General features: G+C 62.0%; 38 protein-coding genes and 1 tRNA gene. 16 read left to right on the forward strand and 23 right to left on the reverse strand.

The window, feature by feature from the left end; translation table 11 throughout:
• Positions 1–143: 143 nt before the first annotated feature.
• The gene (gene mutM, locus G7A66_RS08550; RefSeq protein ID WP_174295274.1) at positions 144–956 is read right to left on the reverse strand and encodes a bifunctional DNA-formamidopyrimidine glycosylase/DNA-(apurinic or apyrimidinic site) lyase; all 813 of its coding nucleotides are present in this window, start codon (positions 954–956) and stop codon (positions 144–146) included.
• A 73-nt stretch (positions 957–1,029) separates the two neighbouring features.
• Between mutM and G7A66_RS08555 the strand changes: the two genes are divergently transcribed.
• Together G7A66_RS08555 and ubiB are read left to right on the forward strand one after the other, a co-directional pair.
• Complete coding sequence (locus G7A66_RS08555; protein WP_174295309.1) at positions 1,030–1,785, forward strand: class I SAM-dependent methyltransferase; 756 nt, start codon at positions 1,030–1,032, stop codon at positions 1,783–1,785.
• A gap of 5 nt (positions 1,786–1,790) precedes the next feature.
• A complete protein-coding gene (gene ubiB / locus G7A66_RS08560; protein ID WP_174295275.1) occupies positions 1,791–3,356 on the forward strand; it encodes a 2-polyprenylphenol 6-hydroxylase in 1,566 nt (521 codons plus the stop codon).
• Here ubiB and G7A66_RS08565 read toward each other — a convergent pair.
• Positions 3,353–3,811 carry a DUF4345 family protein gene (locus G7A66_RS08565; RefSeq protein WP_232366755.1) on the reverse strand — a complete coding sequence of 153 codons (459 nt, stop codon included), beginning with the start codon at positions 3,809–3,811 and terminating at the stop codon, positions 3,353–3,355. The genes ubiB and G7A66_RS08565 overlap by 4 nt on opposite strands.
• A 206-nt stretch (positions 3,812–4,017) precedes the next feature.
• Here G7A66_RS08565 and G7A66_RS08570 point away from each other — a divergent pair, with 206 nt between their 5' ends.
• Entirely contained in the window at positions 4,018–5,769 is a 1,752-nt protein-coding gene (locus G7A66_RS08570) for a bifunctional phosphopantothenoylcysteine decarboxylase/phosphopantothenate synthase (protein ID WP_174295312.1), read from the forward strand.
• Entirely contained in the window at positions 5,750–6,238 is a 489-nt protein-coding gene (dut, locus tag G7A66_RS08575; RefSeq protein ID WP_232366756.1) for a dUTP diphosphatase, read from the forward strand. The genes G7A66_RS08570 and dut overlap by 20 nt, the downstream gene beginning before the upstream one ends.
• 66 nt (positions 6,239–6,304) lie before the next feature.
• Here dut and G7A66_RS08580 read toward each other — a convergent pair whose 3' ends face one another.
• The 4 genes from G7A66_RS08580 to secB form a co-directional block, all read right to left on the reverse strand.
• Positions 6,305–7,006: a DUF4136 domain-containing protein gene (locus G7A66_RS08580; protein ID WP_232366757.1), complete on the reverse strand. Its 702-nt coding sequence runs from the start codon at positions 7,004–7,006 to the stop codon at positions 6,305–6,307.
• Between the two features lie 170 nt (positions 7,007–7,176).
• Complete coding sequence (trpS, locus tag G7A66_RS08585) at positions 7,177–8,199, reverse strand: tryptophan--tRNA ligase (RefSeq protein WP_174295276.1); 1,023 nt, start codon at positions 8,197–8,199, stop codon at positions 7,177–7,179.
• Positions 8,200–8,236: 37 nt separating this feature from the next.
• Positions 8,237–9,835, reverse strand: a complete 1,599-nt coding sequence (gene murJ, locus G7A66_RS08590) for a murein biosynthesis integral membrane protein MurJ (RefSeq protein WP_174295277.1) — start codon at positions 9,833–9,835, stop codon at positions 8,237–8,239.
• Positions 9,836–9,883: 48 nt separating this feature from the next.
• The gene (gene secB, locus G7A66_RS08595; protein ID WP_174295278.1) at positions 9,884–10,399 is read right to left on the reverse strand and encodes a protein-export chaperone SecB; all 516 of its coding nucleotides are present in this window, start codon (positions 10,397–10,399) and stop codon (positions 9,884–9,886) included.
• A 302-nt stretch (positions 10,400–10,701) separates the two neighbouring features.
• Here secB and G7A66_RS08600 point away from each other — a divergent pair, with 302 nt between their 5' ends.
• Genes G7A66_RS08600 through G7A66_RS08610 form a run of 3 tightly spaced genes read left to right on the forward strand, consistent with a single transcriptional unit; the run spans position 10,702 to position 13,200 of the window.
• The gene (locus G7A66_RS08600; protein WP_174295279.1) at positions 10,702–11,367 is read left to right on the forward strand and encodes a Tim44/TimA family putative adaptor protein; all 666 of its coding nucleotides are present in this window, start codon (positions 10,702–10,704) and stop codon (positions 11,365–11,367) included.
• Positions 11,368–11,383: 16 nt separating this feature from the next.
• Positions 11,384–12,601 carry a murein transglycosylase A gene (gene mltA, locus G7A66_RS08605; protein ID WP_232366758.1) on the forward strand — a complete coding sequence of 406 codons (1,218 nt, stop codon included), beginning with the start codon at positions 11,384–11,386 and terminating at the stop codon, positions 12,599–12,601.
• The gene (locus G7A66_RS08610) at positions 12,598–13,200 is read left to right on the forward strand and encodes a Smr/MutS family protein (RefSeq protein WP_174295280.1); all 603 of its coding nucleotides are present in this window, start codon (positions 12,598–12,600) and stop codon (positions 13,198–13,200) included. The genes mltA and G7A66_RS08610 overlap by 4 nt, the downstream gene beginning before the upstream one ends.
• Positions 13,201–13,230: 30 nt before the next feature.
• Here the strand turns inward: G7A66_RS08610 and ahpF are convergent, their stop codons facing one another.
• The 4 genes from ahpF to aroC form a co-directional block, all read right to left on the reverse strand.
• On the reverse strand, positions 13,231–14,820 hold the full coding sequence (gene ahpF, locus G7A66_RS08615) for an alkyl hydroperoxide reductase subunit F (protein ID WP_174295281.1): 1,590 nt from the start codon (positions 14,818–14,820) through the stop codon (positions 13,231–13,233).
• Between the two features lie 144 nt (positions 14,821–14,964).
• Positions 14,965–15,546, reverse strand: coding sequence for an alkyl hydroperoxide reductase subunit C (ahpC, locus tag G7A66_RS08620; protein ID WP_408609252.1), 582 nt, complete (start codon positions 15,544–15,546; stop codon positions 14,965–14,967).
• Positions 15,547–15,799: 253 nt separating this feature from the next.
• Positions 15,800–18,004 carry a catalase/peroxidase HPI gene (katG, locus tag G7A66_RS08625; RefSeq protein WP_174295283.1) on the reverse strand — a complete coding sequence of 735 codons (2,205 nt, stop codon included), beginning with the start codon at positions 18,002–18,004 and terminating at the stop codon, positions 15,800–15,802.
• Positions 18,005–18,190: 186 nt separating this feature from the next.
• The gene (gene aroC, locus G7A66_RS08630; RefSeq protein WP_174295284.1) at positions 18,191–19,264 is read right to left on the reverse strand and encodes a chorismate synthase; all 1,074 of its coding nucleotides are present in this window, start codon (positions 19,262–19,264) and stop codon (positions 18,191–18,193) included.
• Positions 19,265–19,367: 103 nt separating this feature from the next.
• Here aroC and ruvA point away from each other — a divergent pair, with 103 nt between their 5' ends.
• Together ruvA and ruvB are read left to right on the forward strand one after the other, a co-directional pair.
• Positions 19,368–19,967 (forward strand): Holliday junction branch migration protein RuvA, encoded by a 600-nt coding sequence (gene ruvA, locus G7A66_RS08635; protein WP_174295285.1) that lies wholly within the window; start codon positions 19,368–19,370, stop codon positions 19,965–19,967.
• A 7-nt stretch (positions 19,968–19,974) separates the two neighbouring features.
• Positions 19,975–21,015: a Holliday junction branch migration DNA helicase RuvB gene (gene ruvB / locus G7A66_RS08640; protein WP_174295286.1), complete on the forward strand. Its 1,041-nt coding sequence runs from the start codon at positions 19,975–19,977 to the stop codon at positions 21,013–21,015.
• A 585-nt stretch (positions 21,016–21,600) separates the two neighbouring features.
• Here ruvB and G7A66_RS08645 read toward each other — a convergent pair.
• Positions 21,601–22,392 (reverse strand): hypothetical protein, encoded by a 792-nt coding sequence (locus G7A66_RS08645; RefSeq protein ID WP_174295287.1) that lies wholly within the window; start codon positions 22,390–22,392, stop codon positions 21,601–21,603.
• A 137-nt stretch (positions 22,393–22,529) separates the two neighbouring features.
• Positions 22,530–25,205: an aconitate hydratase AcnA gene (gene acnA, locus G7A66_RS08650; protein ID WP_174295288.1), complete on the reverse strand. Its 2,676-nt coding sequence runs from the start codon at positions 25,203–25,205 to the stop codon at positions 22,530–22,532.
• Positions 25,206–25,821: 616 nt separating this feature from the next.
• On the opposite strand from acnA, the gene G7A66_RS08655 reads away from it, so the two are divergent.
• A complete protein-coding gene (locus G7A66_RS08655) occupies positions 25,822–27,246 on the forward strand; it encodes a L,D-transpeptidase family protein (protein ID WP_232366759.1) in 1,425 nt (474 codons plus the stop codon).
• Positions 27,247–27,324: 78 nt separating this feature from the next.
• Here G7A66_RS08655 and G7A66_RS08660 read toward each other — a convergent pair whose 3' ends face one another.
• The 6 genes from G7A66_RS08660 to G7A66_RS08685 all read right to left on the reverse strand — a co-directional run bounded on the left by G7A66_RS08660 (position 27,325) and on the right by G7A66_RS08685 (position 33,227).
• Positions 27,325–27,948: a murein L,D-transpeptidase catalytic domain-containing protein gene (locus tag G7A66_RS08660; RefSeq protein ID WP_174295289.1), complete on the reverse strand. Its 624-nt coding sequence runs from the start codon at positions 27,946–27,948 to the stop codon at positions 27,325–27,327.
• A 63-nt stretch (positions 27,949–28,011) separates the two neighbouring features.
• Positions 28,012–28,950, reverse strand: a complete 939-nt coding sequence (locus tag G7A66_RS08665; protein WP_232366760.1) for a histone deacetylase family protein — start codon at positions 28,948–28,950, stop codon at positions 28,012–28,014.
• Positions 28,951–29,022: 72 nt separating this feature from the next.
• Positions 29,023–30,156 carry a flavodoxin-dependent (E)-4-hydroxy-3-methylbut-2-enyl-diphosphate synthase gene (gene ispG, locus G7A66_RS08670; RefSeq protein ID WP_174295291.1) on the reverse strand — a complete coding sequence of 378 codons (1,134 nt, stop codon included), beginning with the start codon at positions 30,154–30,156 and terminating at the stop codon, positions 29,023–29,025.
• Positions 30,157–30,320: 164 nt separating this feature from the next.
• Entirely contained in the window at positions 30,321–30,833 is a 513-nt protein-coding gene (locus G7A66_RS08675) for a GNAT family N-acetyltransferase (RefSeq protein ID WP_174295292.1), read from the reverse strand.
• Positions 30,834–30,891: 58 nt separating this feature from the next.
• Positions 30,892–32,190 (reverse strand): mechanosensitive ion channel, encoded by a 1,299-nt coding sequence (locus tag G7A66_RS08680; RefSeq protein ID WP_232366761.1) that lies wholly within the window; start codon positions 32,188–32,190, stop codon positions 30,892–30,894.
• Between the two features lie 122 nt (positions 32,191–32,312).
• Positions 32,313–33,227 (reverse strand): prephenate dehydratase, encoded by a 915-nt coding sequence (locus tag G7A66_RS08685; RefSeq protein WP_174295294.1) that lies wholly within the window; start codon positions 33,225–33,227, stop codon positions 32,313–32,315.
• Positions 33,228–33,415: 188 nt separating this feature from the next.
• On the opposite strand from G7A66_RS08685, the gene G7A66_RS08690 reads away from it, so the two are divergent.
• Entirely contained in the window at positions 33,416–34,114 is a 699-nt protein-coding gene (locus G7A66_RS08690) for a c-type cytochrome (RefSeq protein ID WP_174295295.1), read from the forward strand.
• Between the two features lie 104 nt (positions 34,115–34,218).
• Here the strand turns inward: G7A66_RS08690 and G7A66_RS08695 are convergent, their stop codons facing one another.
• The gene (locus tag G7A66_RS08695; protein WP_174295296.1) at positions 34,219–34,884 is read right to left on the reverse strand and encodes an RlmE family RNA methyltransferase; all 666 of its coding nucleotides are present in this window, start codon (positions 34,882–34,884) and stop codon (positions 34,219–34,221) included.
• The gene (locus tag G7A66_RS08700) at positions 34,881–36,197 is read right to left on the reverse strand and encodes a Ppx/GppA phosphatase family protein (protein ID WP_174295297.1); all 1,317 of its coding nucleotides are present in this window, start codon (positions 36,195–36,197) and stop codon (positions 34,881–34,883) included. Before G7A66_RS08700 ends, G7A66_RS08695 begins: the two co-directional genes overlap by 4 nt.
• A gap of 188 nt (positions 36,198–36,385) precedes the next feature.
• On the opposite strand from G7A66_RS08700, the gene G7A66_RS08705 reads away from it, so the two are divergent.
• Positions 36,386–36,459 (forward strand) — tRNA-Gln (locus G7A66_RS08705).
• Between the two features lie 663 nt (positions 36,460–37,122).
• Here the strand turns inward: G7A66_RS08705 and G7A66_RS08710 are convergent.
• Positions 37,123–37,707, reverse strand: coding sequence for a recombinase family protein (locus tag G7A66_RS08710; protein WP_174295298.1), 585 nt, complete (start codon positions 37,705–37,707; stop codon positions 37,123–37,125).
• Here G7A66_RS08710 and G7A66_RS08715 point away from each other — a divergent pair.
• A protein-coding gene (locus G7A66_RS08715; RefSeq protein ID WP_174295299.1) for an IS3 family transposase occupies positions 37,701–38,872 on the forward strand; the annotation gives its coding sequence in 2 pieces (ribosomal slippage) (positions 37,701–37,965 and positions 37,965–38,872; 1,173 coding nt in all). The two genes, G7A66_RS08710 and G7A66_RS08715, sit on opposite strands and share 7 nt — an antisense overlap.
• 3 nt (positions 38,873–38,875) lie before the next feature.
• Here G7A66_RS08715 and G7A66_RS14410 read toward each other — a convergent pair.
• Complete coding sequence (locus G7A66_RS14410; RefSeq protein WP_206675136.1) at positions 38,876–39,235, reverse strand: type I restriction-modification enzyme R subunit C-terminal domain-containing protein; 360 nt, start codon at positions 39,233–39,235, stop codon at positions 38,876–38,878.
• On the opposite strand from G7A66_RS14410, the gene G7A66_RS08725 reads away from it, so the two are divergent.
• The 3 genes from G7A66_RS08725 (at position 39,224) to G7A66_RS08735 (ending at position 42,927) form a co-directional block, all read left to right on the forward strand.
• A complete protein-coding gene (locus G7A66_RS08725) occupies positions 39,224–39,493 on the forward strand; it encodes a hypothetical protein (RefSeq protein WP_174295300.1) in 270 nt (89 codons plus the stop codon). The two genes, G7A66_RS14410 and G7A66_RS08725, sit on opposite strands and share 12 nt — an antisense overlap.
• A gap of 445 nt (positions 39,494–39,938) precedes the next feature.
• Positions 39,939–42,065, forward strand: coding sequence for a TonB-dependent receptor (locus tag G7A66_RS08730; RefSeq protein WP_232366762.1), 2,127 nt, complete (start codon positions 39,939–39,941; stop codon positions 42,063–42,065).
• Positions 42,066–42,342: 277 nt separating this feature from the next.
• On the forward strand, positions 42,343–42,927 hold the full coding sequence (locus tag G7A66_RS08735) for a protein-methionine-sulfoxide reductase heme-binding subunit MsrQ (RefSeq protein WP_174295301.1): 585 nt from the start codon (positions 42,343–42,345) through the stop codon (positions 42,925–42,927).
• On the opposite strand, the gene G7A66_RS08740 is transcribed toward G7A66_RS08735, so the two are convergent.
• Positions 42,912–43,421: a hypothetical protein gene (locus G7A66_RS08740; protein ID WP_174295302.1), complete on the reverse strand. Its 510-nt coding sequence runs from the start codon at positions 43,419–43,421 to the stop codon at positions 42,912–42,914. The genes G7A66_RS08735 and G7A66_RS08740 overlap by 16 nt on opposite strands.
• Positions 43,422–43,856 lie beyond the last annotated feature (435 nt).

Here is a 43,856-nt window from a genome sequence, read left to right on the forward strand (position 1 = left end):
CCGTGAGTGTCAGAAATTCGGCGATTATCCGCCGGAAAGCGCGGCCCTTAACGCCAGCATCGCGAATCGTCAACACAAGATGGGGGCAGAGCGCCCGCTTTCAAGGCGCGCTATGGCTTGCGTGCCGCCGTGATCGGACACAGCTACTTCTGACATTGAGGGCAGAACCAACTGCTACGGCCGCCCTGAACGATTCGTCTGATAGTGCCCTCGCAACGGTGGCAGGGTTCGCCCTCGCGGCCGTAAACGTCGAAGCGGGTAGCGAAATAGCCGAGCTGTCCATCGGGACGGGCATAGTCGCGCAAAGTTGAACCGCCGTCCGCTATCGACTGATGCAGCACGTCCCGGATGGCCGGCACCAGCCTTGCGAAGGCCGCGCGGCTGACTTTCCCCGCCTGCCTGCGCGGACTGATGCCGCTGCGAAACAACGCCTCGCACACATAGATATTGCCGAGCCCCGCCACGATCCGCTGATCCAGGAGCACGCCCTTGATCGCCGTCTTGCGCCCTCGCGTTGCTGCGTGCAGGTGGCCGGGCGTAAGCAACTCGCCCAGCGGTTCGGGACCCATCGCAGCGAACGGTGGCCAGGCATCCAGAATCGCGCGGTCCACCAGATCGACCGAACCGAATCGCCGCGCATCGTTGAGCGCGAAAATGTGGTCATCTGTATGCAGCACCAGATGATCGTGCCTATCGGGACGTTCGGGGTCGATCCGCCAGCGCCCGCTCATGCCCAGATGGAAGATCAGCGTGCGACCGCGATCGGTATGCAGCAGCCCGTATTTCGCGCGCCGATCGAGGCCGGTGACCACCGCGCCGGTCATCGCCTGCATCAGGTCGGCGGGAAAGGGCCGGCGCAGATCTGGCCGATTGACGACGACGCGGGTGAGGCGTTCGCCTTCCAGATAGCGGGCGAGCCCGCGCACGGTGGTTTCGACTTCGGGAAGTTCGGGCATGGTGGCCTTTGCGGGTTTCGGCCACGCCTTTAACACCCTTTGCGCCTCGCACAATTGTCCCTATGGCACGGCCATGAACGGTGAAGAGAACAGCCGCGTTTCCTTCGGATACGAAGATGTCGATCCGGCGGAGAAGACGCGGCGCGTCGGTGCGGTATTTTCCGGAGTGGCGGCAAAATACGACATCATGAACGATGCCATGTCGGGCGGCATGCACCGGCTGTGGAAGGACCGCTTCGTGCGCCGGGTGAAACCGCAGCCGGGCGAGGCGATTCTCGACATGGCGGGCGGCACGGGCGACATCGCCTTCCGCATGGCGGCGCGCGGCGCCGATGTGACCGTATCCGACATCAACCAGGAAATGCTGGATGTCGGCATGGAGCGAGCGGCGCGGAAGGCATCTGGCGGAGGCATGGATTCGCTGGTGTGGTCGCGTCAGAATGCCGAGGAACTGTCCTTCGCGTCGCGCAGCTTCGATGCGTATACTATCGCCTTCGGCATCAGGAACGTGACGCGGATCGATAGCGCCCTTGCCGAAGCGCATCGGGTGCTGAAGTTCGGCGGGCGGTTCTTCTGCCTCGAGTTCTCGACCACCGAATGGCCGGGCTTCAAGGAAGCCTACGATCTCTATTCGCACCAGCTTGTGCCGCGCATCGGCAAGGTCATAGCGGGCGATGCCGAAAGCTATCGTTATCTCGTCGAGTCGATCCGCCGCTTTCCGACCATGCCGCAGTTCGAGCAGATGATCCGGGATGCAGGGTTCGTGCGGACACGGGTCGAACCGATCATGGGCGGGTTGGTCGCCATTCATTCCGGCTGGAAGACCTGAATTAGGTGGCAAGAACCGCAACACATATCTGGCGCCTGCTGAGTTGGGGCCGCACCCTGGCACGCCACGGCGCCCTGCGCGGTATCGAGGCCGACCCGAACACGCCACCGCAGGTCCGCCGGCTGACCCGCATCGCCCGCTTCGGCACGCGCCAGCCGCGGCGGCCGGACTATGCCGGGGCTTTCCGCGCCATCGGTCCCGCCGCGATCAAACTGGGCCAGACGCTGGCGACGAGGCCCGATATCGTCGGCGAGGAAGCGGCGCATAATCTGCTCAGCCTGCAGGACAGCTTGCCGCCGGTCGCCTTCGAACAGATCCGCATGGCGATCGAGGCGAGCTTCGACGCGCCGCTGGAGGCTCTTTTCAGTTCCATCGATCCCGTGCCGGTGGGTGCGGCCAGCATCGCTCAGGTGCATCGCGCGGTGACGACAGACGGGCGCGATGTTGCGGTCAAGGTGCTGAGGCCCGGCATACGCGAACAATTCGCCCGCGACATCGTGACCTATGAATGGGCGGCGGCGCATCTGGAAGGATTGGGCGGGGAAGCCGCGCGGCTGCGTCCGGCGCTCACCATCGCCAATTTCAAGCGCTGGACCCATCGCGAACTCGACCTGCGGCGCGAGGCTGCATCGGCCAGCGAATTGGCGGAATCGATGCATGCGGTGGCCGGATACAAGGTGCCGCAGATCGATTGGGACCGTACCAACGGCAGGGTCCTGACCCTGGAATGGGTGGATGGCATCAAGATCGCCAATCGCGATGCGCTGATTGCAGCCGGACACGATCTGCCCGACCTTGCCCGGCGGCTGGTGCTGGCCTTTCTGGCCCAGGCCATCAGCGCCGGTTACTTTCACGCCGACATGCACCAGGGCAATCTGTTCGTGCGCGGCGACGGTACGATCGTCGCCATCGATTTCGGCATCATGGGCCGGATCGACCGGCGCGCGCGGCAGTGGCTGGCGGAGATCCTCTATGGCCTGACCACAGGCGATTATCGCCGGGTAGCGGAAATCCATTTCGAGGCGCAGTATGTGCCGAGCTACCACTCGGTCGATGAATTCGCGACGGCATTGCGCGCCGTGGGCGAGCCCATGCGCGGCAAGCCGGTCAGCGAACTCAGCGTCGGGCAGATGCTGGACGGATTGTTCGCCATCACCCGCGATTTCGACATGCAGACCCAGCCGCATTTGCTGCTGCTGCAGAAGACGATGGTGATGGTCGAAGGCATCGCAACCCAGCTCGATCCCGAGATCAACATGTGGGACGTATCCGCGCCCTTCGTTCGCGAATGGATCCGCGACGAACTGGGGCCGGAAGCCGCACTGGCTCAGCGCATCCGCGCCGATGTCACCACCCTGCTCGGCCTTCCGGATCTCGTGCGGCGGGTGGAGGAACGCTTCCCACCACGCGGCGGCGCGCCCGAACAGCCGCCATTGCCCGACGTCGAACTGGTTTGGGAGCGGCGGCGTAGAGACGCAGGTTCCGGTAGCAATTGGTTCGGTTATGCCGTCGCCGCAGCAATCGGCGGCGGGGCTGTAGCCCTGGCCGCCGTGCTGGGCATCACATTTTAGCGGCCAAGCTGGCGGTTCAACCCGCCGGCGAAAGCCTGATGCGGCAGCATGCGATAGGCTGCAAGACACAGCGCCACGGCCAGTGCTTCAACTAGCATCGGTGCCCAGAAGCCATCATAGGGCTCGACCGCAATGGCATTGATCGCCCGGCCGACGAAGGCGATGGCGAACAAAGCCGCCGATATCAGCAGGGGATCGCCCTTGCGCCGCCATGCGCCCCAGATCATGCACGCGCCCGCAACGATGAAGAAGGCCGTCATGTCGGCGCGGATCGTAGCCAGCCCTTCGACACCTGAGGTCGCAAGCCCGAAATCCTCCGCCGAACTGGCGGGCGTGAGCAGGAAACCGATGCCGAGGAACACGAAGAACAGGCCGGCGACGAACAGCAGGGCAGTGAGTATAAGGCGCATCGAAGTCTCCAGAAGCAGAAGCGCCTTCATGCCCGATGCGCGCATGGGAAGCAAAAATTAACCAGCGCTTGGCAAGGGGTAGGGGGAAACGCTAGGTATTCTGGCATCGAGATTGGGTAATGAGCAGGGCGCGCCGTGCGGGGGCGCGAATTCTGCGGTTCGGGAAGGGGGGACATGAGGTTGATCGTATCTTGCCTGACGAACCGGCCTGCCTGCCAGATTTCCGCCCTTTGCTCCAAAGGATCGCAATGATGGACGAGCTGCGTATCCTGCTGGTCGTAGGTGGAGGCATCGCCGCCTATAAGTCCTGCGAATTGGTGCGCCTGATCCGCAAGGGTGCGGAAAGCGCCGGCGGCACGGTGCGCGGCAACGTGACCTGCGTGCTGACCGAGGGCGGCAGCCAGTTCGTCACGCCGATGGCGCTGGCCGCGCTCAGCGAAAATCCGGTTCATACCACCTTGTGGGATCTGAAGGACGAGGTCGAGATGGGCCACATCCAGCTCAGCCGCCAGGCCGATCTCGTCGTCGTATGCCCTGCCACGGCCAATATGCTGGCCAAGATGACGGCAGGCATTGCCGACGATCTCGCGACTACCCTGATCCTCGCCACCGACAAGCCGGTCATGGCCGTGCCCGCGATGAATGTGCGGATGTGGAACCACGAGGCAACGCAGCGCAATGTCGCGTGGCTGCGGCAGGCGGGCGTGCACGTCGTGGAGCCGGACATCGGCGCCATGGCCTGCGGCGAGTTCGGCCCCGGACGCCTGCCGGAACCGGCGGCGGTGTGGGCAGAGATCGCTGCCATGTTCGGGCTGGAAACGGAAGAACAGGCACCTGCTGTCGCCGAAGTGCCGGTTCCCGCCGACAGGAAGGCTTTCTTGACGACGGACGACCTCGCGAGCGAGGCGCTGGAGCCGGAAGCCGAGACAGAAACCCGCAGCGGGGGGCTCGGCGGATTGCTGTCATCGCTGATCGCCCGCAAGACACCGCGCCGCCTCGCCGAGCGCGAAGATGACGATTATCCCGACGATCATGAACAGGCGGACGAGGACCATTGGCCCGGGCCTGAGGAGCATGATCAAGTCGAACTTCCGGAACCGGACCTTACCGGGCCTCTGCTGGCGGGGAAGGGCGCGGCACGATCGGCACCGCCGACCGACCCCGATGCGATCAATCACAGCGTGTCGACAGGAGCGGGGCAGGCGCGGCCGCAGCCCCTGAACATGTCCATGGATGCGGCGGTCACGGCTGCTCTGTCGCCCGCGACGCAAGCTGATCCGCTGGACGGCCAACCGGCGTTCGAAACCGATCCCGAGCACCGCCCGCTTTATGGCCGGCATGTACTGGTCACCGCCGGGCCGACCTGGGAGGCTATCGATCCGGTACGCTATATCGCCAATCGGTCTAGCGGTCGGCAGGGTTTCGCGATCGCCGCCGCGGCTGCCGATGCGGGCGCACGGGTAACGCTTGTCGCAGGCCCGGTGGCCTTGCCCACGCCGCACGGAGTGGACAGGATCGACGTGGAGTCGGCTCGCGACATGGCCGATGCGGTGAAGGCGTCGCTTCCCGCCGAAATCGCCGTGATGGTGGCAGCGGTGGCCGATTGGCGCAGCCGCGATGTGGCCGAGCAGAAGATGAAGAAGCGCGGTTCTGCGCCTCCGGCGATCATGCTGACGGAAAATCCCGACATTCTTTCCAGCGTAGCTGGCAGTGCGAACAAGCCGCCGCTGCTGGTCGGCTTTGCCGCCGAAACGCAGGACGTGCTCGAAAACGCCGTCGCCAAGCGCAAGCGCAAGGGCGCGGACTGGATCATTGCCAATGACGTGTCCGGTGCGGTGGGCGAGAGCGTGATGGGCGGGGCGATGAACGCAGTGCATATCGTGACCGAACACGGGGTGGAAAGCCTTGACGAAATGCCAAAGGAAGACGTCGCTTTCGAACTGGTCGAGCGGATGGCCGACTGGCTCAAGAACCGCGAATCGCATGGCGATTACGATGCCTGACCCGGTTTCCATCAAGCTCGTGCGTCTGCCTCATGCCGGGGGATTGCCGCTGCCCGCCTATGCCACGGCGGGTGCTGCCGGCATGGACGTCGTGTCGGCCGAAGATATCGTGCTGGGCGTCAGGCAGCGCCATGCGGTGGCAACCGGGTTGCGCTTGGCGATCCCGCATGGCTACGAGATACAGGTGCGGCCAAGGTCAGGCCTGGCGTTGAAGCACGGCATTACGGTGCCGAACAGTCCGGGAACTATCGATTCCGACTACCGGGGCGAGTTGAAGATCATTCTGATCAATCACGGTGACGAGGACTTCAAAATCATGCGCGGTGATCGTATCGCGCAGCTGGTCGTAGCCCCGGTAACGCAGGGCGCGTGGCATGAGGTCGACGCACTGGATGAAACCGACCGGGGTGAGCGGGGCTTCGGCTCGACCGGCGGCAGCGATGCGTTGCGCGATCAGGCCAGCTCCTAACGCTTAGCAAAAAGGCGGACCCGTTGCCGGGCCCGCCTTCCTTGGTGATCCTGTTGCGATCCGCTGTCAGTCGATGCGGCGAACCTTCTTTTCTTCAGGCGCGATGGAGATGCGCACCGTCTCGCCCGACTGCCCCGGAAAGTCGGTGAACATCGCGTCCACCAGGTTCGGCACCAGATATTGCAGCCGGTTCGATGTCGACACGGCCTCGGCCTCGCCTTCGAACAGGCGTTGGCCATCGACACGTCGGTCAATCTTCAAATCGATGCCGCTGGTGTAGACGGTGTAGCTGCGAATATCCGGCTGGCTGAAGAACGGATCGTAAAAGCCGTAGCCCCAACTGCGGCCGTAATAGCCAAGGCGCGACCTGTAGAAGGGCGACACCCGGCCGTAGCGGTACCAGGGCGAATAGAACGGATCGGCGAAACCGGTCGACCGGATGCGTTCACGCCCGTTGCTGACACCGTAATCGAAACGGACCAGCAGATCAGCATTTGCGGGATCGGCTTCCGTATAGCCAAGCCGCTGCATTTCAGCCTCGACATAATCGGCATAGAGCGCAAATTCGAGCCCGCCCTGCATCTCGGCATCGTCGGGAACAACGGCAAAGGTCGTGCCGGTGGGTGCCGGAAGCTGCGTGCGGAAACGCGAGACATCGGCGTTGAACGGAGTGGCGCAAGCAGCAAGCCCGGCCAGCATCAACGGTGCTGCTGCCAGTTTCAGGCGGCGACCCCATCGGAGCGCATTGTTGTTGGATGTGGTCGTCATGGAATATCCCCTATGAACAGGAGCCATCCCTGTTTCGGGTCAGGACAGCGCCGTAGCGGTTCTTCTATGAGACGAACCGTGAACCCAATTTGAATATAGAGCTTGCGCTTTGTTAAGAGCAAGTACCATGCCAGAAACGCTGCGACACCTTATGGGTTCCCCTGGCGAGGTCAGCCGCGCACGAGCCCGAGTGCTGAATAGGTCGCGGCCAGCGTAGGCTGCGCCAGCTCACGTGCACGCGCAGCACCGCGCGCCAGAATGGCATCGAGCGCCTCGCCATCGCCGATCAATTCGCGGAAACGGGCGTTGATCGGGACAAGGTGCTCCACCATGACTTCCGCAAGCGCGGGCTTGAAGGTGCCAAAGCCCTGTCCGCCGAACTGACGCAGCACCTCTGATGGCTCGCACCCGGCAAGGGCGGCGTAGATCGTCACAAGGTTGCGGGCCTCGGCGCGGTCCTCCAGCCCGGCCATTTCGGAGGGCAGGGGTTCGGCGTCTGTGCGGGCCTTCTTGATCTTGCGGGTGATGGTGTCGCCGTCATCGGTCAGATCGATCCGTGCCATTTCGGAAGGGTCGGACTTGCTCATCTTGGCGTTACCGTCACGCAGGCTCATGATGCGGGCGGCTTCGGGCGGGACGATCGGTTCGGGCAGAGTAAAGACGGCACTTCCATCCCCCTCGGGCGCGAAATCATTGTTGAACTTCTGCGCTATGTCGCGCGCCAATTCCAGATGCTGTTTCTGGTCGTCGCCCACCGGAACATGCGTTGCCTGGTACAGCAGCACGTCGGCCGCCTGCAGGACAGGATAGGTGAACAGCGCGACGCTGGCGCCTTCGCGGTTCTTGCCCGACTTGTCCTTGAACTGCGTCATGCGGTTCAGCCAGCCCATACGGGCCGTGCCGGTCAGCAGCCATTGCAGTTCCGCATGCTGCGGCACCTGTGCCTGGTTGAACAGGATGGAACGCACCGGATCGATCCCGCAAGCGACGAGGGCGGCCGCCATCTCCCGCGTACCGATCCGCAAGGTGGCGGGGTCGTGCGGCATCGAAATCGCGTGCAGATCGGCCAGGAAGAACAAGCACTGCCCATCATCCGCAATTTCGTCCTGCATTCGGACCCAGTTGCGGATTGCACCCAGATAATTGCCGAGATGCAGATTGCCCGTGGGCTGGATGCCGGAAACGACGCGCATTGGATTCCTCAGTCTGATATGTGAGAGCGTAGCCCGATCACTCGCTGATCGGGGTGTCGCCTGCCTTCTTCTTGTGGCGACGTAGCTGGGCAAGAAGGTCCTTGTCGATAGCGCCAATAGCGAAAGCCGTTCCGAAAAAGACAATCAGGCCTGACAGGATCAGCGCCGACAAGGACAGGACGCGTTCGAGCACGCTGCCACCGAAATAGGGGGCGAGCACGCCCATCATCAGCCACAGGACAGCCCCCATCGCGGCGGTGGCGACCAGCTGGCGCAGGATGCGGCTGCTCAGCTTCCAGCTCCAGTGGAACCAGCCGCGCATCTGCAGGATGAGATAGAGCGTCGCTACGTTCAGCGTGGCGGTGAATGCAGTCGCTCCGGCAAGGCCGACGATGCCGTAGCGCGGAACGACATAGAAATTGATCGCGATGTTCACGGCGAGGGCCGCGGCCGCGATCCACACCGGGGTCTTCGTATCCTCACGGCTGAAGAAGGCCGGCTGGAACACCTTGACCAGAACGTAGCTCGGCAAACCGATGACGAGCGCGACGGTGATGTTCGCCATGATGGCGACGTCCGCCGGCTCCATCTGGCCTTGCAGGAAGATGGCGGTCGTGAAGGCTTCGGCACAGACGGCCAGAGCCATCGCGCCGGGAAGCGTCAGTAGCAGAGCCATCTCTACCGCGTTCGATTGCAGGCGCTGCGCCTCGCGATTGTCGCCGGTCTGGATGTGCCGCGCCAGCATCGGCAGGATGGCGGTGCCGAGCGCGATGCCGATAATGCCGAGCGGCATCTGGTTCAACCGGTCGGCGAATTTGAGCAGGGTCAGCGACCCTTGCGGCAGGCTGGTGGCGAAGAAGGTATCGACGAACTGGCTGATCTGGTAGATGCCAGCACCAAAGGTGGCTGGCAGGATAAGGTAGGAAAGGCGCTTCACTTCCGGCGAGAGTTTCGGGCGCCGCATCACCAGCTTCACCCCGGCGCGCCGCGTTGCCCAGATCATGTAGGCAAGCTGCGCCACGCCCGCGACGAACAGGCCGAATGCCAGAGCATAGGCTGTAATGGCAAGGTCTTCGGTTCCGGAACGCAGCCAGTAACCGATCCCGATGGCGGCGATCAGGACTATGTTCAGCAACACGGGTACGAAAGCTCCCGGCGCGAATCGTGAGCGGGCGTTCAGCACGCCCGAGATCATCGCCACCAGGCTGACCAGCGCCAGGTAAGGAAAGGTGATCCGCGACAATGTCACGGACAGTTCGAACTTGCCCGGTACTTCCTGAAAGTCGCGCGCCAGCAACCAGACGAGCCCCGGCATGGCCACCATCGCCACTGCGGTGAAGCCCAGCAGCACCCAGATGAACACGGCCAGCACATCGTTGGTGAACTTCTGAGCCGCTTCCTCGCCACCTTCGTCCCCGTGCAGCGCGCGACTGTACATGGGGACGAAGGCGACGGAGAACGCCCCCTCGGCAAAGAGACGGCGGAATGTATTGGGAAGGATGAAGGCAATTTGCCATGCATCGGCAGCAGCGCCAGCGCCGAGCGCCCGCGCAAGCAGCATATCGCGCAGAAAGCCGAACACGCGGCTGAGCGCGGTCAGCCCCCCGATCGTGCCGACATTCTTGACCAGGCTCATCGGCGCTATTCCAGATTGATCTAACCGGCGAAGAAGGCCGGAAGAAGCTTAGTTGAACGCTTCGGGGCCGCCGGCTGCTTCCTGGCTGCGCTTCTGCTGAAGCTGCTGGATGTAGAGTCCGTTGAAGTCGATCGGCTCGAGCATCAGCGGCTGGAAGCCCGCATCGCGAGTAGCATCGGCGATCACCCGGCGGGCGAAGGGAAACAGGATGCGCGGCGCTTCGGCATAAAGGAAGGCATGCGCCTGATCTTCGGGCAGATTGCGCATGCCGACGAGGCCGCAATAGGACAGTTCGACAAGGTAGAAATTGCCGTTTTCGCCCTTGGCAGTGACGTTCACCTTCAGCTCGACCTCGTGCATTTCCTCGTTCACCTGATTGGCGCCGATGTTGAACTGCAGGTCTATGGCGGGCTGGTCGCGCCACTGGTAGGATGCAGGAGCGTTGGGGCTCTCGACCGAAAGATCCTTCACATATTGCGACACCATTCCGGCCACCGGCTGGTTGTCCGCTCCGTTTGCCTGGTCCATGCCAAGGTCGGCGAGCACGTCGTTTTCTTCTGCCATGTTACGATCTTTCCGTTTTCTCGAACCATCGCGCACCGTTGCCGGCGGCGGAGAGGCCGCCTTCAGGGCGGCACGATTGCCGGCGCGCCTAGCACCGTGCAGGCGGCGCTGCAATGCGGCCAGCTTGCTGAAATGCCGGGTTGGCCCGAATGAAGCACGAATTGGCTTCCCCACTGCACTCGGCGCGTTGTTCGATTGAATTCAGTCCCTATTTAGGGCAGGTTCGCCAGACAAGCGCGGATAAATGGGAAGTTCGGCAGGAAAGTGCCGGTGCGCGGACACCGGTGGAAAGCAGGTACGAAGTGATTTTACAGATCGTCATTCTCGCCATGATCGCGGCCTTTCTGGGCCTGCGGCTCTATTCGGTGCTCGGCCGCCGCGCGGAAGAGGAAGAGCATGTTCCCACGCGCCTCGAAGAAGCGAAACGAGTTCGATCCGACGTGCCGCCTGCCGACCGTACGATCGTGCAGGCCCGCCCGCAGCCGGTGCGTGCGCCCGAACTCGAAGGCGTGATGCCGGCAGTGGAAACCGGCGTCCGCAACATCGCCGCTGCTGATCGCAATTTCGACATCACCGGCTTCCTCGAAGGGGCAAAAGGCGCTTACGCCATGGTCCTCGAGGCATTCTGGAAAGGCGACAAGCCCACTTTGCGCGAACTGTGCGACGATGATGTTTACGACAGCTTCGCAAGCGCCATCGACGCGCGTGACCGGGCGGGTGAAGTGATGGACAACCGCCTCGTCCGGATCGAGGAAGCGAAGATTGATTCGGCCGAACTGGATGGCCGGATGGCGCGCATTGCCGTGCGCTTCGTGGCCGATATTGCCGCGGTCACGCGCGACAAGGAAGGCACTGTCATTGCCGGGTCGATGGATGACGCCATCGAGACACGCGATGTGTGGACCTTCATGCGCAATGTCGATGCCGCCGCGCCTGACTGGATACTCGACGAAACCGACGAAGGCTGAGCCTGAGACGATTAGCATGATGCGCATGCCGGCTTTCCGGACCTTCCTTTCGGGTGTCATGCTGCTGTTGCTGGCGGGGTGCTTTCGCATGGTGCCAGCAGGAGCTGCACCAGAGGTTGCGCCCCCCGCTCCCGTTGCGCCCCCCGATGTGCAGGTTCCGCTTCCCGCTGCAGCCAGCGTGGTTCGCGGCCCTGCCGTAGCCCAGCTTGGCATGACGGCGCAGGATGCCGCCACAGGCCTTCGTTCCTTTGGCGAATCCTGTCCCAAACTGCTGATACGGAACGACGGCAGCGGGCTGACCGAACGGTTGGACTGGCAGGCTGCTTGTGCCGCCGCCCTGAATTGGCCGGCAGCAGATGCGCCGCGGTTCTTTGAGACCTATTTCGACACGGCCCGCGTTGGCGACGGCACAGCCTTCGCGACCGGCTATTTCGAGCCCGAGATCCTCGGCAGCCGCGAACGGCGACCCGGCTATGACGTGCCGGTCTATCGGACGCCGCCCGAGCTGATTCGCGCATGGCCTGCCGATTATCCGGAAGCTGAGAAAACAGGCCGTCCGCCGCTTGGCCGTTATGATGAATTCGGCAACTTCGTGCCCTATTTCGAACGCGCAGCGATCGAGGAAGGCGCGCTGGCCGGGCGCGGTCTCGAAATCGCCTGGGTTGCTGACCCGATCGAATTCTTTTTCCTGCAGATACAGGGCTCCGGTCGCCTTCGCTTGCCGGATGGCGACGTGATGCGCATTGGCTATGCCGCGCAGAATGGCCGGGAATATGCGGGACTCGGTTCGATCATGCGTGAACGCGGCCTGCTGGGAGACGGTCCCGGGCAATATGCCGGAAGCATGCAGGGCATCGTACAGTATCTGCGCGAAAATCCTGAAGAAGGGCGCGCGATGATGCGCCTCAACAAGAGCTGGATATTCTTCCGCGAGTTGAAGGGAGACGGACCGCTCGGCGCGCTGGAGGTGCCGGTCAGGCGCGAATCGAGCGTTGCTGCCGATCCCGCCTATGTGCCGCTTGGTGCGCCTGTCTGGCTGATGCTGGATCGGCCTGTGGCGAACGGGTTGTGGATTGCGCAGGACACGGGCGGCGCGATCAAGGGCGCCAATCGTTTCGACACTTTCTGGGGTGCAGGTGCCGATGCGCGCGAAATTGCCGGCGGAATGAGTGCGCGCGGTCAGGCGCTTCTGCTGCTGCCGAAGGAAACGGTTGCCCGCCTGACCCGGCCATGAGGCCTCCGCGGGGGCTGAGCGCCGAAGAACAGGCGGCCTGGGCGCATCTGGCCGCGAGCGTCGCGCCGCTGCCGGGCCGGAAGCGCCCCGCACGGATCGAGACACAGCCGGAAACTGCCACGCGTGAGGCCAAGAAGGCGGGAGCCAAGGCGCCGCCGGTCTTCCGCAAACAAAGCCGACCAGTCCCCCGGCCTGTCGCGTCACCACCGCAGCAGCAAGCCGAACCGACTGCGCGACGCCTGCCCAAGCCCGACACTGGGCTCGACTCTCATTGGAACCGCAAGCTTCAGGCGGGCAGTATCTCGCCCGACTTCACTCTCGATCTGCACGGGCATGGCCTCGATTCCGCTTACGAGCGGCTTGAGACTGGCATAGGTCAGGCGCGGTCAATGAGCGCGCGGCTGGTTCTGGTCGTGACCGGAAAACCTCGCCCAGTCGACGCGGCCGACCGGGGTATGAAGCGCGGTGCCATTCGCGCGAAGATCCTCGACTGGCTGGCCGCAGGACCGCACGCAGGCAGCATCGCCGCCATAAGAAAAGCGCACCGCCGCCACGGGGGCGACGGCGCGCTCTACCTGATCCTGCGCCGGGGGGGATGACGGGGATCAGGGTTTACCCTGCTGTTCCAATCAAGCTGCTTCGGCGATCTGTTCGGCAGGTTCGGTGCGGATGATGTAATCGAAGGCTGACAAGGCCGCCTTGGACCCTTCGCCCATCGCGACGATGATCTGCTTGTAGGGGACGGTGGTTACATCGCCCGCCGCGAATATGCCCGGCAGATTGGTCGCCGCGCGGTCGTCGATCACGATTTCGCCATGCTTCGACAGTTCGATCCCGCTGTCCTTCAGCCATTCGGTATTGGGAACAAGCCCGATCTGCACGAACACGCCGGCGAGATCGACGGTGCGTTCCTCACCTGTTTCGCGATGCTTCCAGACGAGGCCGGTGACGCGTTCGCCATCGCCCCTGATCTCCGTCGTCTGGGCGGAGGTCAAGATGTCGACATTACCAAGGCTGCGCAGCTTCTTCTGCAGAACTTCATCGGCCCGCAGCTTGCTGTCAAATTCGACCAGCGTCACATGCTCGACGATATTGGCAAGATCGATGGCGGCTTCCACCCCCGAATTGCCGCCGCCGATCACGGCTACGCTCTTGCCTTTGAACAAGGGGCCGTCGCAATGCGGGCAATACGCGACACCGCGGCTGCGGTATTCGAATTCGCCGGGCACGCCCAGATTGCGCCAGCGTGCGCCTGTCGTCAGCACGAGGCTGCGCGCCTTCAGCGACGCGCCGTTCTCCAGCACCACTTCGTGCATTCCACCGGCCGACCTGGCGGGGATGAGCTTTTCCGCCTTCTGCAAATTCATCACGTCGATATCGTATTCGCGGATGTGGCCTTCCAGCTGAGCAGCCAGCTTCGGCCCCTCGGTATATGGCGTGGAGATGAAGTTCTCGATCCCCATGGTGTCGAGCACCTGCCCGCCCATGCGTTCGGCAGCGATCCCGGTCGAGAAGCCCTTGCGCGCGGTATAGATTGCCGCTGCCGCACCGGCAGGCCCGCCCCCGACCACGAGGACTTCGAAATCGTCCTTCTCGGACATCTTAGCCGCAGAACGGGCCGAGGCGTTGCCGTCCAGCTTGGCGAGAATCTCCTCCACGCCCATCTTGCCATTCGCGAAAGGTTCGCCGTTCAGGAAAATGGCCGGAACCGCCATGACATTGCGGGCTTCCACCTCGTCCTTATGCGCGCCGCCTTCGATCAGGGTCGCGTTGATCTTGCTGTTGGTCAGCGCCATCAGCGTCAGTGCCTGAACGACATCGGGGCAATTGTGGCAGGACAGCGAGAAATACATCTCGAAATCGTATTCGCCTTCGAGTTCCGCGACCTGGTCAAGTACTTCCTGCTCGACCTTGGGCGGATGGCCGCCTGCCCAGAGCAGGGCGAGCACCAGTGAGGTGAATTCGTGGCCCATCGGCAGGCCTGCGAAGCGGACCCACTTCCCGGCATCCGAGGCGCGGCGGATGATGAAGCTGGGCTTGCGCGCGTCTTCACCGTCGAAGCTGGCGGAAACGTGTTCGTGCAGTTCCGCGATTTCGTTCAGCAGGTCGCGAGTCTTCACCGAATTGGCATCGTCGCCGAGACTGGCGACAAGCTCGATCGGCTCGCGCAGATTGCCCAGATAGGTCTTGAGCTGTTGCTTCATATCAGCGTCGAGCATGAAATATTCTCCGTCGGAATTCTTGTTCGCAGCCTGTGCGCGGCCAATATGCTGGCATCGCGCGGGCTGCAGAGGCAAATTGGGCCCGGGGCGGGGTCTCCGTCCCGGGCCCTGTCATGTACCCGTCAGGGCAACAGCTGCTGATCAGAGCTTGCCCACGAGGTCGAGCGAGGGAGCCAGCGTGTCGCTGCCTTCTTCCCATGCTGCCGGGCAGACCTGGCCGGGGTTGGCGCGCACATATTGCGCAGCCTTGATCTTGCGGACCAGTTCCTTGGCATTGCGGCCGACGCCTTCGCTGGTGATTTCCAGAATCTGGATCACGCCATCGGGGTCGACGACGAAGGTAGCGCGGTCGGCAAGGCCCTGGCCTTCGCGCAGGACTTCAAAATTGTTCGCGATGGTGTGGTTCTGGTCGCCGAGCATCGGGAAGCGGATCTTGCCGATCTTCTCGCTGCTTTCGTGCCATGCCTTGTGGCTGAAATGCGTGTCGGTGGATACGGAATAGACTTCCACGCCCATGCCTTTCAGCGTTTCGTACTGTGCGGCCAGATCTTCCAGTTCCGTCGGGCATACGAAGGTGAAGTCGGCGGGGTAGAAGAAGAAGACGGCCCAATTGCCGCGCACGTCGCCGTCGGTGACTTCGACGAAATCGCCCTTGCCGGCGGCGCCGCTGCTGTCGGGCTTGAATGCTTGTGCGACGAAGGGTTTCAGTTCCTTACCGATCATGGTGGCCATAAATATCATCTCCAAAATTGCGACCCGCCCGGGATCGGACAGGCATCATGTTGCGAGTGCGAGATAAGATGGCCGACGCCGGATTTGAAATAGACAATTCCGATGGATGCAATCGGATTTAAGCGTCATCCGACGCTGAACGATTTAGCGGCTCGATTGTTTATACTGGTTTATCGCGCGAAAAAACGCACCGCCGCCATATGGCCACGGTGCGCTCTTCGGGTTCGCCGGTGAGGGCAGGCGATCAGTTCAGATCGTAACGATCCGCATTCATCACCTGTGTCCAGGCGTTCACGAAATCCTTCACGAATTTCGCCTCGTGGCCGTTCTCGGCATAGACTTCCGAGATTGCCCGCAGTTGCGAATTGGATCCGAAGACGAGATCGGTCCGCGTCGCCGTCCAGCGGTTCTCCTCCGTGCGGCGATCGAAGCCGACGAACTTCTCGTCCCCGCTCTCGTCCACCACTTTCCAGGCGGTATTCATGTCGAGCAGATTGACGAAGAAGTCGTTCGTCAGCTGACCCTTGCGCTTGGTCAACACGCCTTCTTCGCTGCCGCCGTAATTGGCACCCAGCACGCGCAGGCCGCCGACCAGCGCCGTCATCTGCGGAGCGCTGAGGCCGAGCAGTTGCGCCCGATCGATCAGCAGTTCCTCCGTGGCGACGCTGTGCTTGGTGCTCAGATAATTGCGGAAGCCGTCTGCCTTCGGCTCCAGAACATCGAAGCTTTCCGCATCGGTCTGTTCGGCACTTGCGTCAGTCCGGCCTGGAGCGAAGGGAACGGAGACGTCGTGCCCGGCGTCGCTCGCGGCCTTCTCGATCGCCGCATTGCCGCCCAGGACGACGAGATCGGCAAGCGAAACCCTCTTGCCGCCGCTGGCCGCGCTGTCGAAATCGCTCTTGATGCCTTCCAGCACGTCCAGCACGCGGGACAGTTCCTGCGGCTCGTTCACTTCCCAGCCCTTCTGCGGGGCCAGACGAATGCGCGCACCGTTGGCTCCGCCGCGATGGTCCGAACCGCGCCAGGTAGAAGCGGAGGCCCAGGCCGTCTTCACCAGGTCAGCCACTGAAAGGCCGGAAGACAGCAACTTCGCCTTGAGACCCGCTACGTCGCTAGCATCGATCGGCGCGTAATCCGCCGCCGGAATGGGATCCTGCCAGATCAGATCTTCCGCCGGTACATCGGGGCCGAGATAGCGTACTTTCGGGCCCATATCGCGGTGGCACAGCTTGAACCAGGCGCGGGCGAAAGCATCGGCGAATTCGTCCGGATTGTCGCGGAAGCGCTTGGAAATCTCCAGATATTTGGGGTCGACCTTCATCGCCATGTCGGCGGTGGTCATCATGGTTGGCACCTTTCTGGATGAATCATGCGCGTCGGGCGCCATGTCCTCTTCCTTCTGGTTGATCGGCTGCCACTGCTTCGCGCCCGCCGGGCTGGTCACCAGTTCATATTCGTAATCCAGCAGCAGGTGAAAATAATCCATGTCCCACTGGATGGGGGTGGAGGTCCAGGCACCTTCCAGGCCGCTGGTGATGGCATGGCCGCCATGCCCGTCGCCATGTTCGCTGACCCAGCCGAAACCCTGCGTGGCGATGTCGGACCCTTCGGGTTCCGCGCCCACCAGTTCGGCAGGGCCTGCGCCATGGCACTTGCCGAAGGTGTGCCCGCCGGCAGTCAGCGCCACGGTTTCCTCGTCATTCATGCCCATGCGCGCGAAGGTTTCGCGAATGTCGCGGCCCGACGCAGCGGGGTCTGGTTCGCCGCCGGGGCCTTCGGGATTTACATAGATGAGGCCCATCTGAATCGCGGCCAGCGGATTTTCGAGGATCTTTTCTTCCGAAATACGCGTGTCGCTGAGCCACTCTTCCTCGGTGCCCCAGTAAATGTCCTTCTCGGGCTCGAACACGTCGCGCCGCCCGCCGCCGAAGCCAAAGACCGGTCCGCCCATGCTTTCGATCGCGACATTGCCGGTGAGGATCATCAGATCCGCCCAGCTAAGCTTTGCGCCGTATTTCTGCTTGATCGGCCAGAGCAGGCGACGCGCCTTGTCGAGATTGGCATTGTCGGGCCAGCTGTTGAGCGGGGCGAAACGCTGCTGTCCGGCATTCGCGCCGCCGCGCCCGTCGCCGGTGCGATAGGTGCCGGCGCTGTGCCAGGCCATGCGGATGAAGAACGGCCCGTAATGGCCGTAATCCGCCGGCCACCAAGGCTGGCTGTCGGTCATCAGCGCATGCAGATCTTCCTTCACGGCAGCAAGGTCGAGGGACTTGAACGCTTCGGCATAATCGAAATCGTCGCCCATCGGGTCGCCGCTGATGCCTTTCTGATGCAGAATGTCGAGAGAGAGCTGGTTAGGCCACCAGTCGCGATTGCCGCGACCGGTCAATGTCGTACGGGTGGTGGAAAAGGGGCAACCGCCACCTGCCTGGGGATCAGCTTCGGCCATCTATTCTCTCCTCTTGCGATTTATTGCGGGCGCACAGGCAAGCGCACCCGGATCATTGTGCAAAAGGTACCAGCAACGCCGGAAAGCGCAAAATACAATGTTCCGATAAGTTCAAGCGGATTAATCAATAAGCGCGTTTCAATCGTTTCTTCCGATTGCCGTCAACCTCTCCAGACATCCGTCTAGTCAACCACACTGGGCCCGGTGCAGCAGCTTGTGATCGGCCAGAACCAGCGCCATCATCGCAGCGACCACGGGAACACCGCGAATGCCGACGCAGGGATCGTGCCTGCCCTTGGTGCGGATCTGGGTCGCGGCTCCATCGCTGTCGATTGTGTCTACTGGCGTCAGGATCGAACTGGTCGGCTTGAAAGCGACCCGCAGAGTTATCGGCTGGCCTGTCGAAATGCCTCCGGCGATGCCGCCAGCGTGATTGGCGGTGAATTGCGGCGTGCTACCATCTGCCGCCGGTCGCATCGGGTCGGCATTCTCTTCGCCGCTCAGGCGGGCCGCCTCGAACCCGTCGCCGATCTCGATGCCTTTCACCGCGTTGATGCCCATCATGGCAGCGGCAAGGTCGGCGTCCAGCTTGGCATAGACCGGCGCGCCCCATCCGGCTGGCACTCCATCGGCCATGCAGGCGACTACCGCGCCCAGCGACGATCCGCTCAGGCGCGCTTCATCCACGCGTTCCGCCCAGCGCGCGGCGGCATCGGCATCCGGGCACCAGAACGGATTGCGTGCGATTTCCTGCAGGTCGAAATTCGCGGGGTCGATAGCGTCGCCGCCGATTTCACTGACATAGGCGGTGATCGACACCTCCGGGATCACCAGCCGCGCGACCGCGCCCGCTGCCACGCGGGCGGCGGTTTCCCGTGCGGAACTGCGCCCGCCGCCGCGATAGTCGCGGAAGCCGTATTTCGCATCATAGGCGTAATCCGCATGGCCGGGCCTGTAGGCGCGGGCGACCTCGGAATAATCCCTGGAACGCTGATCCACATTCTCGATCATCAGGCTGATCGGCGTGCCGGTGGTGCGCCCTTCGAACACGCCTGACAGGATGCGGACCGCGTCAGGCTCCTTGCGCTGCGTGGTGAATTTCGACTGTCCCGGGCGGCGAGCATCCAGGAAAGGCTGGATCGTGCCCTCGTCTAGGTTGAGTCCCGGCGGGCACCCGTCGACCACCGCGCCCAGCGCCGGTCCATGACTTTCCCCCCAGGTGGAGAAGCGGAAGACCCGCCCGAATGTGTTCACGCTCATGGCCGCTATCCTTGCGCAAAGCGGTGGGCGCTGTCCACAAGCGGATGGATACGCAGCGCGATTTGGGCTGGACCGGCGGGCGCTTTGTCCGCAAGAACAAACCATGATTGCAAAGCTGAAAGGGCGGCTGGACGAAACCGGCGCGGACTGGGCCATCGTGGATGTCGGGGGTGTCGGCTATCTTGCGCATTGTTCCTCGCGGACCCTGTCGGCGCTGGGTGAAGTGGGCGAGGCCTGCACCCTGTACACGGATTTGCAGGTGAGCGAGACCGACATGCGCCTGCTGGGTTTCGCCCAGGCTGCGGAGCGGGACTGGTTTCGCCTTCTGACGGGTGTGCAGGGTGTGGGTTCGAAAGTCGCGCTCGCCATTCTGTCGGCGCTTACAGTTGCCGAGGTGCAGATGGCCTGCGCCAGCGGCGATGCGGCGATGATCGCCCGTTCGCAGGGAGTCGGACCCAAGCTGGCTGCGCGCATCGTCAATGAACTGAAGGACAAGGCCGGCGCCTTGCCGACGCTGCCCGGCCAGGCCGGTGCCGCGTCTCCGATCGGCGGGGCGGGCAGGGATGCGGTCTCCGCGCTCGAAAACCTGGGCTTCAAGCCGAACGTCGCGGCCAATGCCGTAGCCGCAGCGCAGGCAGAACTGGGCGAAGGCGCGGCGGAAGGCGAGCTCATCCGCGTGGCGCTGAAGCGGGCGGCGGGATAGGGCAGCGTTGATGGAGAACCCTGCTCTCACCCCCATGCGCCAGCCCGACGATCCCGATGCCGCGCTACGCCCGAAATCGCTTGGCGAATTCGTCGGGCAAGCGGCGGCACGGGAAAATCTGCGCGTGTTTATCGAAGCCGCCAAGTCACGAGGCGAAGCCATGGATCACGTGCTGTTCTTCGGTCCGCCGGGGCTGGGCAAGACCACTCTGGCGCAGATCGTGGCGCGGGAACTGGGTGCAGGCTTTCGCGCAACCAGCGGGCCAGTTATCGCGAAGGCAGGCGATCTTGCTGCGCTGCTCACCAATCTCGAACCGCACGATGTGTTGTTCATAGACGAGATCCACCGCCTGAATCCTGTGGTCGAGGAAGTTCTCTATCCCGCCATGGAGGACCGCGCGCTCGACATAATGATCGGTGAAGGGCCATCGGCCCGCAGCGTACGGATCGATCTTCCCCCTTTCACGCTGGTGGGCGCCACGACGCGGCAGGGTCTGCTGACGACTCCCTTGCGCGACCGTTTCGGCATTCCCGTGCGGCTCAACTTCTACACGGTCGAGGAACTGGAGAAGGTGGTCACGCGCGGCGCGGGGCTGCTCGGCATGGGCATCGATGCGGGCGGTGCGACGGAGATTGCGCGCCGTGCCCGTGGGACACCAAGGGTTGCGGGCCGGCTCATGCGGCGTGTGCGCGATTTCGCTGAAGTGGCGAAGGCGCCGATCGTCACCCGCAATGTTGCGGACGAGGCTCTGTCGCGGCTGGAGGTCGACAGGCTGGGTCTGGACGCCATGGACAGGCGTTATCTCACCATGATCGCCTCCATCTACAAGGGTGGGCCGGTCGGCGTTGAAACACTAGCCGCTGGCCTTTCCGAACCGCGAGACACGGTGGAGGAAGTGATCGAACCCTACCTCATCCAGTTGGGCCTGGTCGCCCGAACGGCCAGAGGACGATGCCTGAATGACTCGGGTTGGGCGCATCTGGAATTGACCCCGCCACGAAGTAGCTTGGGTAGCAATCAGGCCGGTTTGTTCGATGAGAGCGATTAGTTTTTGCTAAATCTATGCTGCAATTCGGTCTCATACTGGGACAAGGCCTGATGGACGCCAGCATTTTTACCAGAAATCCGGCTTCGGGGCCGCTTCAAATAGTTAATACGATTGCTCAAACAGGCCGCTTGTCGTTTCTGATGTGAATGGGAAAGCCTTTTTGCCGGACGCGCCGGCCGGAAGGCGCCCCGAAGTGAAATGGAAAGTGCATGACATGTCGGTAAAGACAGCCTTGGCAAAACTCTCCGCGACCGCGGCAGGCGGCGCGATGCTGGCGGGCGGCGCCGTCCATGTCGCCGAAAAGCCGATCACCGACAGGCCATCTTACAAATCCGTGAAGGCGCAGAAGGCGCAACCGGTCAGATATGTAAAAGAGCGGCGCGTCGCCCAGCGCACTATTCCTAGGGACGTGCCCCGCAAACGGCGCATTACCCGCCGGGTCGTCGAATGCGAGCCGGTTGGCCCGATCGCACCGGGCATGGTGGGCGTTCCCGCGCCCGCCGGCCAGTATGCGGAAGATTGCCCGCCACAGTACCAGATGGCCTATGCGGCAGTGCCTGCTCCTTTGCCCCTGGGTGCTCCCGTTCAGGGCGGCAGCGGTGGCGGCGGCGTTACCGTAATCGGCGGTAGCGGCGGTTTGGGTGGCGGCTTCGGAGGCGGATTTTTCGGCGGTTTCTTCGGTGGCGGCGGATCGGGCGGGGGCAGTGTAGCAATTACTTCGACCACGACCGGATCGTCGAGTTCTTCCGGCGGCGTCGTGATCGATATCGACAATTCCAACAGCGGCGGTTCCACCTCGAGCTCGAGCTCGACAGGCGGCGTGACCACGACCGGCGGATCGACCTCCACCTCGACAGGCGGCAGCACGACATCGACCGGCGGGGTCAGCACGTCAACGGGAGGGGTGAGCACATCTACCGGCGGAATAAGCACGTCGACAGGGGGGGTGAGCACCTCTACCGGCGGAGTCTCCACCTCCACCTCGACGACATCGGGCAATGTTTCCACATCGTCAGGCAATGTCACGAGCAGTTCCGGCAACAATGCCAGTTCCTCCACGTCAGGCAATGTTTCCAGCAGCAGTTCGGGCAACGTATCGAGCAGCAGTTCCACAAGCTCGTCCACGTCGGGGAATGTCAGCACATCGACCAGCACCAGCTCGTCGGGCAATGTGACGTCATCGACCAGCACGTCGTCCTCCACGAGCACGTCAACGAGCACGAGCGGCGGCATTTCGACCACATCGACCAGCAGCGGCACGCAGGTTCCGGCGCCGCCGATGACGATCCTGTTCGGCCTCGCCGCCGCAGCGGTGCTGGGTCGGCGGAAGCTGAAGGCCAGGCAGGCGGTCTGACCCGCACGCTCCCAACTACGCATAAGGCGGCTTGCAAGAGCCGCCTTTTTTGTAGCTTGAGCGAGTCAGCCGAGTTGAACTGCGTCAGACGCTTGCCCTCAGCCAACGCAAAAAGGGCGACCCGCAGGCCGCCCTCTCGCTATCCAATCTTTCGCTTGGCTCAGGCGGCCAGTTTGCGCAGCACATATTGGAGGATACCGCCGTTGCGGTAATAATCCATTTCATTGGCCGTATCGATCCGGCACTTGGCCGTGAAGGAGAAGCTCTCGCCATTGGCGCGGGTGACATCTACGGTGACATCCTGCCCCGGAACCAGATCGCCCAAGCCGCGAATGGTGAAGCTGTCGTCGCCCTTAAGGCCCAATGTCGTCCGGCTTTCACCCTCTGCGAACTGCAGCGGCAAGACGCCCATCCCGACGAGGTTCGAACGGTGAATCCGTTCGTAGCTTTCGACGATCACGGCCCGCACGCCGAGGAGGATCGTGCCCTTCGCCGCCCAGTCGCGGCTCGAGCCGGTACCATATTCCTTGCCGGCAACGACAACCAGCGGCGTGCCGTCGTCGCGGTGCTTCATGGCCGCATCATAGATGGCCATCTGTTCGCCCTTGTAGGTGGTGTAGCCACCTTCGACACCCGGAACCATTTCGTTCTTGATGCGGATATTGGCGAAGGTGCCGCGCATCATCACTTCATGATTGCCGCGGCGGCTGCCGTAGGAATTGAAGTCCGCTCGCGCGACCTGGTTGGCCAGCAGATATTCGCCTGCCGGGCTGTCAGCCTTGATCGACCCGGCCGGGCTGATGTGGTCGGTCGTGACGGAATCGCCCAGCACGGCCAGCGGCTTCGCATCGACGATGTCGGTGATCGGAGCTGGCGTCATCTCCATCCCGTCAAAATAGGGCGGATTGGCGACATAGGTGCTGCCGGGGCGCCATTGATACGTATCGGACCCGGCGACGTCGATGGCCTGCCAATGCTCGTCGCCCTTGTAGACATCGGCATAGCGGCGTTCGAACATGCCACGATCGATATTGGCGTTGCGCAGGTCGGCGACTTCCTGATTGCTTGGCCAGATGTCCTTCAGGAACACGTCCTGTCCGTCCTGGTCCTGCCCGATCGGGCTTTCGATCATGTCTTCGGTGACGGTGCCTTTCAGCGCATAGGCCACCACCAGCGGCGGGCTGGCGAGGAAATTCGCGCGGACATCGGGGCTGACGCGGCCTTCGAAATTGCGATTGCCCGAAAGCACGCTGGCGGCAACGATGTTGTTGTTGTTGATTGCGGCGCTGATCGGCGGAGCCAGCGGGCCCGAATTGCCGATGCAGGTTGTGCAGCCATAGCCGACCAGATCGAAGCCCATGGCGTTGAGATCGTCCTGCAGGCCCGATTTGATCAGATAGTCGGTGACCACCTGCGAACCCGGTGCAAGGCTGGTCTTCACCCAGGGCTTCGGCTTCAGGCCGCGAGCCCGCGCCTTCTGGGCGACCAGACCGGCGGCGATCAGCACATCGGGGTTCGAGGTGTTGGTGCAGCTGGTAATGGCCGCGATGACCACGTCGCCATCGCCGATGTCATGATCCCGGCCTTCCACGTCGACACGCTCGGCAGCCAGCTTCTTGTAGGTCGTGCGCAGGTCACCGTTGAACAGATTGTCGACTTCGGGAAGGATAACCTTGTCCTGCGGGCGCTTCGGACCGGCAAGCGATGGCACTACGGCATCAAGGTCGAGTTCGAGAGTGGTGGTAAACACCGGATCGGGATTGGCGTCGTCGTGCCAGAAACCCTGTTCCTTGGCATAGGCTTCGACCAGCTCGATCTGGCCTTCTTCGCGGCCGGTCAGGCGCAGATAATCCAGCGTCTTGTCGTCGATGCCGAAGAAACCGCAGGTTGCGCCATATTCGGGCGACATGTTGGCCAGCGTGGCCCGGTCGGCAAGGCTGAGGCTGGCGAGGCCGGGGCCGAAATATTCGACGAAGCGGCCGACGACGCCGTGCTGGCGAAGCATCTGCGTCGCGGTCAGGACGAGGTCGGTAGCGGTCACGCCTTCGCGCAGACGGCCGGTGAACTTGAAACCGACCACTTCGGGAACCAGCATCGAGATCGGCTGGCCCAGCATGGCGGCCTCGGCCTCGATCCCGCCGACGCCCCAGCCCAATACGCCCAGCCCGTTGATCATGGTGGTGTGGCTGTCGGTTCCGACGCAGGTGTCGGGATAGGCGACCAGATTGCCGTCGGCATCCTCGCTCGTCCAGACGCACTGCCCGATGTTCTCGAGGTTAACCTGGTGGCAGATGCCGGTACCGGGAGGAACGGCCTTGAAATTGTTCAGGCTGCGCGCGCCCCACTTCAAGAAGTCGTAGCGTTCGGCGTTCCGCTGATATTCCAGGTCCATGTTCTGTTCCATGGCCTTGGGATGGCCGAATTCGTCGACCATGACGGAATGGTCGATCACCAGATGGACCGGGACCTGCGGATTGATCTTGGCGGTGTCGCCGCCAAGATTGCTGATCGCATCGCGCATCGCGGCAAGGTCAACCACGCAAGGCACGCCGGTGAAATCCTGCAGCAGCACGCGCGCCGGGCGATACTGGATTTCGCTGCCGGTTTTCGGGTTCTTCTGCCAGTCGGCCAGCTTCTGGATATCGTCGACGGAAACGGTATGACCGGCATCCTCGAAGCGCAGCAGGTTCTCCAGCAGGACCTTCATGGAAAACGGCAGGCGTGAAACGTCCCCGATCTTCTCCGAGGCCTTGGCGAGAGAGTAATAGGCGTATTCCTTGCCCCCCACCGTCATGGTGCTGCGTGTATCGAGCGAGTTCTTGCCGACCATAGTCATGCTTGCGCGTCCTTTGCTTGCGATTTTCAACTGCCGACCCGCCGCAGATGGGAAAGTGGCGAAAGGTTTCACCCGGATGAACGCATGAAACCGAATTGCGGTCCAACTGCGCAAGAAAGCGCGTTTCGTCAAGGCGGCGGAGGTTCAGCAGCAAGCCGGCCCATACTCAGGGGTTGTTTCGCGGAATTTTCTTGAGTTGTTCCTGTAGATGCCGAAGAATGGCGAGGGCGCGCATGGCTGCGCCTGTATCATCAGCCGGGGGGCAGAGGCAGCATGAATAATTCGGCGGACCAGAGCAGTGTCAGGATTGACAAGTCAGACTTCATAGCTTCTCGGCGGGAATGGGTGCTGCGCGCAGGGGTCGTGCTGACTTCGCTGGCGGTCGTCGCCTGTTTCGCAGCGGCATTCACTTCAGCGGATCAGCCCGCGCGAAGTTCTGTGACCAGCGAAATGGCAGACTGAATTCAGACTTTCAGCCGAGGTCCCTTCCTGCAGTAATGGTGCAATTCAGCCTCCAGCAAGGCAGGTTGAGGGATAGTCCTGTGCTAAATCTGGCGCTAATATGGCCGCATATGCAGCGGCCTGCGCGCCGCCATTTGTGCAAGGGGCACGTGGAATGAACAGATCGTATCAATGGGGCCTGCTGGCTTCCGCCGCCATCTTCTCGGCAATGCCGCAGGCCGGGTTGGCGCAGACGGCACGGGGTGCTCCGGCTACCATCTTGCCGCCCGAGCGTCCGGTCGTCACGGCGGAGCCGCAGGTCGCGGATCGGCAAGCTGTGCGGCCTGCAGTCGCTCCGCCTGTCGGAACGCCAGCTGGAACCGCGCCTCTGTACGTGGAGAATAACGAGGTCGTTCAGCCTCTCACCCCCACCGTGCAGACCTGGACTGTCGCGCAGGCGAGCACCCTGGCGAAAGTGATCGATGGGATCGCGTCCGAAGGTCTGGACCCGCGCGACTATCACCCTGGCGATCTGCAGGCTGCAATTTCAGCCGGCCCGGGCGGGGCCCTGAACGAGGTGGCCAGCCGCAGCTTCACCTTCCTGATCGAGGATATGCGCGACGGCCGCACACCGATGGCTTCGCGCCGCCAATGGTTCGTCGTCGATCCCGATCCCGACCGCTATCGCACTGCCGACATCATGAAAACGGCGCTGGAGGACGGCGATATCGCTGCGGCGCTCAAATCGGTCGCGCCGCTGCACCCCGACTACGGCATCCTGAAGGCCGAACTGGCGAAGACGCCCAAGGCGGACTCCAAGCGGCGCAAGCTGATCCGTGCCAATATGGACCGGTGGCGGTGGTTGGGCCGCGACCTCGGCGGACAGTATCTGATGACCAATGTGCCCGAATATCAGCTGCGCCTGACGGTGAACGATAAGATCATCAGCACCTATCGCACTATCGTCGGCAAACCCGGCCGCACCGCAACCCCGCAGTTGGCGGAGAGTGTCGAAGGCGTCATCTTCAACCCGAACTGGACCGTGCCGCAGAGCATCGTCAAGGGCGAGGGCCTGGGCGCAAAGGTGCTGGGCAATCCCGCCTGGGCCAAGCGCGCAGGCTATGTCGCCACTAAGGGCGAGAACGGCTGGGTCAGTGTCGTGCAGCAACCCGGACCAACCAATTCGCTGGGGCGCATGAAGCTCGATATGCCGAACGAGCATGCTATCTTCCTGCATGACACGCCCAACCGTAATTTGTTCGAACAAGCCAATCGCGCGCTCAGCCACGGCTGCATCCGTACCGAGCGGGCCAGCGAACTGGCAATTACCATGGCCATGTTGCAGGCCGGGCTTACGCCTGAGGAAGGCGTGGCGCACAACACATCCGGCAAATACACGCGGGTCGGGTTCGACAAGACAATGCCCGTCTACATCACCTATTTCACCATGGCCCGGGACATTAACGGCAAGCTGGCTACATTCGACGACATCTACGATCGCGATGCGCCGGTTCTCGCTGCATTGGACAAACCACGCATCGCTAATCGCGCCCGCGTTACGGACGAGGAAGTGGTGCCGCTGGAAGCGCCGGGTGCCTGATCGGTAGCAGACGCAAAAAAGGCGCGGAGACCGGCAGGTTTCCGCGCCTTTTTCATTGCGCTGCAAGAATGTTTGCGGTCAGTCCGCCGGCGGCAGGTTCAGCCGATCCGCGAAAATCAGACGGCCACCCGCGACCTGCACCAGCGCTTTCTTGAAATCCGCCTCGCCCATGGCCAGGCAACCGTTCGACCGGCCTAGCCGGCCCCAACGCTGGACATGCTCGGGCTCGGCATAATTGGCGCGGTGCATGACGATAGCGCGGTCGAGCGCGTTGTAATTGCTCCGGTCCAGCCCCAGCAGGCGGACCGATGTTCCGTATCGTCCCGAGTACCAGTTGCGCGTGGCGAAAGCGCCGCTGCTGGTCGCGTTGCTGCCCTCCACATTGGAAAACAGGTTGAGAAAGCCGTCATGCTCCGGATCGGAGCCGGTTCCGTGGCTGACCAGATGCGATTCCACCGTCCCGTTTTCCAGATTGACGAAATGGAAGCGCGGGATGGACGAATGAAGCGCAAAATCCGCGATGGCAACGATATCGCGGTGCCACAGAACCTCCGCCGGGGCGCGAGCAAGCTCGCGCTGCGCGATGTTCATCAGCTGGCGATCGCGCAGGTTCAGGGCGAGTGGGCTGGCGGCAATACGTGCCGGAATGGCGAGAGCCGCCCCGGCAACGAAGCCTGCCTTCAATAGTTCGCGTCTTTTCATCAACTCGTGTGTAGCAGGACGGCGAATAACCTGTCGTGAATATTGTGCGATGCGCTGCCGCAGCTATCGGTCATCCTGTCGCACCACGACTTGGCGAGCGGGGTGGCGAGCATTCTCTCGCGCCATCGCCAGCATGGATGCCGCGTGCCGGGCGGCGACGATTTTCTGGTCCGCGCCGTAACCGCCGCCCAGCGCGCTGGCGACCGGCAGGCCGCGTCGGCGAACCTGGTTGACCACATAAGCGTCGCGCCGCGCCAGCCCCTCGTCGCTCAAGGCAAGGCGGCCAAGGCGATCGTCATGATGCGGATCGACACCGGCTTGGTAGAGCACAACATCAGGCCGGAACGCATCGAGCAGCACCGGCAGATGTCGCGCCAATTCGGCAAGATAGTCCTTGTCCCCTGTCCCGTCCGCCAGTTCCACGTCCAGTCCGCTGCGCGCCTTTCTGACCGGAAAGTTCTTTGCCGCGTGCATCGAAAACGTGAAGACGTCGGTTCGGCCTGCCATCAGGCTGGCCGTTCCATCACCCTGGTGCACATCCAGATCGACGATCAGGACACGGTCCGCAGCACCCTCAGCAATCAGGCGATTGGCATTCACCGCCAGATCGTTGAACACGCAATAACCCGCGCCGGTATCGTGCAACGCATGATGACTGCCGGCGGCGCTGTTGGCGGCGTAGCCATGCTGCATCGCCAATTGCGCTGCCATCCAGGTGCCGCCATTGGTGTGCCTCACGCGCGAGGCGATGCGCGGGGTAACTGGAAAGCCGATCCGGCGCTCTTTCTCTCGCGGAACGGCCGCGGTGAAGACCTGTTCGACATATTCGGGATCATGCACCGCCTCCAGCCATTCGCGCGGGCAGGGCGGGGGCGCATGTTCTGTCAGCGGGTAGCCGCTCTCGCGAAGGGCCACCATTACCAGGCCATATTTGTCGAATTTGAAGGTGCCACGTTCGGGCGGCGGAGCCATGTAATCGACATGATGGATGACGTGAAGCAAGGTGGCGTTACGCTGTGATTGTCAGCAGCGCAGCCCGGCGCCAGGATGGTCGAGCAGCGCGCGCACCGGTGTCTACTCCGCTGCCGCCGCCTGGCCGGCGTCATTCATCGAATCCTCGATCTCGGCTGCTTTCGCTTCCACCAGATCGACGATGTGGTCGAGCATATCCGCGCTCTGCACATGATGGTCCGTCACGCCCGACAGATAGACCATGTGCTTTCCCGCACCGCCGCCGGTGATGCCGATGTCGGTTTCGCGGGCCTCGCCGGGGCCATTGACCACGCAGCCGAGGACAGACAGCGACAGCGGCGTCTTGATGTGCTGCAGGCGTTCTTCCAGCGCCTGCACGGTGCGGATGACATCGAAGCCCTGCCGCGCGCAGGAGGGGCAGGATACGACGCGCACGCCGCGGGTGCGCAGGCCGAGCGCCTTCAGCATTTCGAAGCCGACGCGCACTTCCTGTTCAGGCTCCGCCGACAGCGAGACGCGGATGGTGTCGCCAATGCCCGACCACAACAGATTGCCGAGGCCGATGCTGCTCTTCACCGTGCCGCCAATGAGGCCGCCTGCTTCGGTAATGCCGAGGTGCAGCGGGCAATCGACTGCATCGGCCAGGCCCTGATAGGCCGCGACAGCCAGGAACACGTCGCTGGCTTTTACCGCTACCTTGTATTCGTGAAAGTCGTGGTCCTGCAGCAGCTTGATGTGATCCATCGCGCTTTCGACCAGCGCTTCGGGGCAGGGTTCGCCGTATTTTTCCAGCAGATCGCGTTCGAGGCTGCCGGCATTGACCCCGATGCGGATCGCGCAGCCGTTCGCCTTTGCTGCCCGCACGACTTCGGCGACCCTTTCGCTGCTGCCGATATTGCCCGGATTGATACGGAGGCAGGCGGCACCGGCATCGGCAGCCTCCAGCGCGCGTTTGTAGTGGAAATGGATGTCGGCGACCAACGGCACGCGCGCCGCCTTGACGATCTTGCCGAACACGGCCGTGCTTTCCTGATCGGGGCAGGAGACCCGGATGATGTCGGCACCCGCTTCCTCGCACCGGCGGATCTGGTCGATGGTCGCGCCGGCATCGGAGGTCGGCGTGTTCGTCATCGTCTGGACGGTAATGGGCGCGTCGCCGCCGACCGGTGTGTTGCCGACCATGATCTGGCGGCTCTTGCGGCGTTCGATCGTGCGCCAGGGGCGGATGGTATTCATGTCTGGGGGCCGTTCGCTGAAATTGTATGGCAGGATATCTGCGGGATAAGCTCGGCTGCCCTATAGCAGATTTGTTGCAGCAGGGCGGCAGCTTCGCACATGAACCGACCTTAGCAGGTTCGGCGCGACTGTGAAATTGCGGAGTTTGCGCGCGAAAGCGGAGCCTAGAGCCGCAATTCGAACAGGAACTCGTCATCGCGGTGAGTGCCGACCCAGAAGTCTACATCGGCGATCTTGGTGAAGCCGTAGCGGGCATAGAACCGCTGAGCGCCGGGATTATCGCTATAGACCGATAGCTGGATGGCATCGGCGTTTCGCCCCCGTGCCTCGCCCAGCGTCCAGTCCATCAAAGCCGCGCCTATGCCCTGCCCCGTCAAGCGCGGCTGCGTGTAGAGCTGCCCCAGAGCAATCGGGCGCTGCGCATCGGAATGTTTCGCATAGGGGCTGGAGAGTGCCAGCTTGCAGAACCCGGCCAGGCGATCGTCAGTTATCGCCAGGTGGTGCAGACGATCAGGATGCGCGATTTCACGGGCGACGACTTCCGGAGCGTAGGTTTCCTGCAGAAAGCACTCGAGATCGGGGGGATGGTAGATATGGCCGAAAGCGGCGACAAAGCTGTCCCGCCCCAATGCGGCGAGGCTTTCGGTGTCGTCCAAGGAAGCGGGGCGCAGGATCATGATCCCGCGCCCCTACTTGCAATCAAGCGATGGTTTCAAGCCACCGATTTGTCAGCGGTCATGCCCCGGGTGGCAGATCGTCATCGCGAACGATGGGATCGGTGGTCCGCGTCGTGGTGGCCGTAGTGGCCGTGGTGCCCGTGGTCGTGCCGCTGGCGGAAGATTTCAGCTTGCTACGCTCTTCACGCACCTTGCTGTCCATCTCTTCCAGCTTGCGACCGGCCCACTGACGACCGCCGAGGCCGAAGGCGAGCGCGCCGCCGACACCGAAGGCTACCGCACCGGCAATCACCAGCGCTGCAAAGGCCATCTCGATGATGTTCTCACCCACGCTCATGAAACGCAGGCCCATGAAGGTGAACAGGATGATGGTGGCCCATTTCACGATCTGTCCGGCAAGGCTGGTTTCGCCATCGCCGCCGCCGATCATGCGTTCCAGCATGCGGGCGATCATGAAGCCGATCACGATCACCACCGCGCCGAAGATGATCTGAGCACCAAGTTCAAGCACTGCGTCGAGGATCTGCGTCAATTCGGGGAAACCGAGCAGACGCGTCGCCGCGATAGCGAAGAACAGGATGATCGCGATCTGCGCGATGCGGGCGATGATGCTGCTCAGAGTAGTGCCGGCAGGCAGGATGTCGGTCGAACCGATGGCGCGATCGACGCCCAGACCGGGCAGGATTTCCAGCAGGATTTCCGCCACGAACTTGCTGATCAGATAACCGATGCCGAGCAGGATGGCCGCACCGATGATGCGCGGAATGGCATCGAAGATGAGGGCGAGCATGTTGCTGGCAGGGCCGGATATCGTCCGCAGGTCCAGGGCTTCCAGCGCCATTATGGCGACCGGAATGATGATCAGGACAAAAACGATGGTGCCGATTGTCTGGCTGATCTTGTGATTGCCCGTGACTTCGGCAGCACCACCGCGATTGACCCACTTGTCGAAATCAAAGGTCTGGAGGGCGGTTACCGTTAGGTCACGCAGGATGCGCGCGATCATCAGGCCGATGAAGAAGATCAGCGCAGCGCCGATCAAATTCGGGATGAAGCCGGCGATGTCGGTCAGCAAACGCTGCACGGGCGCCATTACGGGTCCAAGGTCGAAAACGTTCAATACAGCGATCAGGCCGAACAGCCAGATGATCAGGGCGACGATCTTGCCCAGGCTCTCGCCGAGGCTGTGTCCGTTACCGGTATGGCGCTGGAAAAACCGGACGTTGTCGACCAGCTTGGCGAATGCCCATTTCGCTGCCCTGGCCAACGCCCAGGTGACGATCAGTATGATGATCGCCAACACTATGTTTTCTGCCAGTTGCACTGCTGCATCCTGGTTGAATCGGTAATTGCCCATGCGCATTGTGTTCTCCCCTGAACTTGCGAAATGCGTGCCTAACACAAAGCAACAACTATTATAAGGGGAGGTTCCCGAATGACTTGGAAAAGGCTGATTTCAGCCCCTTCAGCCTGGCTAATTCAAGGCAGATCGCGGCCGCGGGCTTGGCGATAGGTACCCAGTATGCGCAATTCCTTGCAGTGGAACGCCAGTTCTGCAAGCGAACGATCAACCGCAGCGTCACCCGGTGCGCCGATGATGTCGGCATAGAACATGCTGGCGGCGAAACTCGCCCCTTTTTGATAGCTTTCCAGCTTGGTCATGTTGACGCCGTTGGTGGCGAAGCCGCCCATCGCCTTGAACAGGGCGGCGGGTATGTTCTTCACTTCGAATATGAAGGTCGTGATGGCGGTGTCGCCCTCCAGGCTCGACGGGTCTAGCGGCTCGGGTGCCAGGATGACGAAGCGCGTCATGTTGTCGGCGGCATCCTCCACACGTCGGTCGACGATCTCCAGCCCGTAAAGGTCGGCGGCAATGGCAGGAGCGATGGCGCAGAGCGAGGGGTCGCGCAGCTCCGCGACGTGAGCGGCAGCCCCTGCGGTATCTGCATAGCTGAGCGGGACGATCCCGCGCTCATGCAGATAGTGACGCGACTGACCCAATGCCTGCGGATGGCTGTAGGCCGCTTCGAAAGGGCCGATCGAGCCGTCTGGCCTGCGCAGCCCCATCAGGGCGTGGTGGATCGGCATGAAATGTTCGGCAACGATGGAAAGGCCGCTTTGAGGAAGGAGGAAGTGGATATCGGCCACGCGGCCATGCTGGCTGTTTTCAATGGGGATGATCGCGCAACCGGCGCGGCCATCCTTCACCGCCTCGATGGCATCCTCGAAACTGAAACAGGGTAGTGGCAGTGCATCAGGCGCGAATTCCTGCGCCGCGCGGTGCGAATTTGCACCGGGTGCGCCCTGCAGCGCGATGGCGCGGGATGGCCCCGCAGCAGCGGCGGTCTGCATCTTTTCAACCATAGCGAGGGCGGGGGCGGGGAAGCTGCGCATGGCGTTTGCGCTAAAGGCCCTCCGGCATGGCTGCAAGCAATATGGCCTTGGCGCAGGCGAAGCGCTGCTCGCACCCGGGCACCCCTTGCAAGTCGCGGCGGGTCTGACTAGAGCCAAGCGGCATATCTGCCCGTGCCGTCTTATCGGCAGGATTCGAGGGGCAGGCAATTGTAGAGACGCGATAAATCATGGACGACCGTTTCAATACCGCCGCCGGCTGGGTTCTGGGTGCAGCAATCGTGGCGCTGGGCCTTTCAAGCATATCCTCCCGCTGGTTCGAAACTGAACGGCCCGAGGAAATGGGCTATCCCATCGAAGGCGTCGTGGAAGAAGGCGGCGAAGAAGCCGGTCCGTCGCTCGCCACCTTGCTGGCCAGCGCCGATGCGCTTGCTGGTGAGAAGGTATTCGCGAAATGCACCGCCTGCCATTCGATCGCGCAGGGCGGACCCAATGGTATCGGACCCAATCTGTGGGGTGTCCTTGGCAAGCCCATCGGCAAGCATGTGGCGGGTTTCGCCTATAGTTCGGCTCTGGCTGAACATGGCGGTGAGTGGGATTACGAGGCGATGGACGCCTGGCTGAAAAGCCCGCGTGCATTCGCCTCTGGCACGAAGATGAGCTTCGCCGGGCTTTCCAGCGCCGAAGATCGCGCTGCCGTGATCCTGTACATGCGTGAAAATGGCGGCGGGCCGCCGCTACCGGAACCCGAAGCCGAACCGATCCTTGGCGAAGAAGTCGGCATTGACGGTGCTGCGGAAGGACCCGGTCCGATCGAAGGTGGCGGTGCCGAAAGTGCCGCTCAGGCCGCGGGCGCTATGTCGGACGAACAGCCGGTACCCGGAGCAGGTGCAGCGGTCGCGAATGACGGTGCAAAGCCGGGCGACTGACGACCCGGTAAGTGAGGCGGTTCTGCCGAACCGCCGGTGTGAGCGCACCAGCCCGAGCTGACATCTGCGTCATTCAGCGGCTTCTCCACGCAATTGGCCGCGGCTCAGGCCTGCGGTTTGCGGCCTTGCGCGATGACATACCATTCGGAACTGCCCTTGCGGCTCGCAGGCGGTTTGGCGTGTTTCACGGTCCGAAAGTGCCGCTTCAGCAGATCCAGCAATTCCTTGTCGGTTCCGCCGGCCAGGACCTTCGCCACGAAGGCACCGTTTTCTTCCAGCGTACGAATGGCGAAATCGGCGGCCGCTTCGACCAGTCCCATTGTCCGCAGATGATCGGTCTGCTTGTGACCGACAGTGTTCGCCGCCATGTCGGAAAGGACCAGATCGGGCGGACCATCCAGCGCTTTTGTCAGAAGGTCCGGCGCGGCATCGTCCATGAAGTCCATCTGCAGGATCGTGACGCCGTCCAGCGGCTCCACTTCCAGCAGATCGATGCCGACGATGGCCGCTTTCGGTGAAAGCTTGCGGACCACCTGCGCCCAGCCGCCCGGCGCTATGCCCAGATCGACCACGCGCCTGGCGCCCTTTACCAGTCCGAACCGTTCGTCCAGTTCCAGCAGCTTGTAAGCAGCGCGGCTACGATAACCCTCCGCTTTCGCCTGTTTGACGTAAGGATCGTTCAACTGGCGCTCCAGCCAGCGGGTGCTTGAAGCGGTGCGCCCCTTCGCCGTGCGGACGCGCTTGTCCGGATCGCTGCGTGAACCTCTCATACTTCTGCCCTCGCCAGATCGGCATGATCCGCAGCCATCAGGCTCCGCAAGATGCCTTCGCGTATGCCGCGATCCGCCACACCGAGCCGGTCGGCTGGCCAGAGATCGAGGATGCTTTCCAATATCGCGCACCCGGCAACCACGAGGTCGGCACGGTCATTCCCGATACAGGGCAGGGTGCGCCGTTCGGTCGGAGACATGCCCGACAGTCGGTCGCTGATGTCGCGCATGGATGCCGAAGGCACGATCAGCCCGTCGACCGCACGGCGGTCGTATTGGGGCAGTTCGAGATGGAGACTGGCAAGCGTCGTAACCGTTCCGCTGGTTCCGAGAAGGCGTATATCCTCACCCAAGGCAGCCCGGGCAACACGCCCCGCGAAGGGGGCGAAACTTCTTGAAACGAGCCTGCGCATCTCGGCATAACGGGCGAGGCGCGCATCCTTGCTGTCGCCTTCGGCCCTCCCGACAGTATCGGTCAGTGAAACGACGCCCCACGGTACGCTCTGCCAGTCGAGGATGCGCGGAACAGGGCCGCCGGGTTCGATCAGCACGAGCTCGGTCGAACCGCCGCCAATGTCGAAGATTACCGCCTGTCCCGCCCCGCTCTCAAGCAGGACATGGCAGCCCAGCACGGCGAGGCGGGCTTCTTCCTGCGCTGAAATGATGTCGAGAACGATGCCGGTTTCCTCACGCACACGTTCGATGAACCGCGCCCCGTTCGCTGCGCGCCGGCAGGCCTCCGTTGCGACCGATCGCGCCAGATGGACATTTCGGCGGCGCAGTTTTTCGGCGCAGATGTGCAAGGCCCCTAAAGCGCGGTCCATGGCGACATCGCTGAGTCGCCCGGACATGGCGAGGCCTTCACCCAATCGGACGACCCGGCTGAAGGCATCGATTACGGTGAAATCAGGCCCGGAGGGCCGAGCTATCAGCAGGCGGCAATTATTGGTGCCCAGATCCAGTGCGGCATAAGCCTGACGCCCGGCGGCTTTGCGGAAATCACCGGGTTCACCCGCTGGCTTCGCTTTGCGTCCGGCACCAGCGGTCTGTGCCTTTGCAGGCGTGTCGCGGTTGCCGCCCTGCCCATCGGCGCGGCTGCGCTGTTTCGCCTGATCCGCTTTACGCGGTCTTTTTCGGTCCGGACGGGGCCCCTTCGTCGGGCCGGTTCCGTGCGCCTGCTGACCCGGTTTTTCGGGGCGGCGCTGCCTGGGCTGGGACGGGCGCTTGTAGCGGAAATCGGCGACCCCACCCGATCCTGCGCCTTTTTTGCCACCAGCCTTCTCGGTGACGTCCGGCGGAGTGAAATCCGCCATATCTCATGCTTTCTTTTCCTCCCGCGCAGTTCGCGCGGGGACCTGCCGAGGATGCTAGCGCGGCAGCAGGGTTAGGGCAAGAGCAGCGCCTGGCGCGAGGCGTACGGTCCCGCCCTGAATCCCGCAGCGGCACCGCCGCCGAAAGCCCCTTGACCCGCAATTAGGCGCGCTTTAGAGGCCCCCACGATTGCCCCGTCGTCTAATGGCAAGACTACGGACTCTGACTCCGTCAATCGAGGTTCGAATCCTCGCGGGGCATCCAATTTTTCCTCTTTTATATCAAACAGTTAAGATGCTCATTCGCATGTCTGATGAGGGGTTTCCTTATACGGCAGGTTCTCGCTGATTTCCGCTGAATTGCAGGGATTCTCCGCCGGTCTCGGCTGCTCCTTGCAACAAGGGTGCAACATGAAGACCCGCTCTTTCAGAGCGTGTAATCTGATCGGCAGCGGCTGGTCTGAAGTCTTCCACGAGGAGAGAAGCTTCGGATCCTGTCTCCCCGACCAACCTACCTTTTCCGTTAAATCTCAGCAGGTTAAGCGTAGAGCCAGCGCTCATTCTATACACTTTTCTATACAGTCGTAGGCAGGACGCAGTCCGAATCCGGAATGCGCGATGCTGCCAACGGGCAATCGGATAAGTAGCGGGCAAACACGCCGCCACACACATGATATCAGGACGGTGGAAGCGGGCGGCACGTTCTTTGACTTGAGAGAAAGCCAGTGAGTTGCGTGCCGACCCGACATTCACTACTTCGCGAGCACAACTTGGTTCCCGCGAGAGACAAGGCATGGCAGATTGGTTGTATATCGGTCTACTATGCAAACGGACTAAGGGCCTCTCTGTCGCTATAGACCCAGCCGCCATGTGCTATGCCAAAAGGATTAGACCGAAGTGTATAGGAGCGCTTGAGGCAGTGCAGACCCTAGACTGCACTAGCAGCACAATACCGCTTCACCGTTGCAGGCGATAATCCGAACTCCTGTGCAGTCTTGGCAATGCTAGCGCCATTGTCCTTGCGCCACTGTGCAACTGCATCGCTATCAGCAGCGAAAGGACGCCCTAGGCTAGCTTTGCCCCTGTGGGTCATACCGTTGGCAGCGAGCGAAGCCCTTGCGGCTTGCCTACCAGCATCACAGCGCTCCTTAATGCGCTGGCGCTCCATATCGGCAATCTGTGCCAGCACAGCTACCACCAGTTCACCAACACCTTTGGCGATAGGACCCAAGCCTAAAACGTCTATGGTTACGCCTCTGGTGATTAGCTTACGAACCACAGACTGCACATCCAATGCATCGCGCCCTACACGGTCCAATGCAGTGACGCAGACCGTATCGCCTTCACGAACATAGCCTAGCAGTGCAGCGAAGCCAGGACGGTCAGCAGCTAACGTAGCACCCGACACACCTTCGTCAGCAAACTCCTTATCGAAGTTGCCACCGAGCTGCCCCCTTCTGAGTGGTCCATCGACTATTTTAGTCTGGACCATGAAGGAGATGAAGAATGCCATCGAAGAAGCACAAGCCGGAAGAGATTATCGGCAAGCTGCGTGAGGCGGAGATCGTGCTCGCGCAGGGCGGAACCACGGCCGATGCGTGCCGCCGGATCGGGGTTACGGAGCAGACCTATTACCGCTGGCGCAGGGAGTATGGCGGTTTGAAGGTCGATCAGGCTCGGCGGATGAAGGAGCTGGAGAAGGAGAACACCCGGCTTCGCCGTGCAGTGTCGGATCTGACCCTGGACAAGCTGATCCTCCAGGAGGCTGCCCGGGGAAACTTCTGAGCCCCGCGCGGCGGCGGCGCTGCATCGATCACATCAGAGGCATGATGCCCGTGTCCGAGCGCCGGGTCTGTCGCGTGCTGGGGCAACACCGATCGACGCAGCGCAAGGTGCCGTGCGGGGCCGATGATGAGCAAGCGCTCACCGAAGACATCATTGCCTTGGCAAAGCAGTACGGCCGCTACGGCTATCGCCGAGTGACGGCGCTGCTCCGCGATGCGGGGTGGCACGTGAACCGCAAGCGGGTTGAGCGTATCTGGCGCAAAGAGGGGCTGAAGGTGCCGCAGAAACAGCCGAAGCGCGGGCGGCTATGGCTGAACGACGGCTCGTGCATCCGCTTGCGGCCAGAGTATCCGGGGCATGTGTGGGCGTATGACTTTGTCGAGGGACGCACCCATGATGGTCGCAAGTTCCGCATCCTTACCATCATCGACGAGGCCAGCCGGGAGTGCCTGGCGCTGGTCGTTGCCCGCAAGCTCAAGCATCAGGACGTGCTGACGGCACTGGCTGACCTGTTCGTCTCTCGCGGTCCACCAGCTCACATCCGGTCCGACAATGGCCCGGAGTTTATTGCTAGTGCCGTTCAGGAGTGGCTTGCCCGCATCGGGGTGAAGACGCTCTACATCGCGCCGGGCTCGCCATGGGAGAATGGCTACAACGAAAGCTTCAACGGCTCACTGCGTGACGAGCTGCTCAATGGCGAGATCTTCTACAGCCTCACTGAGGCCAAGGTACTGATCGAGGCTTGGCGCCGCCACTACAACACCGTGCGCCCGCACAGCAGCCTCGGCTATCGGCCGCCTGCCCCGGAAACCGTAAGATCGCCATTGCCGCCTTCCGGTTCCGCTTCGCTCCACCTCCAGCCGGCAATGGCGCAGGAGGCAACAATGCACTAACAATCAACACGGACCACTCGGTGGGGGCCGGTCAGTCACCAGCTCGCGGATCCCCGCATATGTCAGACGCTGCTTGCCCATCTGCTGATTGTAGAGGATTTGCAGAGCGATCAGCTCGTCGCGATTGTCTTCGATGAACTGCTTGAAGCTGGTGATGGTCTCTTCAGACCGCTTGAGGTCGAAATCTGCGCTGATCACCTCGTCGGTGGTGATCTCGTCGATGACGATGTTGGTCTTTGCCTTGGTGTCTTTCAGCAGGTTGCGCACCGCAGGTTTGTCGAACGGCTCGCATGCCGCGTTGGCGAGCTGCTCGATCACCGCGTCTGCCTGTTCCTTGGACGCCGTGGGGCCATGAATGGCCACGATTTCCTCGGTCTGCTTGTCAGGGTCGATTGCATCGAGCAGCGCATTGGCGAAGTCGCGAGGCGTGCGGCCGCCGGTAAGCTATTGCAAGAGGATGCAGGCGCTTCGGCCGAGGTTGCTCGTTACGACAGCGCTCAAACGGCGCTGGAGGAGTTAGTTGGTCTTTCTGGTGGGAAGACGAGAGAGGCTCTGGCGCGGGTCGCCATCGGGCAGGTGTCTGATGTGGCCGAGCACATGAGCGACATCGCAGTCTTCTAAGCGTCGGCGGTTAATATACAGAAATCTCAAATGAGGACGCGCGACAATTCGTTGAGCGCGTGATCGACGATGGGAAAACCTCGGTGCGTTGGTCTGAGACAACGGTCCGGCGCGTTTCTGCTTGTTTGACTGGCTGCGGTGCGGCGATCGCTGTTTCTCGAGTTTCCCGGTGCTCGTGGATCCGGGTTTCGGTAGAGCTTTAGCGTGTCAGAATCAGTGTAAGCTCCGGAATCAGCAAGGGGCGCAAGGCACGAACTTGACCATTCCCGTTCATCGCTGATTTGCTGCATGTGCTCCGTATTGATGATTGAGCACGAACCAGCGCCGGAACGCGCGATTTTGCTGCATCAAGTTCAAGAGTCGTGGACGGGAAGACCTTCTCTCTGCCTGGAAGATTCCCCTTGCAAGTGCGACTAGTTCGCAATAGCAGCCGCGCTCCTTAAGAATGGTTCGCAAGAAAGCTAAAAAAATCATGGGTCACCGCACGCTTCGCTTCACTCTCCTCCTTACTGCTGCTGCTCTTCCTGCCGCGGCGATCGCTGATGAAACTGCTGACGCGCAGCCAGAACGCGATTACCTCCCGAGCGACATCATCGTGACTGGGGAGCGCGGCGGCTATGTAATTGATGACGGTTCAACCGCGACGAAGACGCCGACACCGTTGATCGATGTGCCTCAGGGCATCAGCTTCATCACCGAAGACCAGCTCGAAGATCAGTCGATCCGGCAACTGAATGAGGCTCTGCGATACGTACCCGGGGTCAGCCTGGAAACTGGCGAAGGTCACCGGGACGAAGTCTTCATCCGTGGTCAGGAAACCACAGCTGACTTCTACCTGGATGGACTGCGCGATGATGCACAGTACTACCGTCCGCTTTACAACATCGAGCGCGTCGAGGTGCTGAAGGGTGCCAACGCACTTATTTTCGGGCGCGGCGCGGGTGGCGGGGCTATCAACCGCGTTTCGAAGACGGCACAGACAGATGATATCTTTGCTGGTGCGCAAGCCTCAGTTGATACGTTTGGCGCCTTCGCTTTACTGGCCGACGTCAACAAACCGCTCTCTGATGCAGTCGCCGTACGGTTGAACGGTACCTATGAAGAGTTCGACAGCCACCGCAATTATTATGAGGGTCGGTTTATCGGCATTTCGCCCACTCTGACTGCAAACCTTGGCCCGGCCACCCGACTGACGGCAACTTACTCTTACGACGACGATCAGCGTGTAGTCGATCGCGGCGTTCCTTCCTTTCAAGGCAGCCCTTTGCGCGGCTATGAAGACACGTTCTTTGGTGACCCGGACTTCAACAGGTCGGAAGCTGAGGTGCACATCGGGCGAGTCCGGCTAGATCACGAGTTTGCCTTGGGACTCAATGCCAATGCCACCGTGCAGTATGCCAATTACGACAAGATCTATGCCAATATTTTGCCGACCGGAACCGATGGGTCCGTAGTGACGCTCGATGGCTACGAGGATTCCACCGGACGCGAGAATCTGATTGGCCAAGCTAATCTCGTTTGGGAGACTGCAGGTGACGGGTTCGCCTCGACGCTGTTGCTGGGGCTTGAGGCCAGCAGGCAGGACACGCAGAACTCACGCCGTGAGGTCTTTTTTAGCGACAATGACGCGCAACGGATCAATACGCCTCTCGCCGAACAGATCACAGTCCCTGCATTTACGCTCGCTCCGGTGTCACGATCGCGCGAGAGCACCCTCGAAACCTTGTCCTTCTACTTGCAGGAGCAGTTCGAAATTGGCGATCACCTTGAGCTGGTGGCGGGCCTCCGCTGGGATCGGTTCGATCTTGATACAGTCAACTTGATTTCCGGCGTGCAAGGCGACCGGGTAGACGAGCGCGTCAGTCCCCGTGCAGGTGTAATTGTGAAGCCTGTCGAGCAGCTCTCACTCTATGCCAGCTACACGGAGAGCTTCCTCCCACAGGCCGGCGATCAATTCCTGCTAATCTCGCCGGGCGACGAACGCTTCGAGCCTGAAAAGTTCACCAATTACGAGTTGGGCGTCAAATGGGCTCCGTTGGAGGAGGTGCTTGTCACTGCGGCCGCCTTCCGGCTCGACCGCACCAACACTACCGCACCCGATCCGAACAATACCGGCCTTGTCGTCCAGACCGGCGAAAGCCGCGTTGAAGGATTTGAAGTCGGCGCTGTCGGCTCCATCACCGATTTCTGGCAGGCTAATCTAGGCTACACGTATCTTGACGGCGAACTGCGCACTTCCTCAGATTTTGGGGATGCGGGAGCCAGGTTGCAGCAGCTTCCGCGTCATCAGGTCACCGCATGGAACCGCTTCGATCTGACGGAGCAGCTCGGCTTTGGCGTGGGCGTGATTCACCAGAGCGACCAGTTCGCCAGCTTCTCGAACACCGTTGAGCTACCCAGCTACTGGCGAGTCGATGCCGCGGCATATTACACGATTTCAGAGCAGATCAGCCTTCAGCTCAACATCGAGAATCTGTTCGACGAGACCTACTTCCCGAGCGCCCATGGCAACAACAACATCCAACCGGCGGAACCCTTCAGTGCCCGGTTCGGAGTACGGATGGAACTTTGACACAGGCATCAACCCTGGTTTGATCACACCGAGCGGCGCGGCACATTCGCTTCTGATCCTGTGAACGCCCTTTGCGAACGGCCTGCGAGGCAATCAACTGAACTGCCCCGCGGTGCCGTTCGCGATCTTCTAACACTCCTGCTTCGATCAGGGCTTCGCTCATGAGCCCCGCAAGGATCGGAAAGAGGAGTGCGGGTTCGCAGGCAGCGGCGGCATGGCGGTTGAGGCGCGCTCAGCTCAGGCAGACTGCCAGCCTTTTTCGCGATAGGGGTATCACATGAAGACCAGCCCTAATTCGCGCCTCGTGCTATGGTTGATCCTTGCGCTGCCCGGCATATTGATCTTGGGCCGCTGGGCTTTCACACCGGACCTCTACGGCTATGGACATGCTGTCGGCGAAAGCGGCAAGTGGTCCGCATGGTTGTTGATGGCGACACTTTCGGTCACGCCCATCAGGCTAGTTTTTCGGAAGCGGTGCTGGGCGGCATGGCTGGCGAAGCGGCGCCGCGATCTCGGCGTGGCCAGCTTCGCCTACGCTTGCGGGCACACGATCATCTATCTGTATCGCAAGAGTGATTTCGCGATTCTGCTGGATGAATTGTCGTCACCCTACATCCTGGCGGGATGGCTATCCTTCGCGCTCTTCGTACCGCTTGCCGTCACATCCAACGACGGGTCGATGCGAGCGCTCAAACGAGCCTGGAAGACGCTGCACCGGCTAGTCTATCCTGCTGCAATCCTAATGTTCCTGCACTGGGCTCTGCTATCCTTCGAACCGACCACGGCCTTCATCCACATAGGAATAATGACCGCGATCGAGTTGCCGAGGATTCTTATTCAGTGGCGTCAGAGAGTGACGTAGCGGCGCAGACGCGCGACCTCTGCTTCATCGACATATTTGCCGATTTCGCGATCGAATACGCCGAGATCGGAATACGGCCGATATTCTTCGAATTCGTGCACCATCTGGTCGGTCATGCCGGGGATCAGACGGATCTCTTCCTCGCTCGCGGTGTTCAGGTCGATCGGCACGAACACATTGGTCAGAATGGCCTGAGCTTCCTGCTGCGAACTCGATTCCACCAGGCGGTCGTTGAACGTGATGACGCTTTCGTAGGGCTGGCCCGCGACAATGGCCTGGGCAAGCTCGGGCGATACGCCTTCGACCGAAATCAGCTGCTCGACGGTTGCTTCATTGGGGTTGATCACTGCCTGATCAGCGATTGCCGTGTCGGCAGCGGCCTCGGTCGCTGCATCCTGTTCGACAAGCTCGGCATTATCTTCGGCAGCAGGAGAACAGGCCGCCAGCACGAGGGCCGAGCTTGCCAAGGCCGCAGCGGTGATAAGTTTACGCATTGATGATTGATCCTTTTCAACTGGAACTGCGGGTTAGCCCAAACAACCGTACGGTGGAACCGCCACTTGCGCGGAGCGCTCGTCTGCGGCGCTTTCGTCAACTTGGTGGGCGACGTTCAGATCTCCGGAAGGGCCGAGAAGGTGGTGCCGAGAGGCGGAGCCGGTCCTGCACTCATCATTCGTGCAGACGACCTGGCCGACAGGATCAGAGAAGTTTGCGGCACGGTGTTATTCGAGGTGCAACTCAAGGAACAAGCTGCAGCGTGCATTCGCGGTGACCTGAGGCATTCGCGCCTACGAAACAATGAGCGAACATTAGCTTGGCGTCCTGCTAGGGTCCGGACCCATAAACAGGATTCACAGCGGCATTGGGATGTGATTCATGAGCCTCCAGTGAGGAGGCATGTGGATGGCAAATTTCTTCTGGTTCTCGGA

Origin of the sequence: Alteripontixanthobacter muriae (assembly GCF_013336795.1) — a bacterium.
In the GTDB taxonomy this organism is placed as follows: Bacteria; Pseudomonadota; Alphaproteobacteria; order Sphingomonadales; family Sphingomonadaceae; genus Pseudopontixanthobacter; species Pseudopontixanthobacter muriae.

Bases quoted from the DNA above. Each gene is read 5' to 3' on its own strand.
- katG (WP_174295283.1), bottom strand. From the start codon at position 18,004: ATGGCCGAAGCTGATCCCCAGGCAGGTGGCGGTTGCCCCTTTTCCACC.
- G7A66_RS08695 (WP_174295296.1), bottom strand. From the start codon at position 34,884: ATGAGAGGTTCACGCAGCGATCCGGACAAGCGCGTCCGCACGGCGAAG.
- G7A66_RS08645 (WP_174295287.1), bottom strand. From the start codon at position 22,392: ATGCGTAGTTGGGAGCGTGCGGGTCAGACCGCCTGCCTGGCCTTCAGC.
- G7A66_RS08710 (WP_174295298.1), bottom strand. From the start codon at position 37,707: ATGGCATTCTTCATCTCCTTCATGGTCCAGACTAAAATAGTCGATGGA.
- G7A66_RS08730 (WP_232366762.1), top strand. From the start codon at position 39,939: ATGGTTCGCAAGAAAGCTAAAAAAATCATGGGTCACCGCACGCTTCGC.
- ruvA (WP_174295285.1), top strand. From the start codon at position 19,368: ATGATTGCAAAGCTGAAAGGGCGGCTGGACGAAACCGGCGCGGACTGG.
- ahpC (WP_408609252.1), bottom strand. From the start codon at position 15,546: ATGATCGGTAAGGAACTGAAACCCTTCGTCGCACAAGCATTCAAGCCC.
- G7A66_RS08735 (WP_174295301.1), top strand. From the start codon at position 42,343: ATGAAGACCAGCCCTAATTCGCGCCTCGTGCTATGGTTGATCCTTGCG.
- dut (WP_232366756.1), top strand. From the start codon at position 5,750: ATGGCGATTACGATGCCTGACCCGGTTTCCATCAAGCTCGTGCGTCTG.
- trpS (WP_174295276.1), bottom strand. From the start codon at position 8,199: ATGCGCGTCGTTTCCGGCATCCAGCCCACGGGCAATCTGCATCTCGGC.
- mltA (WP_232366758.1), top strand. From the start codon at position 11,384: ATGATGCGCATGCCGGCTTTCCGGACCTTCCTTTCGGGTGTCATGCTG.
- G7A66_RS08580 (WP_232366757.1), bottom strand. From the start codon at position 7,006: ATGACGACCACATCCAACAACAATGCGCTCCGATGGGGTCGCCGCCTG.
- ispG (WP_174295291.1), bottom strand. From the start codon at position 30,156: ATGAATACCATCCGCCCCTGGCGCACGATCGAACGCCGCAAGAGCCGC.
- ahpF (WP_174295281.1), bottom strand. From the start codon at position 14,820: ATGCTCGACGCTGATATGAAGCAACAGCTCAAGACCTATCTGGGCAAT.
- G7A66_RS08740 (WP_174295302.1), bottom strand. From the start codon at position 43,421: ATGCGTAAACTTATCACCGCTGCGGCCTTGGCAAGCTCGGCCCTCGTG.
- G7A66_RS08690 (WP_174295295.1), top strand. From the start codon at position 33,416: ATGGACGACCGTTTCAATACCGCCGCCGGCTGGGTTCTGGGTGCAGCA.
- secB (WP_174295278.1), bottom strand. From the start codon at position 10,399: ATGGCAGAAGAAAACGACGTGCTCGCCGACCTTGGCATGGACCAGGCA.
- G7A66_RS08555 (WP_174295309.1), top strand. From the start codon at position 1,030: ATGAACGGTGAAGAGAACAGCCGCGTTTCCTTCGGATACGAAGATGTC.
- G7A66_RS08565 (WP_232366755.1), bottom strand. From the start codon at position 3,811: ATGCGCGCATCGGGCATGAAGGCGCTTCTGCTTCTGGAGACTTCGATG.
- G7A66_RS08660 (WP_174295289.1), bottom strand. From the start codon at position 27,948: ATGAAAAGACGCGAACTATTGAAGGCAGGCTTCGTTGCCGGGGCGGCT.
- murJ (WP_174295277.1), bottom strand. From the start codon at position 9,835: ATGAGCCTGGTCAAGAATGTCGGCACGATCGGGGGGCTGACCGCGCTC.
- G7A66_RS08570 (WP_174295312.1), top strand. From the start codon at position 4,018: ATGGACGAGCTGCGTATCCTGCTGGTCGTAGGTGGAGGCATCGCCGCC.
- G7A66_RS08610 (WP_174295280.1), top strand. From the start codon at position 12,598: ATGAGGCCTCCGCGGGGGCTGAGCGCCGAAGAACAGGCGGCCTGGGCG.
- G7A66_RS08675 (WP_174295292.1), bottom strand. From the start codon at position 30,833: ATGATCCTGCGCCCCGCTTCCTTGGACGACACCGAAAGCCTCGCCGCA.
- G7A66_RS08655 (WP_232366759.1), top strand. From the start codon at position 25,822: ATGAACAGATCGTATCAATGGGGCCTGCTGGCTTCCGCCGCCATCTTC.
- aroC (WP_174295284.1), bottom strand. From the start codon at position 19,264: ATGAGCGTGAACACATTCGGGCGGGTCTTCCGCTTCTCCACCTGGGGG.
- G7A66_RS08700 (WP_174295297.1), bottom strand. From the start codon at position 36,197: ATGGCGGATTTCACTCCGCCGGACGTCACCGAGAAGGCTGGTGGCAAA.
- acnA (WP_174295288.1), bottom strand. From the start codon at position 25,205: ATGACTATGGTCGGCAAGAACTCGCTCGATACACGCAGCACCATGACG.
- G7A66_RS08685 (WP_174295294.1), bottom strand. From the start codon at position 33,227: ATGCGCAGCTTCCCCGCCCCCGCCCTCGCTATGGTTGAAAAGATGCAG.
- mutM (WP_174295274.1), bottom strand. From the start codon at position 956: ATGCCCGAACTTCCCGAAGTCGAAACCACCGTGCGCGGGCTCGCCCGC.
- G7A66_RS08680 (WP_232366761.1), bottom strand. From the start codon at position 32,190: ATGGGCAATTACCGATTCAACCAGGATGCAGCAGTGCAACTGGCAGAA.
- G7A66_RS08725 (WP_174295300.1), top strand. From the start codon at position 39,224: ATGAATGGCCACGATTTCCTCGGTCTGCTTGTCAGGGTCGATTGCATC.